The organism is Mycoplasma sp. SG1, from assembly GCF_023612375.1.
Taxonomy (GTDB): Bacteria; Bacillota_I; Bacilli_A; order Mycoplasmatales; family SG1; genus SG1.
Genome location: NZ_CP076852.1, coordinates 173,015 through 230,685 on the forward strand (window position 1 = coordinate 173,015; position 57,671 = coordinate 230,685).

Annotated in this window: 69 protein-coding genes, 1 tRNA gene and 1 pseudogene (2 of these 71 running past the window's edge); 70 read left to right on the forward strand and 1 reads right to left on the reverse strand. The window is 27.6% G+C overall.

The genetic code is table 4. The features are described 5' to 3' along the window. The 70 genes and pseudogenes from JRW51_RS00810 to nrdE form a co-directional block, all read left to right on the forward strand. Nucleotides 1–101, forward strand: partial view of a bifunctional folylpolyglutamate synthase/dihydrofolate synthase gene (locus JRW51_RS00810; RefSeq protein ID WP_250328793.1) — the 3' end only. 1,162 nt of this gene lie to the left of the window's left edge; the window shows 101 of its 1,263 coding nt (coding positions 1,163–1,263); its start codon lies beyond the left edge, outside the window; the stop codon is at nucleotides 99–101. 14 nt (nucleotides 102–115) lie between these two features. Next, a complete protein-coding gene (locus tag JRW51_RS00815; protein ID WP_250328794.1) occupies nucleotides 116–1,051 on the forward strand; it encodes an ECF transporter S component in 936 nt (311 codons plus the stop codon). Between the two features lie 16 nt (nucleotides 1,052–1,067). After that, nucleotides 1,068–2,468, forward strand: coding sequence for a cysteine--tRNA ligase (gene cysS / locus JRW51_RS00820; protein ID WP_250328795.1), 1,401 nt, complete (start codon nucleotides 1,068–1,070; stop codon nucleotides 2,466–2,468). 33 nt (nucleotides 2,469–2,501) lie between these two features. Next, complete coding sequence (locus JRW51_RS00825; RefSeq protein ID WP_250328796.1) at nucleotides 2,502–3,146, forward strand: hypothetical protein; 645 nt, start codon at nucleotides 2,502–2,504, stop codon at nucleotides 3,144–3,146. A gap of 140 nt (nucleotides 3,147–3,286) precedes the next feature. Then, entirely contained in the window at nucleotides 3,287–3,628 is a 342-nt protein-coding gene (gene secE / locus JRW51_RS00830) for a preprotein translocase subunit SecE (RefSeq protein ID WP_250328797.1), read from the forward strand. 68 nt (nucleotides 3,629–3,696) lie between these two features. Beyond that, nucleotides 3,697–4,293: a transcription termination/antitermination protein NusG gene (gene nusG, locus JRW51_RS00835; protein ID WP_250328798.1), complete on the forward strand. Its 597-nt coding sequence runs from the start codon at nucleotides 3,697–3,699 to the stop codon at nucleotides 4,291–4,293. Nucleotides 4,294–4,403: 110 nt separating this feature from the next. After that, nucleotides 4,404–4,904: a 50S ribosomal protein L11 gene (locus tag JRW51_RS00840; RefSeq protein ID WP_250328799.1), complete on the forward strand. Its 501-nt coding sequence runs from the start codon at nucleotides 4,404–4,406 to the stop codon at nucleotides 4,902–4,904. A gap of 34 nt (nucleotides 4,905–4,938) precedes the next feature. Further along, nucleotides 4,939–5,613, forward strand: a complete 675-nt coding sequence (gene rplA, locus JRW51_RS00845; protein ID WP_250328800.1) for a 50S ribosomal protein L1 — start codon at nucleotides 4,939–4,941, stop codon at nucleotides 5,611–5,613. Between the two features lie 127 nt (nucleotides 5,614–5,740). Next, a complete protein-coding gene (rplJ, locus tag JRW51_RS00850) occupies nucleotides 5,741–6,265 on the forward strand; it encodes a 50S ribosomal protein L10 (RefSeq protein WP_250328801.1) in 525 nt (174 codons plus the stop codon). 33 nt (nucleotides 6,266–6,298) lie between these two features. Continuing rightward, a complete protein-coding gene (gene rplL / locus JRW51_RS00855) occupies nucleotides 6,299–6,676 on the forward strand; it encodes a 50S ribosomal protein L7/L12 (RefSeq protein ID WP_250328802.1) in 378 nt (125 codons plus the stop codon). Between the two features lie 164 nt (nucleotides 6,677–6,840). After that, nucleotides 6,841–10,302 (forward strand): DNA-directed RNA polymerase subunit beta, encoded by a 3,462-nt coding sequence (locus tag JRW51_RS00860; RefSeq protein WP_250328803.1) that lies wholly within the window; start codon nucleotides 6,841–6,843, stop codon nucleotides 10,300–10,302. A 4-nt stretch (nucleotides 10,303–10,306) separates the two neighbouring features. Then, nucleotides 10,307–14,209 carry a DNA-directed RNA polymerase subunit beta' gene (gene rpoC / locus JRW51_RS00865; RefSeq protein ID WP_322948450.1) on the forward strand — a complete coding sequence of 1,301 codons (3,903 nt, stop codon included), beginning with the start codon at nucleotides 10,307–10,309 and terminating at the stop codon, nucleotides 14,207–14,209. Nucleotides 14,210–14,287: 78 nt separating this feature from the next. Next, nucleotides 14,288–14,722: a 30S ribosomal protein S12 gene (rpsL, locus tag JRW51_RS00870; RefSeq protein WP_250328804.1), complete on the forward strand. Its 435-nt coding sequence runs from the start codon at nucleotides 14,288–14,290 to the stop codon at nucleotides 14,720–14,722. A 38-nt stretch (nucleotides 14,723–14,760) separates the two neighbouring features. Further along, entirely contained in the window at nucleotides 14,761–15,231 is a 471-nt protein-coding gene (gene rpsG / locus JRW51_RS00875; protein ID WP_250328805.1) for a 30S ribosomal protein S7, read from the forward strand. Between the two features lie 39 nt (nucleotides 15,232–15,270). Next, nucleotides 15,271–17,367, forward strand: coding sequence for an elongation factor G (gene fusA / locus JRW51_RS00880; RefSeq protein ID WP_250328806.1), 2,097 nt, complete (start codon nucleotides 15,271–15,273; stop codon nucleotides 17,365–17,367). Nucleotides 17,368–17,462: 95 nt separating this feature from the next. Continuing rightward, on the forward strand, nucleotides 17,463–18,647 hold the full coding sequence (gene tuf / locus JRW51_RS00885; RefSeq protein WP_250328807.1) for an elongation factor Tu: 1,185 nt from the start codon (nucleotides 17,463–17,465) through the stop codon (nucleotides 18,645–18,647). Nucleotides 18,648–18,823: 176 nt separating this feature from the next. After that, nucleotides 18,824–20,517 (forward strand): annotated as a pseudogene (pepF, locus tag JRW51_RS00890) (oligoendopeptidase F). Nucleotides 20,518–20,693: 176 nt separating this feature from the next. Next, a complete protein-coding gene (gene rpsJ, locus JRW51_RS00895) occupies nucleotides 20,694–20,996 on the forward strand; it encodes a 30S ribosomal protein S10 (RefSeq protein ID WP_250328808.1) in 303 nt (100 codons plus the stop codon). A gap of 29 nt (nucleotides 20,997–21,025) precedes the next feature. Then, a complete protein-coding gene (gene rplC / locus JRW51_RS00900) occupies nucleotides 21,026–21,718 on the forward strand; it encodes a 50S ribosomal protein L3 (protein WP_250328809.1) in 693 nt (230 codons plus the stop codon). Nucleotides 21,719–21,745: 27 nt separating this feature from the next. Then, nucleotides 21,746–22,447 (forward strand): 50S ribosomal protein L4, encoded by a 702-nt coding sequence (rplD, locus tag JRW51_RS00905; protein ID WP_250328810.1) that lies wholly within the window; start codon nucleotides 21,746–21,748, stop codon nucleotides 22,445–22,447. 42 nt (nucleotides 22,448–22,489) lie between these two features. Continuing rightward, nucleotides 22,490–23,056 (forward strand): 50S ribosomal protein L23, encoded by a 567-nt coding sequence (gene rplW / locus JRW51_RS00910; RefSeq protein ID WP_250328811.1) that lies wholly within the window; start codon nucleotides 22,490–22,492, stop codon nucleotides 23,054–23,056. Continuing rightward, entirely contained in the window at nucleotides 23,037–23,888 is an 852-nt protein-coding gene (gene rplB, locus JRW51_RS00915) for a 50S ribosomal protein L2 (RefSeq protein ID WP_250328812.1), read from the forward strand. The genes rplW and rplB overlap by 20 nt, the downstream gene beginning before the upstream one ends. A 16-nt stretch (nucleotides 23,889–23,904) precedes the next feature. Further along, nucleotides 23,905–24,183: a 30S ribosomal protein S19 gene (gene rpsS, locus JRW51_RS00920; RefSeq protein WP_250328813.1), complete on the forward strand. Its 279-nt coding sequence runs from the start codon at nucleotides 23,905–23,907 to the stop codon at nucleotides 24,181–24,183. Nucleotides 24,184–24,195: 12 nt separating this feature from the next. Then, nucleotides 24,196–24,840 (forward strand): 50S ribosomal protein L22, encoded by a 645-nt coding sequence (rplV, locus tag JRW51_RS00925; protein WP_250328814.1) that lies wholly within the window; start codon nucleotides 24,196–24,198, stop codon nucleotides 24,838–24,840. After that, nucleotides 24,830–25,669: a 30S ribosomal protein S3 gene (gene rpsC / locus JRW51_RS00930; RefSeq protein ID WP_250328815.1), complete on the forward strand. Its 840-nt coding sequence runs from the start codon at nucleotides 24,830–24,832 to the stop codon at nucleotides 25,667–25,669. The genes rplV and rpsC overlap by 11 nt, the downstream gene beginning before the upstream one ends. A gap of 6 nt (nucleotides 25,670–25,675) precedes the next feature. Next, on the forward strand, nucleotides 25,676–26,113 hold the full coding sequence (rplP, locus tag JRW51_RS00935) for a 50S ribosomal protein L16 (protein ID WP_250328816.1): 438 nt from the start codon (nucleotides 25,676–25,678) through the stop codon (nucleotides 26,111–26,113). A gap of 17 nt (nucleotides 26,114–26,130) precedes the next feature. After that, nucleotides 26,131–26,502 carry a 50S ribosomal protein L29 gene (rpmC, locus tag JRW51_RS02790; protein ID WP_416234517.1) on the forward strand — a complete coding sequence of 124 codons (372 nt, stop codon included), beginning with the start codon at nucleotides 26,131–26,133 and terminating at the stop codon, nucleotides 26,500–26,502. A 55-nt stretch (nucleotides 26,503–26,557) separates the two neighbouring features. Continuing rightward, complete coding sequence (gene rpsQ / locus JRW51_RS00945) at nucleotides 26,558–26,836, forward strand: 30S ribosomal protein S17 (RefSeq protein WP_250328935.1); 279 nt, start codon at nucleotides 26,558–26,560, stop codon at nucleotides 26,834–26,836. Nucleotides 26,837–26,841: 5 nt separating this feature from the next. After that, the gene (rplN, locus tag JRW51_RS00950) at nucleotides 26,842–27,210 is read left to right on the forward strand and encodes a 50S ribosomal protein L14 (protein WP_250328817.1); all 369 of its coding nucleotides are present in this window, start codon (nucleotides 26,842–26,844) and stop codon (nucleotides 27,208–27,210) included. A 1-nt stretch (nucleotide 27,211) separates the two neighbouring features. Then, a complete protein-coding gene (gene rplX, locus JRW51_RS00955) occupies nucleotides 27,212–27,520 on the forward strand; it encodes a 50S ribosomal protein L24 (protein WP_250328818.1) in 309 nt (102 codons plus the stop codon). Nucleotide 27,521: 1 nt separating this feature from the next. Then, nucleotides 27,522–28,100, forward strand: coding sequence for a 50S ribosomal protein L5 (gene rplE / locus JRW51_RS00960; protein WP_250328819.1), 579 nt, complete (start codon nucleotides 27,522–27,524; stop codon nucleotides 28,098–28,100). 15 nt (nucleotides 28,101–28,115) lie between these two features. Next, nucleotides 28,116–28,301, forward strand: coding sequence for a type Z 30S ribosomal protein S14 (locus JRW51_RS00965; RefSeq protein WP_250328820.1), 186 nt, complete (start codon nucleotides 28,116–28,118; stop codon nucleotides 28,299–28,301). 14 nt (nucleotides 28,302–28,315) lie between these two features. After that, a complete protein-coding gene (rpsH, locus tag JRW51_RS00970; RefSeq protein WP_250328821.1) occupies nucleotides 28,316–28,738 on the forward strand; it encodes a 30S ribosomal protein S8 in 423 nt (140 codons plus the stop codon). A 23-nt stretch (nucleotides 28,739–28,761) separates the two neighbouring features. After that, a complete protein-coding gene (gene rplF, locus JRW51_RS00975; RefSeq protein ID WP_250328822.1) occupies nucleotides 28,762–29,307 on the forward strand; it encodes a 50S ribosomal protein L6 in 546 nt (181 codons plus the stop codon). A gap of 13 nt (nucleotides 29,308–29,320) precedes the next feature. Next, nucleotides 29,321–29,671, forward strand: a complete 351-nt coding sequence (rplR, locus tag JRW51_RS00980) for a 50S ribosomal protein L18 (protein WP_250328823.1) — start codon at nucleotides 29,321–29,323, stop codon at nucleotides 29,669–29,671. Nucleotides 29,672–29,692: 21 nt separating this feature from the next. Continuing rightward, the gene (gene rpsE, locus JRW51_RS00985) at nucleotides 29,693–30,397 is read left to right on the forward strand and encodes a 30S ribosomal protein S5 (protein ID WP_250328824.1); all 705 of its coding nucleotides are present in this window, start codon (nucleotides 29,693–29,695) and stop codon (nucleotides 30,395–30,397) included. A gap of 9 nt (nucleotides 30,398–30,406) precedes the next feature. Further along, nucleotides 30,407–30,814 carry a 50S ribosomal protein L15 gene (gene rplO, locus JRW51_RS00990; RefSeq protein ID WP_250328825.1) on the forward strand — a complete coding sequence of 136 codons (408 nt, stop codon included), beginning with the start codon at nucleotides 30,407–30,409 and terminating at the stop codon, nucleotides 30,812–30,814. Between the two features lie 63 nt (nucleotides 30,815–30,877). After that, nucleotides 30,878–32,377, forward strand: coding sequence for a preprotein translocase subunit SecY (secY, locus tag JRW51_RS00995; protein WP_250328826.1), 1,500 nt, complete (start codon nucleotides 30,878–30,880; stop codon nucleotides 32,375–32,377). 15 nt (nucleotides 32,378–32,392) lie between these two features. Beyond that, on the forward strand, nucleotides 32,393–33,046 hold the full coding sequence (locus JRW51_RS01000; RefSeq protein WP_250328827.1) for an adenylate kinase family protein: 654 nt from the start codon (nucleotides 32,393–32,395) through the stop codon (nucleotides 33,044–33,046). Nucleotides 33,047–33,050: 4 nt separating this feature from the next. Then, a complete protein-coding gene (map, locus tag JRW51_RS01005) occupies nucleotides 33,051–33,803 on the forward strand; it encodes a type I methionyl aminopeptidase (protein WP_250328828.1) in 753 nt (250 codons plus the stop codon). A 3-nt stretch (nucleotides 33,804–33,806) separates the two neighbouring features. Further along, on the forward strand, nucleotides 33,807–34,070 hold the full coding sequence (gene infA, locus JRW51_RS01010; RefSeq protein WP_250328829.1) for a translation initiation factor IF-1: 264 nt from the start codon (nucleotides 33,807–33,809) through the stop codon (nucleotides 34,068–34,070). A gap of 107 nt (nucleotides 34,071–34,177) precedes the next feature. Further along, the gene (rpmJ, locus tag JRW51_RS01015) at nucleotides 34,178–34,294 is read left to right on the forward strand and encodes a 50S ribosomal protein L36 (protein ID WP_250328830.1); all 117 of its coding nucleotides are present in this window, start codon (nucleotides 34,178–34,180) and stop codon (nucleotides 34,292–34,294) included. A 7-nt stretch (nucleotides 34,295–34,301) separates the two neighbouring features. Further along, nucleotides 34,302–34,682 (forward strand): 30S ribosomal protein S13, encoded by a 381-nt coding sequence (gene rpsM / locus JRW51_RS01020; protein ID WP_250328831.1) that lies wholly within the window; start codon nucleotides 34,302–34,304, stop codon nucleotides 34,680–34,682. A 58-nt stretch (nucleotides 34,683–34,740) separates the two neighbouring features. Further along, complete coding sequence (rpsK, locus tag JRW51_RS01025; RefSeq protein ID WP_250328832.1) at nucleotides 34,741–35,187, forward strand: 30S ribosomal protein S11; 447 nt, start codon at nucleotides 34,741–34,743, stop codon at nucleotides 35,185–35,187. A 52-nt stretch (nucleotides 35,188–35,239) separates the two neighbouring features. Then, the gene (locus JRW51_RS01030) at nucleotides 35,240–36,205 is read left to right on the forward strand and encodes a DNA-directed RNA polymerase subunit alpha (protein WP_250328833.1); all 966 of its coding nucleotides are present in this window, start codon (nucleotides 35,240–35,242) and stop codon (nucleotides 36,203–36,205) included. A gap of 9 nt (nucleotides 36,206–36,214) precedes the next feature. After that, the gene (rplQ, locus tag JRW51_RS01035) at nucleotides 36,215–36,595 is read left to right on the forward strand and encodes a 50S ribosomal protein L17 (RefSeq protein ID WP_250328834.1); all 381 of its coding nucleotides are present in this window, start codon (nucleotides 36,215–36,217) and stop codon (nucleotides 36,593–36,595) included. A 21-nt stretch (nucleotides 36,596–36,616) separates the two neighbouring features. Beyond that, nucleotides 36,617–37,429 (forward strand): energy-coupling factor transporter ATPase, encoded by an 813-nt coding sequence (locus JRW51_RS01040; RefSeq protein ID WP_250328835.1) that lies wholly within the window; start codon nucleotides 36,617–36,619, stop codon nucleotides 37,427–37,429. A 31-nt stretch (nucleotides 37,430–37,460) separates the two neighbouring features. After that, a complete protein-coding gene (locus JRW51_RS01045) occupies nucleotides 37,461–38,408 on the forward strand; it encodes an ATP-binding cassette domain-containing protein (protein ID WP_250328836.1) in 948 nt (315 codons plus the stop codon). 136 nt (nucleotides 38,409–38,544) lie between these two features. Continuing rightward, nucleotides 38,545–39,456 (forward strand): energy-coupling factor transporter transmembrane component T family protein, encoded by a 912-nt coding sequence (locus JRW51_RS01050; protein WP_250328837.1) that lies wholly within the window; start codon nucleotides 38,545–38,547, stop codon nucleotides 39,454–39,456. Next, on the forward strand, nucleotides 39,450–40,223 hold the full coding sequence (truA, locus tag JRW51_RS01055; protein ID WP_250328838.1) for a tRNA pseudouridine(38-40) synthase TruA: 774 nt from the start codon (nucleotides 39,450–39,452) through the stop codon (nucleotides 40,221–40,223). Before JRW51_RS01050 ends, truA begins: the two co-directional genes overlap by 7 nt. Nucleotides 40,224–40,288: 65 nt before the next feature. Then, a complete protein-coding gene (rplM, locus tag JRW51_RS01060; protein WP_250328839.1) occupies nucleotides 40,289–40,747 on the forward strand; it encodes a 50S ribosomal protein L13 in 459 nt (152 codons plus the stop codon). Nucleotides 40,748–40,758: 11 nt separating this feature from the next. Then, nucleotides 40,759–41,214 carry a 30S ribosomal protein S9 gene (rpsI, locus tag JRW51_RS01065; RefSeq protein WP_250328840.1) on the forward strand — a complete coding sequence of 152 codons (456 nt, stop codon included), beginning with the start codon at nucleotides 40,759–40,761 and terminating at the stop codon, nucleotides 41,212–41,214. Nucleotides 41,215–41,250: 36 nt separating this feature from the next. Further along, nucleotides 41,251–41,326 (forward strand) — tRNA-Ile (locus JRW51_RS01070). Between the two features lie 190 nt (nucleotides 41,327–41,516). Beyond that, complete coding sequence (locus JRW51_RS01075) at nucleotides 41,517–42,431, forward strand: hypothetical protein (RefSeq protein WP_250328841.1); 915 nt, start codon at nucleotides 41,517–41,519, stop codon at nucleotides 42,429–42,431. 14 nt (nucleotides 42,432–42,445) lie between these two features. Further along, nucleotides 42,446–43,978: an ABC transporter ATP-binding protein gene (locus JRW51_RS01080; RefSeq protein ID WP_250328842.1), complete on the forward strand. Its 1,533-nt coding sequence runs from the start codon at nucleotides 42,446–42,448 to the stop codon at nucleotides 43,976–43,978. A gap of 115 nt (nucleotides 43,979–44,093) precedes the next feature. Next, nucleotides 44,094–45,014 carry an ABC transporter permease subunit gene (locus JRW51_RS01085; protein ID WP_250328843.1) on the forward strand — a complete coding sequence of 307 codons (921 nt, stop codon included), beginning with the start codon at nucleotides 44,094–44,096 and terminating at the stop codon, nucleotides 45,012–45,014. Nucleotides 45,015–45,164: 150 nt separating this feature from the next. After that, nucleotides 45,165–45,614 (forward strand): hypothetical protein, encoded by a 450-nt coding sequence (locus JRW51_RS01090; protein WP_250328844.1) that lies wholly within the window; start codon nucleotides 45,165–45,167, stop codon nucleotides 45,612–45,614. 35 nt (nucleotides 45,615–45,649) lie between these two features. After that, nucleotides 45,650–47,062, forward strand: coding sequence for an asparagine--tRNA ligase (asnS, locus tag JRW51_RS01095; protein WP_250328845.1), 1,413 nt, complete (start codon nucleotides 45,650–45,652; stop codon nucleotides 47,060–47,062). A gap of 38 nt (nucleotides 47,063–47,100) precedes the next feature. After that, nucleotides 47,101–48,150, forward strand: coding sequence for a hypothetical protein (locus JRW51_RS01100; protein ID WP_250328846.1), 1,050 nt, complete (start codon nucleotides 47,101–47,103; stop codon nucleotides 48,148–48,150). 9 nt (nucleotides 48,151–48,159) lie between these two features. Continuing rightward, on the forward strand, nucleotides 48,160–48,846 hold the full coding sequence (locus JRW51_RS01105) for an RDD family protein (protein WP_250328847.1): 687 nt from the start codon (nucleotides 48,160–48,162) through the stop codon (nucleotides 48,844–48,846). A gap of 77 nt (nucleotides 48,847–48,923) precedes the next feature. Beyond that, nucleotides 48,924–49,793, forward strand: a complete 870-nt coding sequence (locus JRW51_RS01110; protein ID WP_250328848.1) for a hypothetical protein — start codon at nucleotides 48,924–48,926, stop codon at nucleotides 49,791–49,793. Nucleotides 49,794–49,847: 54 nt separating this feature from the next. After that, nucleotides 49,848–50,378 carry a hypothetical protein gene (locus tag JRW51_RS01115; RefSeq protein ID WP_250328849.1) on the forward strand — a complete coding sequence of 177 codons (531 nt, stop codon included), beginning with the start codon at nucleotides 49,848–49,850 and terminating at the stop codon, nucleotides 50,376–50,378. A gap of 83 nt (nucleotides 50,379–50,461) precedes the next feature. After that, nucleotides 50,462–51,061, forward strand: coding sequence for a hypothetical protein (locus tag JRW51_RS01120; protein ID WP_250328850.1), 600 nt, complete (start codon nucleotides 50,462–50,464; stop codon nucleotides 51,059–51,061). 151 nt (nucleotides 51,062–51,212) lie between these two features. Further along, nucleotides 51,213–51,716: a hypothetical protein gene (locus JRW51_RS01125; protein WP_250328851.1), complete on the forward strand. Its 504-nt coding sequence runs from the start codon at nucleotides 51,213–51,215 to the stop codon at nucleotides 51,714–51,716. Then, entirely contained in the window at nucleotides 51,716–52,204 is a 489-nt protein-coding gene (locus JRW51_RS01130; RefSeq protein WP_250328852.1) for a hypothetical protein, read from the forward strand. Before JRW51_RS01125 ends, JRW51_RS01130 begins: the two co-directional genes overlap by 1 nt. A 188-nt stretch (nucleotides 52,205–52,392) precedes the next feature. Next, complete coding sequence (locus JRW51_RS01135; protein ID WP_250328853.1) at nucleotides 52,393–53,067, forward strand: hypothetical protein; 675 nt, start codon at nucleotides 52,393–52,395, stop codon at nucleotides 53,065–53,067. Continuing rightward, the gene (locus tag JRW51_RS01140; RefSeq protein ID WP_250328854.1) at nucleotides 53,018–53,494 is read left to right on the forward strand and encodes a hypothetical protein; all 477 of its coding nucleotides are present in this window, start codon (nucleotides 53,018–53,020) and stop codon (nucleotides 53,492–53,494) included. Before JRW51_RS01135 ends, JRW51_RS01140 begins: the two co-directional genes overlap by 50 nt. 67 nt (nucleotides 53,495–53,561) lie before the next feature. Beyond that, nucleotides 53,562–54,161, forward strand: a complete 600-nt coding sequence (locus tag JRW51_RS01145; protein ID WP_250328855.1) for a hypothetical protein — start codon at nucleotides 53,562–53,564, stop codon at nucleotides 54,159–54,161. A gap of 64 nt (nucleotides 54,162–54,225) precedes the next feature. Next, entirely contained in the window at nucleotides 54,226–55,182 is a 957-nt protein-coding gene (locus JRW51_RS01150) for a Gfo/Idh/MocA family protein (RefSeq protein ID WP_250328856.1), read from the forward strand. Between the two features lie 162 nt (nucleotides 55,183–55,344). Continuing rightward, on the forward strand, nucleotides 55,345–57,471 hold the full coding sequence (gene nrdE, locus JRW51_RS01155; RefSeq protein ID WP_250328857.1) for a class 1b ribonucleoside-diphosphate reductase subunit alpha: 2,127 nt from the start codon (nucleotides 55,345–55,347) through the stop codon (nucleotides 57,469–57,471). A gap of 33 nt (nucleotides 57,472–57,504) precedes the next feature. Here the strand turns inward: nrdE and JRW51_RS01160 are convergent, their stop codons facing one another. Further along, nucleotides 57,505–57,671: the final stretch of a hypothetical protein gene (locus JRW51_RS01160; RefSeq protein ID WP_250328858.1), read on the reverse strand. 481 nt of this gene lie beyond the right edge of the window; the window shows 167 of its 648 coding nt (coding positions 482–648); the start codon falls outside the window, past its right edge — the gene reads right to left on this strand; it ends in the stop codon at nucleotides 57,505–57,507.

The window sequence follows — 57,671 nt, forward strand, 5'->3', positions numbered from 1 at the left end:
ACATAGCTAAAACATTACCAAAACTAACAGAAACCATAATTTGTTTTACAGGTTCCTTAATGTTTATATCATACTTAAAAAATAAACATACCCTTAATTAATTTTTCATTTTAACGTGGAATATTTCTATTGATTTATTATTCTTTTTGGAGCTTTAATAGTCGTTTTTCTTTTAGAGCATTATATTTTTAAAATAAATACTTTTAAACCATTAAATAAAATTATTATTAGCAGAATAGCTCATTGCGGTCTTTTCATTGCAGTCGCTATTATTTTACAGCTTTTATCAAATTCTGTTTTTGCATTTAGCCGTTATTTACAGTTCCCGTTATCAAACATACCATTAGCTTATACTGGTTTTTTGTTTGGTCCATTTTATGGTTTTTTATCTGGAATTATTTATGATTGTTTAAATACATTATTTGGAGTTATAAACGGAGCATATCATCCTGGATTTACTTTTGTTAGCGGTTGCTATGGTTTAATTCCTGGATTTTTAGTTCTTTTAATTGTTAAATTTTATAAATTCTTTCATAAATATGGATTTTTTATCATATGGGGATTAATTTTGGCTGTTTTAACATGAATTATTATTTATACGATATTAAATCAAAATACATTAGCTGACAAACTTTCGCTTTCAAAAACTGTTTTTTTTAGTATTTATTTTTCTGTTATTTTTATTTTTTACTCCGTTGTCTTGATATTATTTATTTATAATTTTAAGAAAAATAATATTAGAAATATTAATCTTTTTCATTTAATATTTCTAACTTTCTTCTTTGAGATGATATTTGTTTCGTTTTTTTTAACCCCAATCCTTTTAAAGCAGATATATGGCGTTCCTGTTAGTGTATGATTATTAGTTAGAATAACTATATCCCCGTTAACTTTTGGATTGGTAGCTTTATTTACCGTTTTGATAACTTACCGTCTAAAAAATGTAATTACCGCTGATAAAATGTTGTATTATGTTATGAATCCAAAAGTTAAAATTCTAAATACAAGCACAATGAATGATAATAATATAAAGCAAAAAAATACGCAATAACAGAATATTTTATTCAATGAAACTTCACAACAGCCTTGATAATCAATTACATGACATTACTTCATTAAAAAAAATATCAATTTATGTTTGTGGGCCAACTGTTTATTCAGATATTCATATCGGTAATTGTCGCCCGATCATTGTTTTCGATGTTTTAGTTCGTTTTTTAAAATTTGTATTAAAAAAAGAAGTTTTTTATATACACAATATTACAGATATAGATGATAAAATTATCAACGCCGCTAAAGAAAAAAAAGTTTCAGAGACAGAAATTTCTGAAAAATATACCAAACATTATTTTGTTATTTGAGATAAGCTTAATCTTTTAAAAAGCTCTGTTTATCCTAAAGTTACTGAAGAAATAAATTCTATTGTTTCGTTTATAAATTTTTGTTTACAAAATAATTTTGCCTATAAATTATCGAGCGGTATTTATTTCGATCTAGATAACGTTCAAAAAATTTATGGAATTTTATCCAATCAAGATCAAACCAAAATGTTTATAAACAAAGCCAAAAACAAATATTTTAATCAGAAAAAAAATATTAATGATTTTGCGTTATGAAAATTTTCAGACAACGAACCATCTTGAGATGCACCCTTTGGTTCTGGAAGACCTGGTTGGCATACTGAATGTATGTGCTTGATTGATAAATATAATAACAGCGATACCATAACAATACACGGTGGAGGGATAGATTTAATCTTTCCGCATCACGAAAACGAAAGAGCACAATTTTTCGTATACAAAAAAAAAGAATTAGCCAAAATATGAGTCCACACTGGAATGCTTAAAGTAAAAAGCAAAAAAGGCGAAATATCAAAAATGGCTAAATCTGATCGAAATTTTATTACAGCGGATCAATTTTTAAAAATTTATAACAGCAACACATTACGTTATTTATTTTATTTATTTAATTACCGTAAAGACGCAGTTTACATTAAAACAGAAGTAGATGGAATATTCAACCTTTTAAAAAGAATCAACAAATCAATTAATACTGCAATTTTTTATCATTTTTTGATATCAGAAACACAATTCACTTTTTCAGATAATGATTTAAACATTTGACTTCAAAATATCAAAAACAATTCATTAGAAAAAAGTTTTTTAGATTCGGTAAATGATAATTTAAATTTAAGCAATGCTATAGCAGTTTTTAATATTTTTTTAAAAAAATATTTTAATAACTTAATCCAAAAGAAAGATCAATTAAAAGATCATTTTATTGAATTAAAAAATCAATTAGGAACTATTTTTGCTTTTTCTTTTTTATTGGGATTTAAATGAAATTTATATGAATACTCAGCTGATGATTTAAAAATATATAAAAATTATCAAAACGCTGTTAAAGAAAAAAATTACATTCTTAGCGACAAACTAAGAGAAAAGTTAATCAAAAAAGACATTATTTAGTCAGAAACTAACAGACATTATTTATAAATTAATATGGAATCCAAAGAATCAAAAAATTTTAAAATTGATGAATATTTAGCAATCTTATATAAAAGCAAACCAACTACAGCGATTGTTGATTATTTTTTACAAAAATATGATATTCAAATGAATTATATTGCTAAAAAACTGCTTTTTAAGTTTACACATAGTCCATTTTATCTAGAAGATTTCTCTTTTTTTAAATATAAAGCAGTAATCGAAGCATTAAAATACTATCATAGAGTTTTAAAGTTTTCTTTTTTACAATCGCTTCATGTAATACTACGATCTATGATAAGAGATTATCTACGTGTTCAGATAAATAACCGGAATAAACTTTTAAATTATGCTTATTCACTAGATATTAACAACACTTATAACTTTTCTGGTGGTAATAATTCTATAACCAAGAATAAACAAAAATTTTATTTAAACGATAACAGCGAAAAACAACTTTTACTTTCAGAATCGATAAGAAAACTTAAAAAAAGTAATAAGTTTAGTCAGAAAGATCTTGAAATTTTTCTTTTATACTTAGAAGGTTCATCAATAAAAGATATTTCAGAAGCATACAATATATCTTCATTCAAATTTAATAAATTGATTGAAGAAATCAAAGAAGAACTTAAAAACTATTGAAAAACTAATAAAAATTAATATTTATAAAAGTTAAAAAAATTTTTCAAGATTGAAAATTCCTTTTTTTGTTATTTATTTATCTAAATTTATCTATATAATAAAACAAAAATAAAAGACTACTCAGTGTTAAGTCGATAAATTGACTTTTTAAATTCATCATGTTTAAGAAATCACCTAAAAATCAAAACCAAAAATTCAAGTTAAAAGAAGAATTAAAAAAACTAAAATCAAGGAAACAAGTTTTTAAAAAAATTCAAAAAGAGAAAGATATAAAAGACTTGTTAGAAAAATACGATAAAAAAAACCCTAACCCTTTATCTTTAAAACTAAAACATTATTTTTACGGACTAAGAAAAGAATACGTTAGAATCGGCTGATTAAAAAAAGCGGAGGTTATTCGTGATTTTTATCAGGTAGTTGGATTTTCTTTATTTTTTCTTTCTATTTTTTTAATTGTTGATATTTTAATGAGTATATTTAGATGAACGGGGTTAATGTAATTTAAAGATATTTTTTTTTAGAAAAGAGTCAATCAAATATCAATAACATTTTGCAAAATTTTAAAACCATGGACGATAAGAAAATAGACAACAATACAAATGAAGAAAGCACTGACCGCCCTGAACAAATCAAAAAGCTTTGATATGCTTTGAATATTAGTAATGTAAATCAAAGACAAATTATTAATTTATTACAAAATAGAATTAAAGAGTCAGGGTTAGGCGATCAAATAGGAGAAATTTTATTAGTAGAAAAAAAACAAAAACATTTAAAAACTAATAAAATTACATATAAAAACATCTACGCTGGGTACATTTTTATTAATATGACAATGAACAATGATACTTGGAAATTGGTTAAAAATACTCCTGGAGTTTTTGGATTTGTCGGGTCAGTTGGTAATAAGTCACAACCATTACCGATTTCAGATGAAGAAGCTGAAGAAGTTAAAAAAACATTAGAAGAAAACAAAGATTATTCTCCAACCTATTTTATTAATTTTAAAGTTGGCGATGTTATTAAAATAAATGATAAAAATTTACCAATTAATCAAGGAAAAGTATTGTCTATAGATGATAAAAAAGGGATTGCAATCGTTGAAATAGAAATGTTTGGTAGATTAATTTCTTGAAAAATAAAATTAAATAAAATAGAAAAATTTTAATTTAACAAAGTTTTTATATATAATTTTTCGTATGTGCTTCATCAATTCTAATATTGATTAGAACTTTGATTTTTGCAACTATAATGCAAAAAATAAACAAAACAACAAAAATGAGTGTAAAATCAAAAACAAAAAAAATTCATAAAGTAGCAAAAGTAAAATTTTTAGGCGGAACTGCTAAACCTTGTGCTGTGTTAGCAAGTTTACAAATAAATATGATGCAATTTTGTAGTCAGTACAACGAACAAACTAAAAACAATCCCGATGATTATATTCCAGCAATAATATATGCATACAAGGATAAAACATTTGATTTTGAAATTTTAACGATACCAACCGGGGATTTAATCAAAAAACACCTAAAAATAGAAAAAGGCTCAAGTGAACCATCTAAAAACATTGTTGGTGAATTAACATTAGAACAAGCTAAAGAAATTGCTCACTATAAATTACAATCTTTCCCGAATAAATTAGATATTGATGCAGCTTTAAAATCAGTTCACGGTACTGCAAAATCTATGGGTGTTAAAATTAAAGATTATGATCCCTCAAAAACGATAAAAAGTGATAAATTTTATCAACAGTTTAGTGATTCAAAAACCAACAATTAAAAATATATTTCAGATTATTTAAAGACTTGTATATATGGACAAAGCAACTAATAACAAAACTTCTAAAGTGGATAAAAAACCATTATCGATAGAAACTGCGGTTTCTGAATTAAAAAAATTTCCTAGTAAAAAATTTAATGAAACGATCGACGTTGTCTTTTCATTAAATATAGATACTAAAAAACCAGAACATCAATTAAAAGGAACCATTTCCCTTCCACACAGCTGTTTAAAAAAACAAAAAATCGTTGCAGTTGTTGCACCTGATGAAATTGACATAGCAAAAGATGCAGGAGCAGATATAGTTGGAGGTTCTGATATTATTGAAAAAATATTACAAACTAAGTGAACCGATTTTGATGTACTTTTAGCAAGCAACAAAATGGTTGGTTCTTTAGCAAAAGCAGGTCATATTCTTGGACCAAAAGGATTAATGCCAACAATTAAAAAACAAACAGTTAGCAATAACATTGAAAAAACAATTAAAGAATTTGTTAAAGGAAAAAAAAGTTATCAAGTTGATAAACAAGGTAATTTTCACTTTATTATTGGTAAAAAAAGTTTTTCTGATGAACAAATTATTGAGAACTTTAATCACGTTTTAAAAGTTGTAAATACAATTAAACCACAAGGCATTAAAAGTAATTACATTAAATCTATCGCTATTTCTGCTACAATGTCACCATCTATTTTGATTCAGATGGATTAATTTATTTAAATTTATCTAAATTAAACAGTTTAATATATAATTTTAAAGCAGTTATTTTATTTTCATAGACCATAATTGTAAAAATATATATTACTTAATACTAAAATTATCAAGAAAATAAATAAAAATGGAAATTTCACCCGAAAGACAAAAAAAAGAGAAAATCGTTGAAACGATCTCTGAAAGATTAAATTTATCCAATTCTTTGTGTATTTTTAACTACAAAGAATTTAAATCATCAGAATTTGCTAGTTTACGTACAAAATTTAAAGAAAATGGTGCTGAAGTAAAAGTTTTTAAAAATACTTTATTTTTAAAAACGCTTGAAAGCAGAAATGACAACAACATAAACAAATTTAGCGATGTTTTAAAAGGTCAAAACGCTTTTTTGTTTTCATATCAAGAACCATTGTTACCTATCAAAACCTTTTTAACATTTTGTGAAGAAAATCGTAAACCATTTTTACCTATTATTTCCTTAATTGAAAATGCGGTAATAACTGACAAAAACAATCTGAAAAAATTAGCTAATTTTGAAATTAAAGACAATATGTATTCTTATGTTGGTTTTATTTTAAAATTACCTCTTATAAAGTTATTGTTAACTTTAAAACAAATCACTCTTGCTAAAGATGAAAAGAGCGATAAATAAATAAAATAATATAAATTAATCTCAAAATATCTCATGGAAAAAAAAGCAATCTCAGACATTATTAATCAAATTAAATCAATGACTATCGTAGAAATCAATGAATTAATTTCTGCAATAGAAACAGAATTTAAAGTTTCAGCTAACATTAATTTGCAAGCAAGCGATCAAGGTAATAAAAAAGCTAGTGATGACGCTGAAGCAAGCGAAGTTACAGTGTGATTAAAAGAAGTTGGACCTAAGAAAGTTGAAATGATCAAAAAAGTTCGTGAACTTAAAAATCTAGGTTTAATGGAAGCTAAAAAACTTGTTGATCAAACCCCTGTTGTAATTGAAGAAAAAACTAAACCTGATAAAGCTAAAGAACTTAAAAAAATTCTTGAAGACATTGGGGGAGTGGTTGAACTTAAATAAAAAAATAAACATTCTAAACCATTTACAAACAATCAGAGACTTTTCAAAATAGAAAGCCTCTGATTTTTATTGTTTTTTGTAAAACTTAAATCCAATATTTAAAAGTTTTACAAATCAAAAAAATCTAAAAACTATATTTTAAATAAGGTTAAAACAATTTCAGAATGGCAACATTAAGTAATAAAAATTCAAATCCATTAATAAAAAGTAAATATAAAAATTTTCTACCTTTTGGCCATTACACTAAAAGGTTAGCGTTGAATCCTAAGCATGTTGAACTCGATATGCCGAATCTTTTAAATGTCCAACTTGAAAATTTTTTCTATTTTGTAAATCACAGAATAGATCAGATTTTTCGTGAAGTTTTTCCGATCGTTAATGATAGCAAAAGCATTAAAATAGAATATATATCCTGTGAATTTAAAAAAGCTAGTGAAGATTTAAAAGAAATTAAAGATCAAGGAAAAAATTATGAAGCAGCACTGTATGCAAAATTTGCTCTTTATAAGAATAATAAAAAAGATTCAGAGAAAAAAGTTTTTATTTGTTTTTTTCCATGAATGACAAAACAAGCTAGCTTTATTATAAATGGGGTTGAAAAGGTTGTTGTTTCGCAATTTTTAAAATCTCCAGGAATTTATTTCAATAAATTTCATGATCTTAATGGTTCTGATATATCTTATTTTAATTTAACGCCATTATTGGGAACTTGAATAGAAATTAAAATAAATGATAAAAAATTAATTTCTGTCAAAATAAATAAAACTAAAAAAATTCAATTAAGTTCTTTATTTACTTGTTTAGGGTTAGATTTAAATTTATTGAATGAAATTTTTGACAACAATAAATTCATTATTAATACATTCGCAAAAGAAGATATTCTTGATAAAAAAACAGCAATTATAAACTTATTACATAAAATAAACCCAAGCGAACCTTTATTAAATCAAAAAGATAAAATAATTGAATTATTCAAAAAACATTTTTTCAGTCCTCATTATTATGATTTATCAAAAGCTGGAAGATATAAATTAAATCAAAAAATTAATTTTGTTGATAGATTATTTAATTATAGAATAGCAAAAGATATTCGAACAAACGACAATAAAGTTTTAATTGCCAAAGATAAAGTAATTCACCAAGAAGAAATTGATTTAATTCAAGATGCGATCGACAAAAATATCTTAAAAAAACAACAACTTTATTTACCAGACTTTGATGATGTAGAATATTACACATTTTATATTTATCACCCAAATCAATTAGTTGATGAAGAAAAACAATTAGTTAAAATCATTACACCAGCTAAATTAGACAACGAAAAAGTTTGTTTAGATTTAATTGATTTCATAAGTATTATTAATTATTTATTAAATCTTGCTATTGATATTGGATCAGTTGATGATATCGATGATATTTCATCAAGAAGAATTAGGGTAGTTTCTGAGTTAATTGAAAATCAATTAAAATTTGCTTTTATAAAGATGAAAAAAAATATTCATGAAATGATGATTTCTTCATCAATTGAAAGTTTGAATCTTAAAAAATTAATTAATAGTAAAGCAATTATTAGTGTTATTAAAGAATTTTTTAACATTTCACAATTATGTCAATTCATTGATCAAACTAACCCATTGAGTGAATTTTCTAACAAAAGAAAAATTTCATCTTTAGGACCAAAAGGGTTAACAAAAGAAAGGGCAGGACTTGAAGTTCGAGATGTTCACAACTCACATTACAATCGAATTTGTCCAATTGAATCGCCTGAAGGACCTAATATTGGTTTGATTTTAAATTTAGGATGTTATTCAAGAATAAATAATCTTGGATTTATTGAAACGCCTTACTTTGTTGTTAAAAACAGAACCATCACTAATGAAGTTAAATATTTAGATGGAACACAAGAGAAAAAATATGTTATTTTTTCATACAATCCTAAATTTTTAAATAAATCTAAAATTGTTTCAGAAGAAGTTATTGCTAGTTATAATTCTGAATTTATTGTAACAAACGCAAGTAATGTTGAATTAGCATCAGTTTCTCCAAAACAATTAATTTCGGTAGCTACAGCGTGCATTCCATTTCTTGAAAACAATGATGCTAATAGGGCTTTAATGGGTGCTAACATGCAACGTCAAGCAGTGCCGCTTTTAAAAGCAGAAGCGCCATTAATTGCAACCGGAATTGAACATAAAATTGCTACCGATTCAAATGTAGCAATCGTTGCTGAAGAAGATGGTAAAGTTGTATATGTTGACGCAAATGAAATGGTTGTCGAATACGCCTCAGATAAAAAAAGAAAAGTAACAATTCCATTGTCTGTTTTTCAAAAAACAAACCACAACACATGTAAAACACACGTTCCGCTCTTAACCATTAATGATAAATTTAAAAAAGGTCAAGTTTTAGCTGACGGACAAGCCATGAAAGATGGTGAATTAGCTTTAGGCAGAAATGTTTTAGTTGGATTTTGTACATGATATGGTTATAACTTTGAGGATGCGATCATTATTTCTGAAAGAATCGCTAAAGATGATGTCTTTACATCGCTTCATATTGAAGAATTTGTAGTAGAAGCTAGAATTACAAATCAAGGTCACGAAGAAATAACAAGGGATATTTTAAATGTTAGCGAAAGTCATTTAAAATATTTAGACAGCGATGGGATAATTATTCCAGGAGCAAGAGTTCATTCAGGTGATATTTTAGTTGGGAAAGTAACTCCAAGAGAGGAAATTTCTTCAACCCCTGAAGATAAATTATTACAAGTTATTTTTGGTGAAAAAAGTAGACATTTTAAGGACAGTTCTTTAAGAGTTCCGGTTGGATCTGGGGGAATTGTTGTTGATGTTAAAAGATTTTTAAAACAAAAAAAAGATAATTTGCCTTCAGATGTTTCTGAAATGATAAAAGTTTATATTCTGCAAAAAAGAAAACTTCAAGCTGGAGATAAAATGTCTGGAAGACACGGAAACAAAGGAGTTGTATCTGTTATTGTTCCTGAAGAAGATATGCCGTTTCTAGAAGATGGAACCCCAATCGATATTCTGTTAAATCCATTAGGAGTTCCGGTTAGAATGAATATCGGACAAATTTTAGAAACAGAACTTGGTTTAGCGGCCAATAAATTAGGCATTAAGGTTGTAACACCAGTTTTTGAAGCGCCATCAGAAATGCAAATTACAGAATTTGTCAAAGATGCCAATCTTCCTGAAGATTGTAAGTTTAGCGTTATCGACGGAAAAACTGGTGAGCGATTTGACAATAAAATTTTAGTTGGATACATGTATATGTTAAAACTTTCACATATGGTTGAAGATAAAATTCATGCTCGTGCTATCGGACCATATTCTTTAATTACACAACAACCACTTGGTGGTAAAGCTCAAAATGGTGGTCAAAGATGTGGAGAAATGGAAGTTTGAGCCTTTGAAGGTTACGGAGCTGCTCATTTATTACAAGAATTATTAACAATTAAGTCAGATGATGTTATCGGAAGAATTAAAACATACGAATCGATAATTTGAGAAAATAAAACTTATAAACCAAATATACCTGAATCATTCTTAGTTTTAGCAAGCGAATTAAAAGGATTAGGAATAAATATCGAATTAAAAAGAAAATAGTGTCATGGAAAAATCAATTTTAAATTTTAACGAGAATAATAAAAATTATGATTTGTATCGAGAAAATCATGAAAATAAATTCTATACACATTACGAAAAAGAGAAAATAGTTAAAGAAGTTGTCATTTCAATAGCCTATGATTCTGATATTTATAACTGATCACATGGTGAGGTAACAAAATCTGAAACAATAAACTATAAATCTTTAAAACCTGAACCAGATGGTTTATTTTGTGAAAAGATCTTTGGTCCTGTTAAAGATTATGAATGTGCATGTGGAAAGTATAAAAAAAGCAGATACAAAGGAATTATTTGTGAAAGATGTGGTGTAGAAGTTACAACATCATCAGTTAGAAGAAAACGTTTTGGTCATATTTCACTTTTTGCTCCAATTGTTCATATTTGAGCAATAAAATCAGCTCCTTCAAAATTAGGGCATGTTTTAAATATAAAATTACGTGAACTTGAAGAAGTAATTTATTTTGTTTCATATATAGTAGTAGATCCAGGCGATACCCAACTAAAATTTAAATCAGTTTTAGATCAAGCAACTGCTGCTCTTGAATTGCCAAAAATTTTAAAAAAATTATTAACAACCCTTGATAAACAAACGCAAGTTAAAGATATTCAAAAATGTCAAACTTATTTAGATTTATTTGAATCATCACCATCAAGCATTACTTTTAGTTTTGAAGTTATTGCTAAATTCTTACAAAAACATACCGGTTTAGAATTTGGAATCGGTGCTGACGGAATTTCTAAAATCTTAAGAAAAATCGATTTAAAAAAAGAAATCCAAGCTGCAAAAGCGCTTTTGAATAAGTTAAATATTACTGAAGTAAGAAAAATTTTAAAAAGATTAGAAACTTTACAAGCTTTTTATAAATCTGGTGTTCCACTTGAAAATATGATTTTCAATGTTATTCCAGTTATTCCACCAGAATTAAGACCAATTATTCAATTAGATGGGGGTCGTTTTACAACAAGCGATATAAACGATCTATACCGTCGTGTTATCTTAAGAAATCAACGTCTAAAAAAAGTTATCGATTATGCCGCACCTTCAATTATTATTAACAACGAAAGAAGAATGCTTCAAGAGTCAGTTGATGCTTTATTTGATAATGCTAAAAAACTGAAACCATTTTTAACTAAAGAAAAACGTATTCTTAAATCTTTAAGTGAAAACTTAAGAGGAAAACAAGGAAGATTTAGACAAAACCTTTTAGGAAAAAGGGTTGACTATTCAGGAAGAAGTGTTATTGTTGTTGGACCAGATTTAAAAATGAATGAATGTGGTCTTCCAAGCGATATCGCATTGACACTTTACAAACCTTTTATTATTCATGAATTATTAAAACGAAAAATAGCTCAAACAACAAAAGGAGCAGATAAATTAATTCAAAGTCGTGATTCGCGAATTTGAGAAACGGTTGATTGTGTTATTCAACATCGCCCCGTTATTTTGAATCGTGCTCCAACCCTGCACCGTTTAGGTGTTCAAGCATTTAATCCAAAAATTATTAATTCAAAAGCGATAACATTACATCCATTAACAACAACAGCTTTTAATGCTGACTTTGATGGAGACCAAATGGCGGTTCATTTACCATTATCACAAAAATCTGCTTATGAAGCTGAAACACTTTTAATCGGTTCAAAGCATATTCTTGGATTAAAAGACGGCAAACCAATTGCAGTCCCAAGTCAGGATATGATTTTGGGGATTTATTACTTAACCTACGTTGACCAATTTGTTGAAGATGATATTTTTGTCTTTTCAAGTCAAAAAGAATTAAAATTTGCCCTTGATCAAAAATTAATTAAATTACATCAATTATGTTTAATTACTGTTTCAGATTTTGATGATACAAAAATAGCAATTAAAAATAAAGAAACAAGCAATTTATACCTTTTAACTACGCCAGGTAAAATAATATTCAATGAAACTTTAGATTCAATTAACTATATTAATTCTGTTGACGATATCAATAAATTTAATCTAAAAAATCTTGTTCATTTCACTGATGATCAAAAAAGTCCTTATTTAACTTTTAAAGATAAACAAACATTAGTAAATTATTTAAGACAAGAACATACCCCTTATTCTCCGATTGTTAAAAAAATGATTATTTCTCTAGTTGCTACTTTATATGAAAAACTAGGTGATGAAACTTATAAAGTTCTTGATAACATCAAAAACCTTGGTTTTAAATATTCAACAAAATTAGGAGCAACTGTTTCTATTTCTGACTTTGAATTAAACAATCAAAATAAAAATAATCAAAAAGTTAACAAAATTAAACAAGAGTTAATTAAAAAAGCCGACGAAACTGCTAAAAAATATAAAGACTTATTAAAACGTGGGTTCATTACTGAAAAAAACCATTATGAATTAATCGCTGATTTATGAATGGGAGTTAAAAATAAACTTCAAACTGAAATGGAAAAACTTTTCAGAGATCAGGCAACGAAAAAAAATGCCATTTATATGATGGTTGATTCAGGAGCTCGGGGAACATTAGCTAACTTTACCCAACTTGCAGGAATGAGGGGATTAATGACCAATCCAAAAGGAGATATTATTCCAGTTCCGATTAAATCATCACTTCTTGATGGTTTAACAGTAAGTGAGTTTTTTATTTCAACCCATGGGGCAAGAAAAGGATTAGCTGATACAGCTGTTAAAACCGCTGACTCTGGTTATTTAACAAGAAGATTGATCGATGCGACACATGATGTTACTATCCTTGAGGATGATTGTCATACTACACGTGGTTATCGGGTTCAAGAAATTCGTGACACTAAAACAAACGCTTTAATTGTTCCATTAGAAGAAAGAATCATTGGTCGTTATTCATTGCATAGAATAACTGATAAAAATGATAAAGTTATTATTGACGCTAATGAGTTTATAACTAAACAAATCGCTCAAAAAATTATTAATGCTGGTATTAAAGAAGTTGAAATTAGAACCGTTTTTGGATGCAACACTTCTTATGGTTTATGTCGTAAATGTTATGGTTCTTTCTTAGCAAACAATAAACCAGTTGAAATTGGAACAGCGGTTGGAATTATTTCAGCTCAGTCAATCGGAGAACCTGGAACGCAGTTAACGATGAGAACCTTCCATACTGGTGGGGTTGCTGATCAGGCTGATATTACACAAGGATTACCAAGAATTAAAGAATTATTTGATGCTACAAAATCAAAAGGTCAAGAAGCGATTATTTCTGAAGTTGATGGTGTAGTTGAAGAGATCACTACTAAATCAAGTCGTTCATACAAACAAACAATCGTTATTCGTTCAACCTTCTTAAATAAAGATAAAGAAACAGAATCATATCAAGTAGCAGCTAATATTCCATCTGAATCAATTTTAAGAGTAAAAGTCGGAGATAAAGTAAAAATTGGTCAAAAATTAACTGACGGAGCGATTGATTTAAAAAAACTATTACATTTCTCTGATATTTTTGCAGTCCAAGATTATCTTTTAAAAGAAGTTCAAAGAGTTTATCATTTACAAGGAATTGAAATTGCTGATAAATATATTGAAATTATTGTTTTCCAAATGCTTGAAAAATTTGTTATTTTAGATCCAGGGGATAGTAGTTTCTTAATCGGATCATTTGTCAGCATTTATGACTTTAAAGAAGAAAATAAAAAAGTTTTACTTGCTAAAAAAAGACCAGCTTTTGGTAAGATAACATTATTTGGAATTAAAAAAGCTCCATTAAAAAACCGTTCTTTCTTAAGTTCAGCATCGTTCCAAGATACAACAAGAGTTTTAACAAACGCTGCTATTGCTCGAAGCGCTGATAAACTTTATGGAATTAAAGAAAATGTTATGGTTGGTAATTTAATTCCAGCTGGAACAGCGGTTCAAGAGTTAAATGAAGATTCATAAAATTTAAATATAATTAAAAGACAAGAAAATATATACAATTTATCAATAGTTTCTTATAATATTAAAGAAAAAAATAATATGCCAACAATAAATCAGTTAATTAATAACCCAAGAGTTAAAAAAAAGAAAAAAGCAAAATCTCCTGCTTTAAAATACACTTACAACACTTTAAAGAAAAAACAAACCAAAATTAATTGTCCACAAAAACGGGGCGTTTGTTTAAGGGTCGCTACTATGACACCGAAGAAGCCTAATTCAGCATTAAGAAAATATGCTAGGGTAAGACTTTCAAATGGTGCTGAGGTAGTTGCTTATATTCCTGGTGAAAAACACACCCTTCAAGAACACTCAGTTGTTTTAATGGAAGGGGGACGGGTAAAAGATTTACCAGGGGTCCGTTATCACATTGTTCGTGGTGTTCTTGATGCATCACCAGTTGCTGCAAGAAGACAAAGTCGTTCATTATATGGAGCTAAAAAACCCAAAACCAAAAAAGCTTCTGAAAGTGAATAATTAATTTCTAGTTAATTTTTTAAAATAATAACAATACAATGAGAAAAAAAGTAGTTAAAATTAGACCAATAACTCCAGATTTAGTCTATTCATCAAAGTTAATAACTAAAATGATAAACTATATCATCAAAGATGGTAAAAGACATCTTGCTTCTAAAATTTTTTACAATGCAATGGACATTGTAAAAGAAAAAACAAACCAAGACCCCATTTTAGTTTTTAATCAAGCTGTTAAAAATGCGATGCCGCAACTTCAACTTAAATCAAGAAGAATGGGTGGAGCTACCTATCAAGTGCCAATCGAAGTGTTACCAAGAAGACAAATCATTTACGCTTTAAAATGGATTCAACAAGAAGCAGAAAAACGTAAAACCCATCATACGATGGAAGAAAATTTAGCAAGTGAAATTATTGATGCTTATCATAATTCAGGTGGTGCAGTTAAAAGAAAACGTGATGTTCATCGCCGCGCTGAAGAAAATAAAGCATTTGCTCACTTTAATTGATAATCGCTTTAAATATAAATATATATAAGTTAAAAAATTTACATGAAGGATAACAACAATAAACTTATTCACCTTCGTAATATAGGAATTGCTGCCCATATCGATGCTGGAAAAACGACAACAACTGAAAGAATTTTATTTCATACTAAAAAAATTCACAAAATTGGTGAAGTTCATGAAGGGGAAGCACAAATGGACTGGATGGTCCAAGAACAAGAACGAGGCATTACAATAACATCAGCTGCTACAACCATTTTTTGAAAAGATTGTACGATTAATATTATTGACACTCCTGGACACGTTGACTTCACGGTTGAAGTTGAAAGAAGTTTAAGAGTTCTTGATGGAGCTGTTACAGTTCTTGATGCTCAATCAGGGGTTGAACCACAAACTGAAACAGTTTGACGGCAAGCAACTAAATATCATGTTCCACGAATTGTTTTTGCGAATAAAATGGATAAAATTGGCGCTGATTTTGATAAATCATGCGCTTCATTAAAAACGAAACTAGCAGCGAATGCCCATCCAGTTCAATTACCAATTGGTGCTGAAAGCGATTTTGTTGGCGTTATTGATTTAGTTGAAGAAAAAGCTTATTATTTTGACGGTTCCCCACAAGAAAATATCGAAGTTAAACCAATTCCTGATGATTTAAAAGAAAAAGCACAACAACTTAGAATTAAATTAATTGAAGAAGTTGCTCATTATGATGATGAGTTCATGGTAACATATCTTGAAAACTTACCGATTACACCTCAACTTTTAAAAAAAGCGGTGCGGACAGCGACTTTGTCTGGTAAATTTTTCCCAGTTTTCTGCGGTTCAGCTTTTAAAAATAAAGGGATTAAACCGCTCTTAGATGGAGTTATCGATTACCTACCATCACCACTTGATGTTGGTGCTGTTAAAGGTTTTGATGTTGATGATCATTCAAAAGCGTTAACAAGAAATCCAGTTATTGAAGAAAAATTATCAGCGTTAGCCTTTAAAATTATGGCTGATCCATACGTTGGAAGATTAATCTTTACAAGAATTTATTCTGGAAAAATTGAAAAAGGAACCTACGTTTATAATTCAACTAAAAACGTTCAAGAAAGAATTAGTCGTGTTATTAGAATGCACGCTAATAAAAGGGAAGAATTAGATTGCGCTGAAGCTGGCGATATTGTTGCTTTGATTGGTTTAAAATCAACAATTACAGGCGATACTTTATGTGATAAAAAAGAACAGATCATTTTAGAGTCAATGAATTTCCCAGAACCTGTTATTTCTTTATCAGTTGAACCAAAAACCAAACAAGATCAAGAAAAAATAAGTCTTTCTTTACAACGTTTAAGTGATGAAGATCCAACTTTTCAATCATGGATCAACCAAGAAACAGGCCAAACAATTATTGCAGGGATGGGGGAACTTCATCTTGAAATTATTGTTGACCGTTTAAAAAGAGAATTTCATGTTAACGCTAATGTTGGTAAACCGCATGTTTCTTATCGTGAAACAATTAAACAAACCGGTCAATGCGAAGGTAAATACATTCGACAATCAGGTGGACGGGGACAATACGGACACGTATGATTTAAGTTTGAACCTAATCCAGGAAAAGGGTTTGAATTCGTTGACAAAATTGTTAGTGGAAAAATTCCTAAAGAATACATTAAACCAGCGCGTGATGGATTGGTAGCTGCCTTAAAAAATGGGTTATTAGCTAACTATCCTGTCATTGATATTAAAGCAACTTTATATGATGGATCATTCCATGAAGTTGATTCAAGTGAAATTGCGTTTAAAATCGCTTCAAACATAGCCTTTAAAGAAGCTAAAAAACATTGTGATCCAGTTATTCTTGAACCAATTATGAAGGTTGAAGTAACTGTTCCGCAAAACTATTTTGGTGATGTAATTGGGAATTTAACCGCAAGACGGGGTGTTATTGAAAAAACAGCCCAAGAAGGAAACGCTGAAGTAATCAGCGCTAAAGTACCTTTAAGCGAAATGTTTGGATATGCAACCGATCTTCGTTCCTTTACTCAAGGAAGGGGAATTTATGCGATGGAATTCTCACATTATCAAGAAACGCCACGTGCAGTTGCTGAACAAATAATTGAAGAAACAGCAAAACAAAAAAACAAACAAAAGTAATAACTTTTGTTATAATTTCATTGGTAAACTTTATTAATAAAATATAATAAACATTAACAAAATAACATTTATAAAAAAAGGAATAAATAAATAAATTGGCAAAAGAAATATTTAAAAGAACCAAACCACACGTTAATATCGGAACTATCGGTCACGTTGACCACGGAAAAACAACTTTAACAGCCGCTATTACTTATTATCTTTCAAAAAAAGGTGGTGCTAAACAAGTTAATTACGAAGAAATTGATAAAGCACCTGAAGAAAAAGCGCGTGGCATAACGATTAACACTGCTCATATTGAATATGAAACAGAAAAAAGACACTACGCTCACGTTGACTGTCCTGGACATGCTGACTATGTTAAAAACATGATCACTGGAGCAGCGCAAATGGATGGAAGTATTTTAGTTGTTTCAGCTACTGACGGACCAATGCCTCAAACACGTGAACATATTTTATTAGCAAGACAAGTAGGGGTCAAAACAATTGTTGTTTTCATTAACAAAGTTGATTTAGTTGATGATGAAGAAATTCTATCATTAATTGAAATGGAAATTCGTGAATTATTATCTAAATATGGTTTTGACGGAGATAATGCTCCAATTATCTATGGTAGCGCAACTGAAGCAATCAAAGGTAATAAAAAATACGAAGAAAAAATTCAAGAATTACTTGATGCTATCGATGCATCAATCGAAGTTCCAAAAAGAGCTGTTGATAAGCCTTTGTTAATCGCAATTGAAAACGTTTCATCAATTGAAGGAAGAGGAACAGTTGCAACCGGAAAAATTGAACAAGGAATTGTTAAATTAAAAGATGAAGTAGAAATCGTTGGAATTAGACCTACTTTAAAATCAGTTGTAATCGGAATTGAAATATTCCACAAAACATTAAACGAAGGTGAAGCTGGAGATAATGTTGGAGTATTATTAAGAGGAATTAACCGTTCACAAATTGAAAGAGGACAGGTTATTGTAAAACCAAGTTCAATTACTCCCCATCACAAATTTAGAGCAACTTTTTATTGTTATAAAAAAGAGGAAGGGGGAAGACATACACCATTCTTCTCAAACTACCAACCACAGTTTTATTTTAGAACCGCTGATATTACTGGTAAAGTTGAATTACCTGAAGGCGTTAAGATGGTAATGCCTGGCGATAACACTGAATTAATCGTTACTTTAATTCATCCAATCGCTATGAAAGCAAAAGATACATTCTCAATTCGTGAAGGCGGAAGAACAATTGGCGCTGGAACAATTAGTAAAATCATCGAATAATTTGAATTTTTTAAATTAATTTTATTCTTTCTTAGTTTTCATTGCACAAGCGACTATTCCTTGTGCATTTTTTATTTTAAAACTAAAAAATTTAAAAGCAAGATATTATGGACAATTTAAATTGAAATTTAGAAAAAATTTTAGATAAAAAATCTCTTTCAACCTTAAAAGAAGAGATGATAAAAGCAACAGACACTATAGTTAAACTAAAAGGTAAGATTAGTGATTCAGTTGAAAATCTTTCAACATTTTTAAAATCTTATCAAAATTTTAAAATTAACTTAGATTTAGTTTATGCCTATTTAGGTAATAAGGAAAATGAAGATTTAAGCAATATTACAAGTCAAAATCAATTATTAGAATTTTCAAGTTTTGAAAATAAACTTTCTTCAAAAATCATTTTTTGAAGAAATGAGTTATTGGACAAGAAAAGCGAAGTTTTAAATTTAATTAAAGATGATTCTTTAAAACTATATACAACTTATTTTGATCAGTTTTATTATTTTGACAAACATCGCTTATCAAACGAGGCTGAATCTGCATTACAATATTTATCAGAATATTTTAATTCTAATCACTCAACATTTTCAAAATTGACAAATGTTGATTTTAAATTTAAACCAATTAAAAAAGATGGGCAGTCAATTGATTTACATCCAGGCAACTATAGTAAATTTATTTCTGATGTCGATCCTAAGGTCCGAAAACAAGCCTATCAAAAATTTTGATCAGTATATTTTGATCATAAAACAGGATTAACAAATAACGCTTATTATCATTGGATGTTAACTGGAAAATTAGCGAAATTATATAAATATCCATCATCTTTAAAACAACATCTAGCAAGCGACTTTTTAGATCAGCCTTTTTATGATTTTCTTTTAGATCAAATTAAAAAAAATAGCAATCTTATTTATAAATGGAAACAAATTTTAGCAAAAGTGACAACAATCGACAATCCTTTTCCATGAGATTGAAGTGGTGATTTATTTCCAACAATTGAAGATAAATTTGAAATAGATGAAACAAAACAGTTAATAAAAGATGCTTTAGCAGTTTTAGGAGATGAATATCAAACAAAAATAGATTATATTTTTAACAATCAATTAATCAGTTGACTGCCGAAAAAAAATAAAAGAAGCGGTGCTTATTCATGAGGAGTTTGAGGAGCTGATCCATATATTTTAATGAATTGGAATGATAAATATTTGGATGCAAGCACTTTAATTCATGAAATAGGACATTCAATTCACACTCTTTTTTCATCACAAAATCAACCATACGTTTATCATTCATATCCAATCTTTTTAGCTGAAATTGCATCAATTACAAATGAACTTTTATTCGGGACTTATCAATTAAATCAAACAAATGATAATAATAAGAAAAAATTTATTCTTGAAAAATTAATCAAAGAATTTATCGCCACCGTTTATCGGCAAGGTCAATTCGCTGAATTTGAAAAAATTGTTCATGCAAAAATTGAAAATAATAAACCAATCAGTTATATTGATTTAAAAAAAATTGCAACCAGTTGCAAAAAAAATATTTACCAAAACTTGAAACTGAAAAAAAAGTCAATAAATATTCTTGACTGTGAACGATTTATGTTCCGCATTTCTTTTCAGATTTCTATGTTTTTAAATATGCTACAGGAATGATTGCAGCCGCTAGTTTTGTTAATAAAATCTTAACTGAAGGTGATAAAGGTAGAAATGATTATTTAAAATTTTTAAAATCAGGATCAAGCGATAAACCTTTCCAAATATTAAAAAATTGTGGCGTTGATTTAAACTCTGAAGCAACCTATACAAGGGCATTTAAATTTCTTGAATCATGGATAAACGATTTAAATAAAATAATAATATAGATAATAAAATAAAAAAACCCAATTTTAGAAAAAATATAATATAATTTAAAACGTGCTTAATTTCTTTTGTATATTATTTTATAGATAAACAACAAAATTATAAAAAAACGCCATCTTCTTAGATTGGCAATACAGTTAAAACTTTTATTTCAGGGTGAATGCAAAAATACATCTTTATGGAAAAATTAAAAATAAAATTTAAATCATACGATCATCGTAGTCTTGATCAATCAGTTAGTAAAATTGTTAAAAGTTTAGAAAGCAATGGTGTTCAGGTTTTCGGCCCGATTCCATTACCAACAAAAACGAAAAAAATAACAATCTTACGCTCGACCCATGTCCATAAAAATTCACGTGAACAGTTTGAAACAAGAACATATAGTAGATTGGTTGAAATTATCAATTTTAATCCAAATATTATTGATAAACTTCGTTCAACGAAACTTTCATCTGATATAAAAGTCGATATTAAAATTTAAAAAATTTCAAAAATATATAAAAACCCATCATGAAAGGTCTCTTAGCCAGAAAAGTTAAATCAGTACGATTCTTTACAAAAGATTATCGTTGAATTCAAGGAACTTTAATTGAAATTCCTGATAATTTCATCCTTGAAAAGAAAACAATTGAGAAAAATAACTATCAAAGTCTTAAACTTGGTATTGTTGATAAAAAAGTCAATTTATCAAACAAGCCTGAGTTGGGGATTTATAAAAAAATAGGTTTAAACACCCCCAAAAAATTTGTTAAAGAAATTAGAAATTTTGAGACAGATAAAAATTGTGGTGATAAATTAGATTTATCTATTTTTGCAGTTGGAGATTTAGTTGACGTTCAAACTCTAAGTAAAGGTAAGGGTTTTAGTGGTGTAATTAAAAGATGGAATCATTCACGTGGTCCAATGGGACATGGTTCAGGATATCACCGTGGTATCGGTTCTATGGGTTCTATTAATCCATCACGGGTTTTTAAAAATAAAAAAATGGCTGGACATCTTGGAAATCAGCTAACAACCGTTCAAAATCTTGTAATAGTTCATATTGATTTAGAAAACAAATATTTAATTGTTAAAGGATCAACTCCTGGCAATAATAATCAATTTGTAGTTATTAAATCAGCTGTAAAAGATAAAAAACATTATTTTAAACCATCATTGTTTGAAAACCCAGTTAAAAATTCTCAAGAAAGAGCTAATGTATAGATTTTAATTTGCAAAGAAACAATTACTATGGAAATTTCAGTATATAAAGAGAACGGACAAGTTGAAACAACATTAAAATTCGATTTTGTTAAAGATTTAGGTGCGAAAAATTACGATAAACTTGTTCATCAAGTTATCGTTTCAGAACAAAATTCAAAACGGCAAGCAACTGCTCACACCAAAACAAGAGGAATTGTTTCAGGTGGTGGGAAAAAACCATGACGTCAAAAAGGAACTGGGAGAGCTAGACACGGAAGTAATCGTTCTCCAATATGACGTGGAGGGGGAACGGTTTTTGGTCCGTTAAAGACACGTAACTATAAAACAAAAGTCAATAAAAAAGTTTACTATCTTGCAAAACTTTATTTAATGGAAAATTTCTTAACTAATAGTCATTTAACTAATAGTTGTTTTGTTTTCGAAGAAATGAGTTTCAGCGATTTCAAAACTAAAAATATGCTTGAGTTCCTTTCAAAATTTGGTTTAGAAAAAAACCATAAAAGAACATTAATTATCGTTAATAAAGAAGATAAAAACAGCAAATTAGCTGCAAGAAATTTACCATTTCTTGAATATAAAACATGAGATACAGTAAGTGTTTATGATCTTGCTGTTGCAAAATACTTATTTTGCGAGCTTCATGTTTTAGAAGCCTTTAATCAACAATTAAGTTTGGTATTTCCTAGTTTAAAACAACAAGCATCTCAATCACCAAAACAAGAAGTTTAAAAACTATCATCATCTTTTTCAATTTAAAAAAATCATTCTAATATGACAAGCGCTAAAATTACACCATCAACCGACGTTGCGACAACTCAACCTAAAAAAATTAAAACTGAGACAGTTGCAAAAAAAGAAAATCATGAAATCGATTATCAAAAATTCGATTTTTCAATTTTCTCAACAATTAAACGTTCTTGATTAACTGAAAAAGTTTACAAACAAATTAACGAAAAAAACATTTATGTTTTTGAAGTAAACAAAAACGCTAACAGTTCACAAATAAAACATGATTTTCAAATTTTATTTGATGTTGATGTTGAAAAAGTTAATGTTATAACAATAAAACCGCGCAAAAAACGTCTTGGTAAATATCAAGGTTTTAAACCAGGAATGAAAAAAGCTTACATTAAGTTAGCTAAAGGACAAAAAATTTCTGTCTTTGAAGAAGATTTAAAAGAAATACAAGAAAAAGAACAAGCGCTTGAAGCGAAGAAAGCGAAAGATAAAGTAATCGACGTTAAAGCAGAAGAATCAAAAGCAGTTGAGGAAACTGAAACTGCTTCTAAAAAAGATTCAAAATCAAAAATAGACAATCATGGCGATCAGAATAAATAAACCAATTAGTAACGGGCAAAGAAATCGAACTACTGTAAATTTCAGAAAAACGCTTTCTCAAAAAAATAAACCGTATAAACCATTAACAAAACATTTTGTTAAAAAAGCAGGTCGAAATAATCAGGGGAAAATTACCGTTCGTCATCAAGGCGGGGGCAAAAAACAGCTTTATCGATTCATTGATTTTAAAAAAAGAAAATACAATGTCCCTGGAACTGTTAAATCAGTTGAGTATGATCCGAATCGTTCTGCTAACATTGGTTTAGTATCATACGCTGATGGGCAAAAACTTTATACAATCGGTTATCAAGGAATGAAGGTTGGAGATAAAATAGTTAACGGCAGTGATAAACTAGATTCTGGTAATACTGTTGTTTTAAAAAATATTCCAATCGGGACTTTTGTTCATAATATCGAATTACAACCAGGACAAGGTGCGAAATTGGTTCGTTCAGCAGGAACAGGAGCACAAATAATTAGTAATAAAGATTCTAAATACACAATTATTCAATTGCCAAGTGGCGAAAGAAGAAAAATTTTAAATAATTGTCATGCGACAATCGGGGTTGTCGGAAACTCAAGTCACAACCTTGTTAGAATTGGAAAAGCAGGTAGAAATCGTTGATTAAATAAAAGACCAACCGTTCGTGGTTCAGCCATGAATCCAGTTGATCACCCCCATGGTGGTGGTGAGGGTAAATCACCAATTGGAAGAAAAGCTCCATATACACCTTGAGGTAAAAAAGCTCTTGGAGTAAAAACAAGAAGCAAAAAGAAACTTTCAAATAAATTTATTATTAGATCAAGAAAACCAAGCAGAAAAAAGAAATAGTTTAAAATAAAAGATTATGGCAAGAAGTTTAAAAAAAGGTTATTACGTTGAAGCGACTCTTTTAGAAAAGGTTATAACAGCTAAAAAAACAAACAGTAAAAAAATCATTAAAACATGATCAAGACGGAGCACTATCACTCCGCAATTTATTGGCTTAACCTTTGCTGTTCATAATGGGAAATTACATGTTCCTGTTTTCATAAGCGAAGAAATGGTTGGCCATAAATTGGGCGAGTTTGCTGAAACTAGAAAATTTCATGGTCATTCTGGTAAAAAACACCTATTCAAAAAATAATAGCAATTATCAATGGAAACAAAATTAAAAACAACATTTAACGGATCACCAAGAAAAGTTAGACTAGTGGTTGATTTAATTCGAAATAAACCAACCCACGATGCAATTAATATTTTATCTTTTACTGAAAAACGTGCCGCTAAAAATTTAAAAAAATTACTTTATACTGGCATAAATAACGCAATTAATAATTTTGCTATGGATATCCATAAACTTTATGTCAAATCAATTTCAGTTGATGAAGGCAAGAAAACAAAAAGACTTTTACCTGGATGTAAAGGTCGTGTTTATTTTCAATTTCGTCGTTCTTCAATTGTTAATTTAACTCTTGCTGAAAAAGAAGATCAACTTAAAAAAGTTTCTAAAAAAACTGCCCCATCTAAATTAGATAAAGAAAGTGATTCAGTTAACCTTAAAGAAGAAAAAGTCCTTCCATTAAAAAAAACAGCATCTAATAAAAAAGAAAAAACTTCTGATTCAAAAGAAAAAGTTTTAACAAAAGTTCAAAAAGATCCACAACCTAAACAAAAAGCAAAAATAGTAGAAGCAAAAGTTGAACCAAAACCAAAAACTGCTAACAAAACAAAAAAAGATTCACTAAATTCAATTAATAACCAAAATAAAAACAAAACAAATCCTTTAAAACATGGCAAATAGAGTTAATTCAAATAGCTTAAGATATGAAATAAATCGTAAATATCAATCGCGTTGATTTTTAGAAAAAAAAGACCGTGTAAATGCGATTTATGCTGATTATCAAATCAGAGAAACTTTGACAAAACTTTTGCCACCGCATAAAATTGGTTTAATTGAAATCGAAAGATTAGATAATTTAGTGATCATAACAATTCATACATCTGCTCCTGGTCTTGTGATTGGAAAAGATAATAAAAGACTTAATCTTTTAAAAGAAAAAGTTAAAAAATTTATTCCAAAATTAAACAGATTAGTGATAAATGTTAGTGAAGTTCAAAATGTTAATTCAAATCCTGAATTGGTTGCACACAGCGTTGCTGAACAGTTAGAAAATAGGGTTCCATTTCGAATAGCTCAAAAACAAGCAATTAAAAGGGCTAAATTTGCTGGCGTTAAAGGAATTAAAATTATTGTTTCAGGCAGACTAGCAGGTGCTGATATCGCTAGAAGTGAAACACATTCATTTGGTTCAGTTCCATTGCAAACATTTCGTGCTAAAATTGGTTATGCTGCTACAACAGCAAAAACAACTTATGGTATTATTGGGGTAAAGGTTTGAATTTATGATGATTTCATTGACAGTTCAAAACAACCTTCAAAATCTAGATTTAACAAAAACGCAAAATGAGGCGATCGCAAAAAACAACCTTATCAAGACAAACGTGGATATGGAAATGAAGGAAATAAGAATAAATTTAGATCAAATTATTCACAATCTTCAAACCAGCCTTTTAAACCAAATCAATCTAAAAACTCATCAACATCAAAAACTAATCATCAAAAAAAATAATTTATCATGTTAATGCCTAAAAAAACAAAATGAGCCAAACCTCATAATGTTAAATATGAAAAACCAGCAAGCAGTTGTAATACGGTTGTTTTTGGAGAATGAGGTTTACAAGCAGTAGATGGCGGTTGAATCACTAATAATCAAATCGAAGCATCAAGGGTTGCAATGAGTCGTCTTATTCGAAAAGGGGGAAAATTATGAATTAGAATTTTTCCTCATATGTCGAAAACAAAGAAACCATTGGAAGTAAGAATGGGGAGCGGAAAAGGTTCACCAGCTCTTTGAGTTGCTCCTGTTAGACCAGGAACTGTTATGTTTGAAATTACAGCAAACAGCGATGAACAAGCAAAATATGCTTTAAGCATTGTGAATCATAAACTACCTATCAAATGTAAAATAATTAAAAAAGCAGATTCTAACTTGAAATCTAATCAACTAACTTAAAAAAGTAAAATATCTCTATGGATCGGAATGAATTAATTAAAAAAACACCGCAAGAATTAGCTAAATTATTGTTTGAATTAAAACAAGAATTATTTGTTTTAAAATTTCAAGCTTCAATGGGTAAATTAGAATCACCTGCTAAATTTAAAAACCTTAAAAAAGAAGTTGCAAGAATCTTAACAATTCAAATTGAACAAAGTCGTAATCTTAAAAGAATCCCTAAAACTAAAAAAACATTAGAAAAAATCCGTTTAAGAAAAGAACAACAAGAAGCGCGTGATGTCCCTGACGATAAAAAAGAAAAAAAACGTTCAATTTTAAAATTAAACCAACTAAATCAAAACAACAAAAAGAAGATACTAACAAAACGAATAAATAACCATGCTTAATAAAAATGAAATAAGTCAATTTTTAGAATCCTTTAAGCAGTATAAAAAAGATCATTTAGCAACTGCTAAAAAAGTTCATAAAAAAACTCTTTACGGTGAAGTTGTTTCTGATAAAAATGATAAAACAATTACTGTTTTGGTTAAAACCGCTAAAATTGCTCCATATTATAAAAAAAGATATTTTGCAACTAAAAAATATTTAGTTCACGATGAGAAAAATTTAGCAAAATTAGGCGATTTTGTTAAAATTATAGAATGTAGACCATTATCTGCTCGCAAAAGGTTTCGTCTATTGGAAATAAAAACATCACATCAATTAAAAGAAAATAAATAATTAACATGTTACAGTCATTATCAAAAGTAAAAGTAGCCGATAATTCTGGAGCGAAAGTAGTTGGAATTATTAAAAATTTAGGTTCAAGTCGAAAAAGATACGGAAGAGTTGGCGATATTGTTGTTTGTTCTGTTAAAAGCGCATTACCAAACGATCAAGTTAAAAATCATCAAATTACAAAAGCTGTTATTGTTCGGACAAAAGCACCTATCCATCGTAAAAACGGCGAAACAATTTATTTTTCAGAAAATGCTGTTGTTTTGATTCGTGATGATTTAACAACAAAAGGGACAAGATTATTTGGTCCAATTCCGCGTGAAATTAGAGAAAAGGGATTCTCAAAAATTATTTCATTAGCAGTCGAGGTGGTTTAAAATGCAAAAAATAAAAGTTGGAGATAAAGTTATTGTAATAGCAGGCACTCATAAAGGCGAAACAGGAGCTGTTAAAGCAATTGATTTTAAAAAAAATCGGATTCAAGTTGAAAAATTAGCAATTCGAAAAAAACATCAGAAAAGAAGTCAAAATGATGAAGGTGGAATTGTGAGCATCGAGGGGACAATCGCTTTAAGTAATGTTATGATTTATAACGAAAAAAATAAAGCCCCTGATAAAGTCAAGATCGTTTACAATAAAACTAATAAGGTTCGTTATTACAAAAAAACAAATTCACAGATTAAATAATATGAAAATCGCTGAACAATTTAACCAAAAAAAAGTTAGAGAACAATTTCTTAACAATTTTAAAGACCAGTTCCATTATCAATCAATTATGGCTGTTCCAAAAATTGAAAAAATAGTCATAAATGTTTGTGATAAAAAAATGTTAAGAGATAAAAAGCTAGCGAATGTTATTCAAAAAGATCTAACTTCTATTACTTTACAAAAACCAATCCTTATTAAAGCGAAGACTTCAGTTTCTAATTTTAAATTAAGAAAAGGGATGCCAATCGGTTTTAAAGTAACTTTAAGATCGAAATTAATGGCACAATTTTATTACAAGTTAGTTAATATCGTTCTTCCAAATACAAGGGATTTCTATGGTCTTCCAGCTAAAAGTTTTGATAAAAAAGGCAGTTATGCCTTTGGAGTTAAAGAACAATTAGTTTTCCCTGAATTAAGTTATGATACATCAACTTATTTCTTTGGGATGGATATTGTTATTGTAACTTCTGCTAAAACACCACTTGAAGCTTACCATTATTTAAAAGCGACAGGACTACCATTAAAACCATTACCAAAAAAAGAAATTCAAGAAAAATAAAATAGATAAAATCTTATGGCTAGAAAAGCATTAATTAATAAAGCAAACAAATCTCCGAAATTTTCAACAAGACAATATAATCGTTGTAAACTTTGTGGTCGGCGTCATGGTTATTATCGTCAGTTTGGTATTTGTCGAATTTGTTTAAGAAAATTAGCATACGAAGGGAAAATTCCAGGATTAAAAAAATCAAGTTGATAAAAAAATAAAATATTATGGTCAATCATCAAATCGCAGATTTATTAGTTAGAATCAGAAACGCTTATCTTGTAAATAAGCATTCTGTTTTTATTCCTTATTCAAAAATGAAGGAAAAAATTGTTAAAATTTTATACCTTGAAAAATACATTGATGACTATCGAGTAGTTAAAAAAATTACAAACACTAACAATAAATCAAAAACTGCTAAGTTTAAAAGCATTCAAATTAAACTTGGTTATTACAAAGACAAAAGTATCATTGTTGGAATTAAGCTAATTAGTAAACCCGGGTTAAGAGTTTATGCTCCTTATCGAAATATTCCAACTGTTCACAGTGGTTTAGGAACAGTTGTTTTATCAACTTCTTTAGGAATTTTAACTGACAAACAAGCAAAAATTAAAGGAGTTGGAGGAGAAGTTTTATTTAATATTTGGTAATTAAATAACAAAAAGCAAAAAATATGTCAAGAATTGGAAATAGAAGTTTAAAAATACCAGAAACAATTACAGTTGAACACGATTTAAAAAAACGTTTTATTAAAGTTACTGGTAAAAATGGTTCAGATAGTTTAACTTATCCTGAAGGAGTGATTGTTGAAATTGAAAATAACGAAATAAAAACCAAATTTAACGCCATTAATCGTCAAAATAGAAAAAGTTATGGAACAATAAATGCTTTAATTTTGAATATGTTAAAAGGGGTTAATGATCTTTATTTTAAAGAATTACAAATAGTTGGAGTTGGATATAATGCTCAATTAAAAGGTAATATTTTAACTTTAAGATTAGGATTTTCCCATCCTATTCATCTTGAAGTGCCTAAATTAATTCAAGTAGAACTGCCATCAAACACTCAAATTAAAGTTTCTGGTATCAATAAACAAGAAGTCGGTCAATTTGCTGCAAAGATTTGAAGTTTATACAAACCTGAACCTTATCGTGGTAAAGGGGTGTTATATAAAAATGTTCCAATTTTAAGAAAACAAGGAAAAACATCATCAAAATAATCTTAAATAGTATATGAAACCAAAAAATTTATCAAATCGAAAAATTCGTCATTTACGAATTAGAAAAAAAGTCTACGGAACAGAAGCAAGACCACGTCTATGTGTTTTTAAAAGTAATAAATACCTTTATTGTCAAATTATCAATGATGAAAAAAACTTTATTATTTGCGGTAAATCAACAAAATCAATTCCCCTTGAAAATAAAAAAACATTAGAAGCAAGTAAACAGTTAGGAATCGAAGTTGCTAAACTTTGTCAAAAATTTAATATCACTAATTTAGTTTTTGACCGTGCTGGTTATTTATATCATGGTAAAATTAAACAATTAGCAGATACTATTCGGCAAGAGGGGATAAAAATATAATTTAAGTTTAACATGAATGATATGAACGAAAAAAATAAAAATTTAAATCCAACAACTAACGATCAAGAAGTTAATGAACCTGATAATTTAGAAGACACTATTTCAACTCAACCTTCAGAAAGCGTAGTTAAAGAAGAACAGGCACAACCTGATTTTCATCAAGTTAAAGTAGTTTCTGATGAAGCAAAACAAGATTTCAAACGGCAAGGGAAACCGACTTTTGAATACGATTATAAAGTTATTAAATTAAGAAGAGTTGTTAAAGTTGTTAAATCAGGAAGAAGATTTGGATTCACAGCTTTAGTTGTGGTTGGAAATAATAAAGGATCAGTTGGTTATGGAACCGCTAAGGCTGGAGAAGTTCCGCTTGCTATTCAAAAAGCTAGAAAACAAGCTTTAAAAAACATTATCGTTATCCCAATTAATAAAAACCAATCAATTGATTTAACCGTTGCTAACCATTATGGAGCAAGTAAAGTTCTAATTAAACCAGCTAAACAAGGAAAAGGGATTATTGCAGGTGGTGCTGTAAGACCGGTTTTTGAATTAGCAGGGGTAAAAAATGTTTATTCTAAGATTTATGGTTCAAAAAATCCTTATAATGTTTTAGGTGCATTATTTAAAAATTTTGTTGAACTTAAAGATACATTAGAAATTCATAATTATCGAATTAAGAATTTAAAAGTTAAACACCAACCTAATTTCAATCAATCGCTTAATATTTAAAAAATTGTTATGTTAGATTCATATTTTAGTCAATTAAAAGTAAATCGTAAACCAAAAAAACGAAAAGGGAGAGGGATAGCCGCTAACCAAGGAAAAACCTGTGGTCGAGGCCAAAAAGGTCAAAAAGCACGGAGTAAAGTTCGAATTGGTTTTGAAGGTGGTCAAACTCCACTTTATCGTCGTTTACCAAAAAGAGGTTTTAATAACTTTAATAAAAAAGAAGTTACAATCATTCAAAGTTCTTTAATTAATCAAAATTTTTCAACTGGCCAATCAATCACCCTTGAAAATTTAAAGACAACAAATTTAATTCCAAGTCATGTTAAACGAGTTAAAATTCTTAACAACGCTGACTTGAACAAAGATTTAAGTTTTTCAGAAGATATTAAAATTTCAAAATCATTAATCAAAAAATAACCACTTTTTATTTTTTATTTTAAGATTCTATAAGATACTCATCAAAAAGAAAAAACTTTTTAAATGAAACGAACATCTTTTATTCAAACGTTTATAGCTTGTTTTAAAATAGCAGATATTCGTTGAAAGATTCTATTTACGATTATGGTTTTAGTCGTTTTCAGAATCGGTTCTAATATTATGCTACCAGGATCGCAAGATAATGTTAGTGATAACGGGACCAATACCTTCTTTGGGATGATGAGTATGTTAGGTGGTGGTAACTTACGGAGATTAAGTGTTTTTTCATTAGGGGTATCTCCTTATGTTATGGCAACGATTATCACCCAATTGTTATCAGCTGATATTATTCCATCATGAACAAAGATGGCTAAATCTGGTGAATTAGGTCGAAAAAAACTTGACTTAGTTGCCCGTTTCTTAACCATTTTTATTGCTATTATCCAGGGTTTTGCGATTCTGTTTACGATGAAATCACAAAAATACGTCGATACTTCAACTGCTGGGTTGATGTTGGATGTTGTTATTATCGTTGCAGGATCATTTATTGCATTGTGATTAGGAGATCAAATTTCAGCTCACGGTATTGGTAATGGAACTAGTATGATTATCTTTTCAGGAATCATTGCTAATATTCCATGAAACTTTGTAACTATTTTTGATATTTATTTTGGAGCAGGAGCTGCTTCATCTGCAGCTGCCTCTGGCTTTTCGCCTCAATCAATTTTTTTAGGTATTTTAAATATCATTGTTATTGTTATTTTAATTCCAATCATTATTATTTTAACTATTTATTTAACACAAAGTTTAAGAAAAATTCCAGTTCAACAATTAGGTTCAGGTATTTCTTCAAGCCCCGTCAGGTTAAACTATTTAATGTTTAAAATTAATTCAGCTGGGGTTATTCCAGTCATTTTCGCATCCTCACTTCTTTCTATCCCTTTAACTATTTCAGGTCTAATCGCTAAAGGGACACCCGCTGATTATTGAATTAATATGTTTTTTTCTGTTTCATATGTTCCAGGGTTAATCTTTTATTTTATTTTAACTATTATCTTTACTTTTTTCTATTCTCATATCATGATTAAACCTGATGAATTATCAAAAAATTTACAAAGAAACGGTAGTTATATTCCTGGTATAAAACCTGGTTTAAATACAGAAAACTACATCGTCAAGGTTTTAAATCGCTTAAATTTAATTGGCGGGATTGCGTTAGCGTTAATAGCATCAACTCCTTATTTAATTTTTATCATTATTAAAATACCGTCAAACATGGTCTTAGGTGGAACTGGGATTATTATTATGGTTGGGGTTGCTATTGATGTTGTTACACAATTAATCGGAAGAGTTAAACAAAAACAATATGTCCTTCTTTCTCAAAAAGCGAAATCTGAATTAAAACAACAAATCAATCTTGATCAAGAACCTGAAGCATATAATCCATATCTTAACAAAACAAGCAGTCATTTAGATGATGAAAAAAGTAAAGAAACTGTCTTTGATGACGATAAGGATGATAAGAATAAAAAAGGAAGCGATTCATCAACTATTTTATGATAGTTCAATCTTAAAAATATGGGCGAAATCATCTTAATCTTTGGACCCCCAGGCGCTGGAAAAGGGACCATTTCAAATTTTTTAGAAACAAAATACCATTATTGCCATTTTTCATGTGGTGATAGTTTAAGAAATATTGATAAAAACCACCCATCTTATTTAACTATTAGTCAAAAATTAAAAAATGGCGAATTGTTAAACGATAACATTATTAATACTTTTTTTGATCAACAATTAAAAAGTATTTTGTCAGATAACAAAAAAATTGTTATTGAAGGATATCCAAGAACAATTGGACAAGCTCAATTTTTTGATCATTGATTAAAAGATAACAATTTGAAGTTAAGTTATGTTTTTAATTTAGTTATTAGTCAAGAGTTAATTTATCAAAGAATTGTTAATCGTTTAATATGTCCTAAATGCGGTGCAGTTTATAATCTTAAGTTTTTAAAACCTAAAATTGAAAATGTTTGTGATAAATGTTCATATTCGCCCCTTTTAAAAAGAAATGATGATAATTTTGAAACAATCAAAACAAGAATTAGTCAATATCATCAAAAAACTTCACCAATTATTGAATATTTTATCAACAAGAAATATAATTTAGTTAAGATCGTTGAGGATCATTTTGATAATTTGTCAGATTATTTTAGCAAAATAGAAAACTTATAATTGCATGAAGTTTATAAAAAACAAAGAAGAGATAAAATTAATGGAAAAAGCTGGAGAAATTCTAGCCCAAGTTCATCAATTGTTAACAAGCAAAATAAAAGCCGGAGTTAGTTTACTTGAACTTGATACCATTGCAAAACGCTTTATCGCTAAATCAGGCGCTAAATCAGCCTTTTTAGGGTATAATGGTTATCAGCATGTCCTTTGTACCTCAGTTAATGATACCGTGATTCATGGTATCCCAACAGTCTACAAGTTAAAAGATGGTGATTTACTATCAATTGACGCAGGAGTATGTTATAAAGGCTATTTTTCAGATGCTGCTTTTTCAGTTGTTGTTGGACAAAAGAAAACAGATCTTCAAACTAAATTGCTTGATGTTACTAAAAATGCTTTAGAACTTGCGATTCAAGAAGCAAAGCCTGGCGTAAATCTTAAATATATAGGCAAACTAATTGAAGATTATGTTCTTAAAAATAATTTTTATGTCGTTAAAAGTTATTGTGGACACGGAATTGGGACCAGTTTACATGAAGAGCCGATGGTTTTAAATTTTTATGAACCAGAAGCTGGAGATTTTATCCTTCAAGAAGGGATGACAATCGCGATTGAACCGATGGTAACAGTTAATGATGTTGATTTATATGTTGCAGAAGATGGTTGATCGGTTAAAACCGAAGATCAATCTTTATCTTGTCATTTTGAACACACAATTTTAATCCAAAAAGAAAAAAACAAAATTTTATCAAAACTTTAATTTATGTCCAAAGATGTAGTAGTAGTTGACGGTTTTATTGAAAAAGTTATCCCTAACTCAAAATTTATTATTTTATTAACTAATAAAATGCGGATTGAAGGGCATTTATCAGGTAAAATGCGGATTCACTATATTAAAATAATGACCGGTGATTATGTAAAAGTAGAAATTTCACCATATGATCCATCCAAAGGTCGGATTATTTATCGTTCAATTCCAACCCCAATTTTAAAAGAAAAATTTAAAAAACTTCAAGAATCAGATTAAAAGCATTATTCATTTCTTTTTATTTGAAAAAATTAACGCTAAGATTTAATAATTTTAAGTAAAATTTATATAATACAATAGTAAAAAATTAATCAAAAAAAAATATTATGAAAGTTCGTGCATCAGTAAAGAAAATCTGTCAACATTGTCAGGTCATCAAACGTAAGGGTAAAATAAGAATAATTTGTAAAAAAAATCCAAAGCATAAACAAAGACAAAAATAAAAAATAAATGGCAAGAATATTAGGTGTCGAAATACCTGAAAATAAACGTGCAGTTATATCTTTAGCGAAAATATATGGGATTGGTTATACATTAGCTAAAAAAATAATCAATACTTTAAATATAGATGAATCAGTAAGGGTTAAAGATTTAACAGCAGAACAATTAGCTGAAATCAAAAAAGAAGTCAGCAAATATAAAGTCGAAGGCCAATTGCGTGCTGAAGAAAAAATGAATATTAGAACTTTAATGTCAATCGGTTGCTACCGTGGGATTAGACATCGTAAAGGTCTCCCTGTTCGTGGTCAGATTACACAGAAAAACGCAAGAACAAGAAAAGGCCCAAGAAAAACAGTTGCTAATAAGAAAAAAGCAACAAAATTAAAATAATATTTATTTTTTTATTATTCATTCAATATTTTCAATTAAAAATTAAATCATAACTTATATGGGAAAAACAAAAGTCGTAGCAATAAAGAGTAAAAAAGGTAAAAATAAACAGGTTAATAAGGTCTTAAAAAAGAATCGCGGTTTAAAGAAAAAAGCAACCATCGAAGTTGGTAATGTTTATATCGTTTCATCTTTTAATAATACAATTATTACATTAACCGATTTACAAGGTAAAGTATTTTCTTGGTCATCTGGTGGAGAAATTGGTTTTAAAGGAACAAAAAAATCAACACCATATGCTGCGCAACAAGCCGCTACTACTTGTTTAAAAAAAGCAATTAATTCTGGCTTAAAAGAAGTAAATGTTTTTATTAAAGGGATTGGGCCTGGGAAAGAATCTGCAGTTCGTGGCATTCAATCATTGGATTTAAAAATTAAAGAAATCAGAAATATTACCCCAATGCCTCACAACGGATGTCGTCCTTCAAAACCAAGATCATTTTAAGATTAATCAAATAATTATCTTATTTAGAATATATTAATTTAAATATAACAATATGAATATAAAATTTAAAAAACCTACTACTAATTTCAAAATCCTTGATGAAGATCAAAATCATGGTCAACTTATTTATGGACCATTAGAAAGAGGATTCGCTAACACTCTTGGCAATAGTTTAAGAAGGGTGATGCTTTCATCTTTAACTGGTGCTTCTGTTTATGCTATCAAAGTTGAAAATGTTGTTCATGAATTTTCTTCAATATCTGGTGTATTAGAAAAATTAACCGACATAATTATTAATTTAAAAAAACTAATTTTTAAAGTTGATTTAAATTTATTTCCAGAAAACAACACCACAACCTTAGTTTTAAAAGTAACTAAAGCAAAAAAAATAACAGCTAAAAGCATCAAATGTCCCCCTGAAATTGAAGTAGTAAATAAAAATTTATATCTTCTTACAGCAACAAAGGATATATCATTAACAATTAATTTATTTGTAAAAGTAGGTCGTGGTTATGTTAGTTTTCTTGACAATCAAAAAGAAATCAAAGAATCAAGAGTAATTGCCATTGATTCTTTATTTTCACCAATTGAGACAGTTACTTTTCATAGCGAAGAAATTAAATCAGCATTATCAAAACCATACGAAAATCTTATTTTAGACGTTAAAACAAATGGTGCTATCAAAGTTGATACTGCTATTTTTCAATCAATTGAAATCTTAAGAAACCATTTAGACAACTTAAAAGAAAAATTAACTTCTTCAGTTCAAGTTCTTGAAGATGAAAATATTTTTGAAATAGATGTTACTGACGAAGAAACTGATACAAGTATTTTAGTTGAAGATCTTGACTTTACGTATAAAACTTATAACACTTTGAAAAAGAATGGGATAATATATTTATCAGAAATTCTAGCTTTAACGGAAGCTGAACTGTTAAAACTACCATCATTTGGTGAAGTTTGTTTAAATGAAGTTAAAGCTGTTTTAGAAAAAAGAAATTTATCACTTAAAATTTAAATAGCTAAAATGTCATATATTTATAATAATAATAATTTTGATAAGTTAGATAATAAATTAAAAAACTTAACCAGTCAACTTATCAAGCATAATAAAATAATTGTTACCTTAGCGGTTGCAAAAAGAGTGCAACAAGAAGTTGAACATTTAATCACAACTGCTAAGAAAAATTCACTTCATAGTTTAAGAACTGTTAAAAAAGATATTTTTAATCAAAAATTAGATCCAAAAATTGATAAAATTAAAGATAAGAAGGATACAGTTTTAGCAAAGCTAACAACTCAACTTTCAAAAAAATATCAAAACAAAAGTGGTGGTTATACTAAAATCTTAAAACTTTATAAAAGAGCTGGCGATAACGCCACAATGGTTTTACTACAATTAGTTTAATTTCTTTTTTCTTTTTTAAATATGTTAAAAGTAAAAAATTTATATTTTACTTACAACAACTTACAAAATACTTTAGATAATGTTAATATTGATTTTGAAGAAGGCAAGTATTATTGTATAGTTGGTCACAATGGTTCTGGCAAAAGTACGCTTTCAAAACTTTTGGTTGGAATTATCAAACCATCATCTGGAGAAATTATTTTAGATGATGAAAATATTTTTAATGACCTTAAAAAGTCAAGATTAAAAATTGGCATTATTTTTCAAAACCCAGACAATCAATTCATTGGATCATCTGTTTTAGATGATATTGTTTTTGGTCTTGAAAATCATCAAGTTCCTCGACAAGAAATGGAAAAGAAACTTGAATATGTCGTTAAAATAATGAATTTAGAAAAATTTTTAGGCTTTTCTCCTGAGCATTTATCAGGCGGTCAGAAACAAAGGGTTGCGATTGCTGGTATTTTAGCACTTGATTGTAAGTATATTATTTTAGATGAAGCAACAAGTATGCTTGATCCAACTTCTGCTAATGATTTTTTAAAATTGATTCGAACCATTTGTAAAAATGAAAAGAAAACAATCATCAGCATTACTCATAACATGGAAGAAGCGTATAACGCTGACCATGTTGTTATGCTTGGAAATGGAGTGGTTTTAGCAAGCGATCATCCCCATAAGATTTTTGTTCAAGATAACCTTTTAAAGTTAACGAAACTGCTTCCTCCTTTAACTTTACAATTTAAAACCAAATTAATTAATCTTGGGACAAAAATAGATGACGATATTTTTGATCTTGATAAAATAATTGATCAATTGTTAGTTAATTCATAAATATATTTTATAAAGACAAAAAAACATTTTTTTGAGCATTTTTAAAAATAAAAAACGACAACCAAATAAAGACTTAATCAACCCCGAAGATTCAGATGATTTATTAAAATACACCGATGTTAGTTTCATTTACAGTCCGAAAACATTTTTTGAAACAATCGGCGTTCAAAACATTAACTGTAAATTAAAGAAAAACCGCATTATTTCGATTATTGGTGCTTCTGGTTCAGGAAAAAGTACTTTCGTTCATTTAATGAATGGCATTTTTAAACCAAGTAAAGGTGAGATTGTGGTTTATAACATCACTAAATTTAATCATAAAACGCGAAAAATTCCCAATGTTAAATTATTAAGACAAAATGTTGGTTCAGTTTTTCAATTCCCAGAAACACAACTTTTTCAAGATAATGTTTTGAAAGACATTATCTTTGGTCCGTTAAACTTTGGTTATAACAGACAAGAAGCTGAAACTTTAGCTAGCAATGTTATTGATAAAGTTGGTTTAAATAAAAGCTTTTTTGCTAAAAATCCTTTTTCTTTATCAGGGGGAGAAAAAAGAAGGGTTGCTTTAGCTGGTATTTTAATTACAAAACCAAAAGTTTTATTACTTGATGAACCAACCGCTGGTTTAGATCCAGAAGGAGAAGAAAATTTTAAAGAAATTTTTAAAAATTTAAAGGTTCATGAAGATGTGACAATCCTTATCATCACTCACAACATGGATCATGTTCTTGAGTTATCAGATGAAGTTATTGTTTTTAAAAATGGGCAAATCTTAAAACACGCCACTCCTTTTGAAATTTTTTCAGATAAAAAATTAATTTCAGAAAATAATTTAAATTTACCTTTTGTTTATGAAATAGTTCATAAGATCAGAAAAAAAAATCCAGATTTTTTACCAAAAGATAAAGATCTTAAAGTTAGAACAATTGATGATTTGGTTCAAATCATTAAAAAGGATCAACAAAATGTTGAATAATTTAATTTGAAATCTTGATATTATGTTAATAAACAAGAGAGGAATTGCTTAAAAAAATACGACATTTTTTTAAATTTATATTACCATTAAAACTTAGGATGATTTATTCATTAATATAATAAATTAAATTAAAAACATGACACAATTTAGCGTTGGAGTTTATATCCCCTTAAAATCCTTTATTCATCGTTTAGATCCAAGAGTTAAAATAATTTCTTTGATTCTATTAATGGCTGCTGTTTTTTTATACGGGGGAGTAGAAACATACATATACTTAACTGTCCTTGCTATTGTCGCCTATTGAACCGCTAAGATTCCGTATTCAATGATTTTAAACGTTCTAAAACCATTGTATTTTATGGCGGTTATTCTTTTAATTGTTAATATTATTGTTGTAAGTCAGCCAAAAAACAACCCTGGTTATTTTTCCTCTTGAGACATAATGTGAGGTTATATTTTTCATGTTGGTAAAATAAAAGTTTATTATCAAGCGATTTGAAGAACTCTTTATATTCTTTGAAGAATTCTTCTAATGATTACATTTACGATCATTTTATCTTCAACTACTTCACCAGTTGAACTAACTAATGGCATAGAATCTTTATTAAGACCGTTTAAGGTCATTAAACTGCCAACCCAGGCGATAGCGATGATGATTTCTATTTCATTAAGATTTATCCCAACTTTATTTAATGAAGCAAAAAACATAAGTTGAGCGCAAGCAAGTAGGGGGGTTGATTTTAAAAATGGTCGATTTAAAGAAAAGTATCACGCTTTAACAAGTTTAATTATTCCAGTCTTTGTTTCAGCCTTTCGAAAAGCTGAAGATTTAGCTAATTCAATGGATGCTCGTGGTTATGATCCATACCTAAAAAGAACAAGATTTAAACAATACACATTAAATTTTTATGATGTTTTAATTGTTCTTTTGATTGCGTTAATATTACTTTTAATTATTTTTACAAGCTATTCTTTTTCAAAACACCATTTTTTACCTGCTTTAAAATGATGAGATAATCTTGGTTTAGGAGAACCATTTATTTGATAAAAAGCGAATCAAAGACTTTTTATTTAGCAAGAATAGCTTATGATGGATCATCTTTCTATGGATTTGTTAAACAAATTCACGGTAAAACAGTTCAAGAAGTTATTGAAACAAAACTAAGCAAAGTTTTTCAGAAACCAATCAAAATATATTACTGCTCAAGAACAGATAAGGGCGTTCATGCTTTAGATCAAGCAATCGCTTTAAAGTTAGATAGCAATATTAATTTTATTTCAAGTTTGACAAGTTTAAACAAAATTTTAAATGATGAAGGAATAACTATCAATAGTATTCATAAAGTTAAATCGCTACAACTTTCAAAATTTGTTATTAAAAAAACCTATCGATATAAATTTTATTTTGGTGCTTGAAATCTTTTTTTAAAAAATTATCAAACTTGAATTGAAACTCCACTTCAAAAAATAAAACTTGCCAAAATTTTAGAAAATTTTTACGGAACACATAATTTTTATAATTTTTCAAAAAAGAAAGATGTAGATATAAACGAATCCGTTAGAACAATCTTTGAAATAAAAATAATTAACCAGACAACAAATAGTTTAGAAATAGAGTTTACAGGAAATGGTTTTCTCCGTTATATGATTAGAAAAATTGTAGCATCAGCAATAGATTGTTATAATAATAAAATTAGTTTAACAGAATTAGTTGAATTAATAAATCTTAAAAAACTTGATCCTTATCCTAAACTTGCATCACCAGTAGGTTTATATTTAGTCAATATAGATTTTGAAAAAGATTTATTTATTTAACTTTTTCCTAGTTAATTGTTATAATTTCATAGTGAAATAATATAATCTTATTTTTATAGACAACAATGAAGCAAACAACAACATTAAAGATTTCTGATATTAAACGTTCTTGATATTTAATTGATTTAGAAAAACAAGTTCTAGGACGTGCTGCTAGTTTATCTTCTATTTTACTTCAAGGTAAACATAAACCTAATTACGCCCCTAATTTAGATTGTGGCGATAATATAATTTTAATTAATGCAAGTAAAGTAAAAACAACAGGAAGCGATTTAGTTAAGAAATACTACAATCATTCTGGATATCCTGGTGGTCTAAGAGTTAGAACAAGAAAAGAAATGAAAGAAAAATATCCCCTTGAATTGGTATACAGAACAATAAAAGGTATGTTACCTAAAACAAGATTAGGAAGACAACAATTCAAAAAACTTTTCATTTATCTTGATGCAAATCATAAACAACAAGCGCAAAATCCAATTGAAATTTCATCATCTAATTTTAAAAATTTTACTATTAATAAATAAATTATTCAGTTATGGAATCTACATCATCAACACCTAAAAAATCAGAAACCCATCCATCAAAAATCCTTTGTTGCGGAAAACGTAAAACTTCCGTTGCAAATGTTCAATTAATTTCTATTTCAGCAAAAAACAAACATAAATCAATCGATCAATTGATTTTTGTTAACTCTTTACCAATAAAAGATTATTTTGTTGAAGAAATAAATTATTTAAAAGTTTTAGAACCCTTAAAATTAACCGATCAAATTAATAAATTTGAAATAAAAGCAAAAATAGTTGGTGGTGGGAAAACCAGTCAAGCAGAATCGTTAAGACATGGAATTTCAAAAGCATTAACTATGTATGATGAAAGTTTTAAGGCTATTTTAAAACTACATAATTTTTTAACTCGTGATGCAAGAATAAAGGAGAGAAAAAAACCTGGTTTAAAAAAAGCCAGAAAAGCTCCTCAATTTGCCAAACGTTAGTTAAAAATATAACAAAAGATCGTCTTTTGTTTATCTGGGATTATAGCTTAGCGATTAAAGCGCGCCTCTGATAAGGGCGAGACCAGTGGTTTGAATCCACTTAGTCCCACCATTTTTTTAAATTAATTTGAAAAATATATTTAAAAAAAATAAATTACCCAGAAATACTTATTATTTGGGTAATTTTTTTTTATTTTAAAATATATTAAACTATTTTTTATTAAACACTTTTTCTATAATTTATATATAGTAAGGAAAAAATTTTAAAAATAAATTAAATTAAAAAATAGAAAACATCCTTTATGAATATATTTAAAAAGTTTGCACTGTTTTCAACAGCAATTTTTGTACCGATTGTAGGGTTTAGTTTTTTACCAGGTTTTTATATTGATCAAGCATCAAAATTTGACAAACCAACTTATCAAAATGGTATTGTTTTTTCATTTGACTATACAAAACAAAAAAATAAACTTACTATTACATATAGCAATGAAGTGTTTTTGCAAACAATTTTAGACACAGCAGTATATCAAAAGAGCAGCGCTTACAATGGTGTATTTCCAAGCGACCCAAGGGGGTTTCCTCAAGTTCAAAAAGCAATAAATACATGAGCTGATAAATTAATTTCTAAGGATGAAATAAAAAATGCTTTTTTTGAAATAGATGCAACTAACACCGATTTTAACACTAAAGAAACGATTGCAACTTTTTCAGTAACAGGTGATTATGCACGAGATAGCATCAAATCATCAACGCCTAAAACAACCACAATAACAAGAGAAATATCAGCAAATAAAAATAAATTTATTATTGACATAGAATTAAATCTATCTGAACCTAGATTACCAGTAGTTCCACACGATCCTCCCAGTCAACCAAAACCAGGACCACAATATGAGGGCTCCTTCAATTTTATTGGTAAACATGAACAAACCGATTATTTAGATTTTGCTCAAAAATTAATTGTTAATCCAAATACACCTAAAGGTAATTCAGGTGGGTTTGGATATAATGTTGCGTTTAGTGATCAGTTTGAAAGCGAGTTTAATCCAGTTATAGTTAATAATGGTAACGCTTCTGAACCAGCATCAATAGAAATCCAGAATAATGTTCAAGCCGCTAATAAAGTTTGAGAGATTATGGTTGGATTAAGTTTTTTTGTTCTTATTTTTATTGGGTTTTCCCCAGCATTAGTTTTTATTCTTAAAAGGTTTTAAAAAACAAAACATCTATGAAAGACGATAAAAAGCAATTATTGAAGTCAATAAAATCAAAAATAACAACTTCTAAAAATAACGATAAAACCGATTTGGATAGAAAAAAAAATATTTTTTCTGAGGATAATCTTAATAACCCACAAAAAGATATTCTTGGACTTTCTTTAGAAACAGAGAACTTATCTTCTAAAAAAATTCATAGACAAAAAAACAACACTGATATTGACTCTGTTAGTATAGAAGACTTAAATAAATCTCATCCATCAAAATTAAATGATGATAAACAACAAATTAAGCGTAAAAAAACTGCTCTTACCAAAGATTTTGATGAAACAGCACATTATAAGGAAGGGATGATGCTTGAAGATGTTGATTACAAAACTTTAGAAAAAACAATTGATCAACAAATTGACACTGCAACAAAAAACGAAGATGATCAATTATTAGATGAGAAAAAATTAACGGACAAAATATTTGGATTTTTTAAAAAACATTTTAAAAATGAGTCCAAAAAAGTTGTTACTTTTGATGAAAACATCGATGAAGAAGTTCAAGAAGAAATTGAAAGCGAAAATATAGATAACGAACAACAAGCAGTTTCTTCTGCACAAGATGAAGAAGAAAAACTAGATAAAAATATCGCTGCAATAAAAATAGACCATTTTACAAAAGGATTTAGTGGTTTCGTTGCTGTTAACAACGCAAACTTTGAAGTTGATCAAGGTGTTATCCATGGTTTTTTAGGACCAAATGGTTCAGGTAAAACAACAATTATAAAATCAATTATTGGATCATTAATCCCTTCAAGGGGAAAAATTTTAGTATACGGTCATAAAGCAGGGACAGTTAAAGCCAAGCAATTAATAGGTTATATTCCTGAAGCTGCTAATTTTCCGCGCTATATGAAGGCCCTTGAGTACATAGTTAATATGGCTCGTTTAAGTGGGGTTAATAAAAATGAGGCGATTAAAATTAGCGAAGGGATTTTAAAAGAGTTAAATATATGACAATTTAGGTTTAAAAGACCAAGTACATTTTCAAGCGGGATGAAGAAAAAGATTCTTTTAGCTCAAGCGTTAATTCATGATCCACGAATTTTAATTCTTGATGAACCTGCTGAAAATCTAGATCCTTATACAAGAAAAATTCTTTATGATGATTTAGTTAAATTAAGAAACAAAGGAAAAACAATATTTATTTCATCACACGTTTTAGCTGAGTTAAATGATATTGTAGATGAAGCGACATTTATAAAATATGGACACGTTTTATTCAGTGGTAAAATAAAACCATTGCTTTCTGAAAGATGAGGAGAGTATTTAATTGATAGTACAGATAATAAGCGATTATCAGCATTATTAATTAAAAGGGGTATTCCATGCAAACAATCCTTAACTGGGGTTATGGCTAAGATTGGAACTGATTCACAGGTAACATTATTATTGAACGATTTACTTGATAAAAACATTTTATTAAAAAATTTTCAAACTCATAAAGTTAATTTACAACAAATTTACAATGAGTGAATAGGAGAAGTCAATGAATAACACAGTAAATATTAAGAAAAACACATCTCCTAACATAAACCGGAGATTACAAAAACCTCGGTTTCACTTTCCCGTTTTTCGCTATACTTTCAAAAAAATGATTGTTAGCTGAAATATGCTATTCTTTGTTATTATTTCTTTTATAATTTCAGGAATATTAATCGGGCTAGGGGTACAACAAAATACTTTAACCATTGAAACGCAACTTAATAATTTAAAAAATATATTAAATGTTTCTTTTTTCACTATTTTTATCTGCACCATTTATTTAATTTTTATGGCAGTAAAAGCGACCCAAGTTTTTAGAGATGAAATTGAGGATGGAACAATTTTATTGGTTTTAAGCAAACCAATTAACAGAAAATCACTTCTTGCTCAAAAATGATGTTCTTACCAATTAATTGGAATTATTTTCCTTTTTTCAAATTTATTTTGAATTATCGGTATTTCTAGTTTTTTCGCTACTTTAACAGCGATTGGGCATTTGTTACAAAATATTATTTATATTTTAATATTTAGTTTGATGTGTCAGTTTATTTTTTCTTCTATATTTTTACTTTTATCATTATCATTTTCAAGCAAAACATTAATTATTATTGCCGTTCTTGTTGTAATTTTTCTAATATTTTTGAATATTTTAGTTCCTTTATTAACAGTTTCTGATTTAAAGCATTTCTTTAATAATTCATATGGGGTTAAGTCCGTCTCTAGAGAGGGGTATAACAACTATATGCATCAAGCAAATTTATTTTATTATTTATCTTTTATAAATTTCGGATATCATCTTGAAAATATGTTCAATTTTGTTATTAATGGATTTAATTCTGGTTTTGATAATACAAATACAACTGGATTTTTATCACAATTCGGTCATATAGCTTATCCTAAATTTACAATTTTAAAAAGCGGAGTAATCGCTTTCAAAGGATGAGAAGAATTCATATCTCCAATCCTTTTATATGGAATTTATGGCGGACTAGTTGTTGTCTTTTTAGGTTGATCTTGACTGGTTCTTAGAAAAAAAGATTTTGTATAATCTATATTTCTTTCAGACAAATAATTTCATTTTTATTCCAGATATAATTTTTTTTGAGTATATCTGGAATTTATTTATATAATTAATTTTAACTTAAACTAAAACAAAGTCTAATGCTTATAACCTTTAAGGATCACATAATTTCAACTAATGAACTTTTTTTCATGACTTAAAAACAAAAAAATAGTTTATATTATAATTGCTATTTTATTTCTGTTATTCTTCTTTCCTGTACCTTGAATTATTGCAATTGTTTTTTTAATTCTTAATTACAAATCACACATCAATATACCAGTTTGATTAGATATTATCTTTTGACTATTACCTGTTATTGTTTTAATTATTTTTTGAGTTTCTACTTATTCAGTAAGAAAAAAAATGTTAAAAGAAATTGAATTTATTAAAGAAAATCAAACATTTGATGATTTATTTTTAGATGAACTAGAAAATCAAGACGATAATTCAAAAGGTGAATTAGAAATTATTGATATAAATGCAACCGAAGTTCAAGAAGAAGTTAATGTAGAAGCGCAAGAAAAGGAAAAATTATCTGCTAAGAAAAAGACGTTAAACGACAAGAAAGAATCAGTTAAAAAATAAAACTTTAACCTTATAATTTATTTTTTAAACTTAATATGACAAATACAGTTGAAAGTTCATCTTTTATATTTTCAAAATTTAAACAAATCCAAGACCAGTTATTGAAAGATAATAATGTTGTTGGCGATTGATCATTCAAAAATTATGTTTTTGTAAAGTCAGTTCGTGAACTTAAAAAATTATTTTTTATCGATGTAAATGATGGATCAATCATCGATTCCGTTCAAACAGTATTTTTTAAAGATAAATTGTCAAATGAAGAAATAAAACTTCTAAAATCATTAACAAGTTACTCTGTTATTTATATTGACGCAAAAATAAAATATAATCTCAAAAATAATAATTTTGAATTAATAGGTTCAAGCTTTAAAATTAAAAAGATTATTAAAAACAATCCTATTCAAAAACAAGTATTAACTTTAGATTTTTTAAGAACTTATCCAGAATATCGAATTTTTACAAAAACATTTTATGCAATTTTTAAAATAAGAAGTAAATTATTTCATTTAATTAATCAGTTCTTGTCAAGCGAAGATTATTTATATGTTAACTCTCCGATTATTACTAATAACGATGCAGAAGGAAGCGGAGAAGTGTTTCAAATCAATACAAGCGTTGATCCTAATTTTTTTCAAGATAAAGGGTTTTTAACTGTTTCAGGGCAACTTCATATTGAACCTTTTGCGATGGCCTTTGATCAAGTTTATATTTTTTCTCCATGTTTTCGTTCAGAAAAGTCCAACACCTCAAAACATTTAAGTGAATTCTGAATGTTAGAGCTTGAAGCAAAAAATAAAAATTCTAAAGATATGATCCTTTTAATGCAAAAAATGATCAATTTTATTGCATCCTACCTCTTAAAAGATTGTCAAACTGAGTTAAAACATTTAGCAGAAAAATATGATTCAGCACTTATTGATAGAATTGAAAAATGACAAACCATGAAAATTAATTTTTTAACTTATACAGAAGCAGTTGAAAAAATTAATGAATATTCAAACAAAAATAAAGTTCCTAATTTAGCTATTAAATGAGGAGAAGATTTAGGTTCTGTTCATGAAAAATTTTTAACTTCTACTTTCTTTAATGATGAATTTGTTGCTATTCTACAATTTCCAAAAGAAATTAAACCTTTTTATATGAAAAGCCCTGATACTAATGAACCTGTCTATAACTGTTATGATATCATCGCTCCTTTTGTTGGTGAAATCGTTGGAGGAAGCGAAAGAGAGGATGATTTTGAACTTCTAAGAAATAATTTTGAAAAAACTTCTAAAACAACCGATACTTCAAAAATAGAATGATATTTAAATTTAAGAAATCATGCCTATTACAAATTAGTAGGATTAGGTTTAGGCTTTGAGCGTTTAGTTATGTTATTTACAGCACAAAGTAATATTAAAGATGTTATTCCTTATCCAAGGTTTTACAATTCTTTTTTAAAATAGGATATGATAGTGAAATCAAATTAGTAAAAAACGTTGGCATGAAACTTACCATAATTTTAGTTTTAAAAAATTACAAAGCATCAAAATTCATTGATTTAAAAACAAAATTATATTTTTTAACAAAACTTAATCCGTCGTTTAAGTATCAGTTAATAGTTATAGTTTATGATTGTGATCAAGTCATTGAAAATTTAGTTACTTATCATTTAACTGAAAATTTATCAAAAAAATGTCAGTCATTTTTTGTTATCACTGTTTTTTCAGAAAAAGATATTAACATCTATCATTCACTGCTTGATAAATACGTTGAAGGTGAATATATTGAAATTCTTAACCAAAGAGTAATTTTAAATAAAAATTATTTTGATACATTAGGGAAGTTTTTTTTAGCTAATGAAAACAAAAAATATGATATTATTGAATTTTCTTCATTAATCAAAACGAAAAACTTTTTTTTCTCTTTTGACACTCATCATAATGTTCAATTTGAAAAAAAATCAGCAACTTTTCAACAGCAACTTTTAATTGTCTCATCACCCTTTGTTTCAAACAAAGTATTTCGCGTCAAATTTTTAAATAAGTATGGGCTTCTTTGTCATTTCTATAATAATTCAAAAAAATTTTTATTCATCTATTGTGTTTTAAAATTAGCAGAAGTCTTTATAGTCATTCCTAAAACTTTAATAACACATGAATTTCTTGAAGCACCTGATGATTTTTCCACTGCAAGTAGACTTGTTAAAAAAATTAATAGTCTAGAGCAATTGATAGCATATTTTATTTATACAGGCGAGTTATATGTCTATTATTATGAAATAGAATACATGGTTATAAGAGATATTATTGCTTTATTTTTAATTCAATTTTCGTTATATTATCAATCACCATCAAAACAATTTAATCAATTAAGAAAAGAAATTGATAGTTTAAATATTTTTATCAACACAAATTTTCCTAACTATAATAAAAATTATTATGTTGAAAAATATTTAAATCAAAATATATTTTCTGGTAAATTCTTAGAATTTGAAAATTTTTTGCAAATCTTTAAAAACATTTATGAAAGCAAAAGCGGTCAAAATTCTTAGTTTTTAAATATGGAAAAAAAGCAAAAATTAATATACAATCAAGCCCCAATTAAAATTAGGTTTTTAGCAAATTTATTTGATTATTTTTTAGTATTTTTAATAGGAGCTCTTTTTTGGGCGATTATTTATTTTATTACGTTCAATCCTTTTTTAGCTTCTTATATTTCAGGGGCATTTTTTTTCGTTCTTGTTAATCTTTATTTTTGTGGTTTAGATTATTTTTTTCACCAGACAATTGGAAAAAAACTTTTAAACATTACGATTATTAAAAATAATGAAGGAGAGAATAATCCAAAAAAAATTTCTTTTTTACAAATTTTAAAACTAGATTTTTTATTTTCTATTTATTTTTCAATTAATTTAGTTTGTTCATCATTGATCTATTTATATTTATTTCAACACGACAAACCCCAAACATCTGACACTAAAATATTATTGCTTTGCTATCAAATATTTATGACCTTATTTTCTTTTTCTTTGATTTTATGAGGTTTTATCGCCTTAACAATCGCTTTTAATAAAAATAAATCCGGTATTCATGAAATTTTCTCTAATTTAAAAATTGTTGTAGTTTCTAAAGTAGATTTAAAAAAAGAAGAAAATAAAAGCGAAGAAAATTATCCAATAGAAAAATTTCCTGATTTTAATTTTTATGATAAAACAATCACCAAAGACCTTAAGGAAAATAAAAAATAATATTTTTTTAAAAATTAATAAAGAAAAAATAAAAACTTATAATTATATTTAAAACATTAATCTTAAAATAGCATATTATGAAATTATTCAAAAAAATAACATTATTATTTTGCGCCAGTTTTGCTACGTTAAGTCTTTTTGCTGGTTGTGGAAATGAAAACAAGAACAATGACAAAGAAATTTTAGCATTAGCTGAAACAGCTTTATTTAACCACGGCTTAAAAGAGTATGCTACAAATGCATCTAGTAACGTTTTTTCTACAGATATAATAAACCAAATTAATACAGCTACTGGTGGCCCAAAACAGCAATTTTTAACCGATGTTTGAAAATTTCATCAGGACTTTACAACCACTAAAGATCATGAATCAGTTTTAAAAAACGCCATAGATAGTATTAATAGTGGATTAGACGATCCCTCTAATTTTCCTAATTTCTTATCTCAACCTGTTATAAATAAATGGAATGGGTCTACATCTTTTAATCAATTATTTTTTATGCCAGGTATTCCTATCCCAGAAAATAATTTTAGTTACTATTTTGCTAGTGAATTTAAAACCGTGATTTTAGAACCAGTCTGATTAAATTATGTAAATCATCCAGCTTCTAAAAATTCCACATCAATAATTCAAAAAAATTTTGAAAAATTAATAAGAGACATTACATCAATAACAATCAAAAGTTGATATCGCACAGTTTGATTCTCAAAATTTAAGACAGATTTTTCTACCCTTTTTATAAGCATTTACTTTTCAGACGACTTGAAAGAACAAGTTGACACAACTTCTAGTAAAGTTGTTTTCAAAAACGATAACCATTATTTTATTTCTGTTAAATTTCAAACATCTAGTAGCCGATCACATCCGTTTTGATCACGTCCGTTTAGTGGTATAACTTTTGACTTTAATTCATCGACGTATGTAATAGATAATATCGCTTTTCAATAATATATTATTAGAATATTTTTCAAAACTCCTATATATTCCCTATGTATATTTAGGATGAACAATTTTTATTTATCAATTGATTTAGCACTAAATAAAACGGGAGTTGTTTTATTATTTAAAGATAAAGTTCATGCATTTAAAATAATTAAAAACAAAACAACCGAATCTTTAGAATCAAAATTAAAAAATTTAGAGATAAATTTAATTAATTTTATTAATAATACTTTGAATTCAGATAGTCAAGTAATAATATTAATCGAAAAACCATACTTAAAAATATTTAATAACTTAAATATAGACACGACTTATAAAATGATTTTTACATTAGGATGAATAGTTAATGCATTAGTAAAGCAAAACATTAAAAAGAAAATCTTTTTAATTAACAATCAACAATGAAAAAAATTTTTCAGTCCTCAAAATATGTCAAAAGAAACTACAACAAAAACAATAAATAGTATTTTTTCTCTAGATATAAAACTTAAAGACCATGATCTAGCAGATTGTGTAGCTATGTATTATGCATTTAGACATTATAAAGATCAAAAAATTATTAACAAGTTGTGTTTTAGTGATAATTTTTAAAAAATTATACTTTATAAAAAATTTATTTATTTTGAGTATAATAATACAAAATAAATCTTAGTTTATACTTTTTTTTATTACGAATGAAAAAATTTAAAAAAATATTTTTATCTTTTGGTTTAGCGACTTTATCTCTTAGTGTTTTCGCTGGTTGCGGATCTAATGATTCTGCAGTGGACTATAATAAACTATTGTCTGATTTTACCACTTGAATGAATAAAACTTTTACTCAACAAAATAAAGACAACGATAAGTTTAAACATCCAACAGCTGTTAAAGACATTCTTAATAGTGACCCTAATACTACAAAGTCAGGATTAGATTTAGGTGTTTTAACTATAGTGGAACCAAACAAACCCGCTCCGCCAAAAAATTTTATGTATCAAAAGGACAATGATGATTATAAGATCAGCGGAACTTATCCCTTGCCTAACGTATCTGTTAATTTCTCATCAAAAACCACCAAAGATAAAGATGGTAATCCTATCCCAGATTGAGTAGACTTTAGTTTTTTTGTAACTGTAACATTTTATAAACCAATTGATTATTTAAAGCAAAACTCAATTTATCTACACTTTCAGTGAAAGGGTAAAGATTTTGAGAATGGTAAAGATCCATTTAGTAAAATTAGTTTTTTAAAAGATGATAATAGATTTATAAATCAGAGTATCCCTGATCTTTAATTTAATTTCGATTAAAAATTAATTTTTAAAAGAAAATTATTTAACCGTTTGTTTTTTTTATAAAACTAGTCTAATATAATATTTAAAAGTATTATTTTTTAAAGCATAGTCTGTTTTACATTTTACATTCATTTTTTCTATTCAAATTTTTATGAAATTAAATAAATCAAAGATTTTTAAATTACCATTCTTATCACTGCTAACTTTGCCGTTGTTTTTATTTGCTGGTTGTAATAATTTTTCTTCTGCTAATTTAGATCCAAAATCAACAATAACTAAATTAACAGATGCTGTTAATATATATATTAACGATAATTTCCATGATACTATTACGCAGTTAATTGCTCAGTTAGAAGATCAAAATAGCAAAAATTCAAAATTTTATTCTCCTTTAATTTTAGAAACTTTAATAAAGCATAAAGATGATAAAAACGAATCAAACCTTTTCAGTGTTTATATTACCTATATAAGCGGGTATGCTATTGATTCAGACGGAGACTATGTGTATGCTGGCACTTTAAATATTATAGATGGTACTGTAAAATCAAATCCATATACATTAAATTCTTCACTTTTTTGCGGTTTGTTTCTGATAAAGATTTTAAATTACAAGAAAGTGATTTTTTTACAAATCAACCTCATCAATTATCTATAATGGATTATCAACCCCGTTTTAATAAAAATCAACCGTGGGCAGATTTTGATTTTAACACAAAGACAAAAACAGAACCGTTAGTACAAAATTTATTTAATTCCAAAAGTAAAGACAGTATGTCTACTTTGTTATCAAAAAAATTACTAAAACATTGTACAAATAACAATGAGTGCGTTCAATTGAATACTATTTCTAACAGAGTCGATCTTTGGAATAGTCTTAAAAATTGAGAATCTGGACTTTTTTTAGGGTCAACGGATTTATCTTATTCAAAAGAAAATAATACATATAGTCTTCCTATGTTAGGCGGATGACTTCAATATTCATGAATTATTCCGAATAGCGATGGATCTTCTAATAAAGAATATATCGTAATAACATTCCCTGATTTAGTTTTTCAAACAGATAGTTCTACTAAATGAACTTGAGGATATAAAAAGGATACATATAATTACGGGGCAATCTATTCAGGAGTTTATTCAAGTTAAAGCATTATGATTTAAAGATTAATATTCTAATTTTTTAAAAATTAAATAAATTTTTTAAAAATTAGAATTTTTTATTTTTTAATATAATATTTTAAATTGCAAAATATATATTTATAAAAACGTTTGATTTTTACTTTTAGTTAAAAGCAATACTTATTTATTTAAAACCCAATCTTTAAACATCATTAATGAAATTTTTTAAAAATAAAAAATTAAACAAATATTCTTTATTTTTTTCTTTATCTTTGCTTCCTTTAACTTTGTTTGCAAGTTGCGGGAGTGGCGACAATATCAATCCTAATAAACTTTTTGGGAAACTTATATATCAAGCTCATAAAAAGATTTGCGGAGATAATTATTTGTATACTTGCGATTCATCAAACATAACTTCATTATTAAGTAGTTATTTAACAGATAATTCTTTTGATAAGCAATTTCAAATACTTGATGATGGTAAATCTGGGGATACAACCAAACAACACACTGATACATTAAAATTACTTCCTTTTATAATTAACGGCTCAATTCCTTATCAATCAGGAGATATTACCCCTGATAGTATCACTTGAGATGGATGATTTCCGATGGCCCATGGACAAAAATCTTCTAATCCTCTTTCTGATTATTTTGTTTTTAACATAGAGGATAAAAGCTTTACTTTTTATACAACATGATCAGGCAGTAATAATCCTACATCTAAATCTTTTGAGATCCCAAATGCTAAGTATGACGTAACATTCCATGCAACTTGAGATGATAGTAATAATATTTCAGATTTTAAAATCGATAGTATTACAAACGAATCTTATATTAATGACGGTTTTGATAAAAAATGGAGGTCTATCATTCAAAGGCGATGATAAAACTTGAGGGAGTAAAACTTTTACTCTACCTAAATATATTAAGTCAGATTCAGGTTCAAAGTTAGGTGAAAATGATTTTGTTGATAATTTTAAAAATGAAATTAAAACGGAATATAAACTTCCAGACAATTGAAGTGTTAACAAAATTCTTTTTTATAATTTTGAATATAACAAAACAGCGCCAACATCCTCTTCATATAGTGACACCCCTAATATAGATCCACCAACTTCATATAATAATTCTTTAAATTATGTTTCTTTTATATTACAAGATAATAGCAATAGTTATTGATATGTTAAATTTAAAGTAACAAACGACTTACAAAAACCATCGGGAAAGATCCCAACTTATTCATTTTTAACTTATCCTGATATTCAAACGGCATGAAGTATTAAAAAATTAAACATAAATCCTCCATCTGCTTAATGCAAAAAATAGTTGGTCGGTTTATAATAACAATACATTATTTAAAGAAGATTCCTATTTATTACTAATGAATTTCAAAAAAATATTTATTAAGTTATTTTTTTCTTTTATTTCTTTTCCGTTAGTTTTCGCTGGTTGTAATAAATATGAAAATCCCAACGACTTAAAACATCTAGGTAACTGAATTAATAAAAATTTAACGCCAGGGAATGTTATGTATGCGTTTACACAATTCGCAAATACTAAGTATCCAAATGGACCTCCACCGTCTAAGAGTCCTTATTGAAACAATCCGCTACCTGGAACATTTGGAAGTGGTTCATTTAATTCAGACTTTTTAGTTGTTCAAAAATTTCCCACAAATTCAACTAATAGCGATGATGATAGTTTTATACCGTATTTCGGATGACTGTCACTTGATATGAATAAAAATTGTATAAATTTTACAGCTTGATTTAAGGATACATCTTCTCATATAAAGAACTATATATTTGCATATTTTCAGGTTAATTTTTCAAGTATAACTTCTTCTTCATCTAATAGTTTGTCGCTAACAACCGTTTACTATCCCTATTCAAATCCTAATCCTCCCGTTTATAATTCTACTAATTACGAATGAATTAATGGTTTTCCCGACATCCCAAAGCCTGCTCAATGGTGGAATTAAGATAAATCATAGATAAATAGATAATAAAATAGATTAATTAAATACAACATAAAAACGTTAAAATATGAGAGTATTAACTATAGGAACTGGATGAATAGTAGATAAGTTTATAGATGCTTGAAAAACATTATTACCACAAGGTGGTTTGGTTGTTTATTCAAGAGATATGGATAAAGCACATAACTTTGCTAAAAAACATAATGCTGAAGGCTATGGTAATGATTTTGCTCAATTAATAAAAGATCATAAGATCCATTTAGTTTATATAGCATCTCCAAACGGTGCTCATTTTGAACAAGCTAAATTTTTTGCAAATCATAAAATAAATTTATTTATTGAAAAACCTTTAGTTTGCAAAAAAGATCAATATCAAGAATTAAAATCAATTGTTAAACAAAACAATATCATTTTGTTTGAGGCCTATCGTACTAAATATAATCCTGGTTTTCAGATAATAGAAGATTATCTTAAAAATAAATTAGGAAAAGTTTTTCAATTTAATATCTCTTTTAATACAAAAAGCAGGGATTGACCAATTAAGGATTTAAATAAACTACCAAATGTTTTTAATAAAAATCTTGATGGAGGAACTATTTATTCAATTGGTATCTATTGTTTTGAATTTTTATATCAATTATTTGGTGAACCTGAAAAAATTGAAAAATTTACCTATAATTTAAAAGGGGTAGATATTTATGGAAGTTATATTATTCAATTTTCTAATGATTTAATCGGTTCTGTTAATATGAGCAAAACTCAAGACAATGTTTTACAAAACGAAATAATCGGTGAAAAAGGAATATTATTAATTGATAGCATTTCAGAAGTTAGAAAAGTATGATTTATTGATCACAAAAAACGTTCTAAAACTTTAATTTTTGATTATCAATCAGACGCTAAATATAAAAACGATTTATGCTATGAACTTGTTAGATACTTAGATATAAAATGATCTAACATAAAATGAGAAGATGAAATTAAATCTTTTGAATCTTTTATAAAATTTCATACTAAAATTTAAATTTACCAATGTATTTTTTCTTTTTTTTATAGCCATATATGATATAAAAATATAAGAAAAATTAAAAATCCAATTAAGGTTTTAGCTAAAACCAATTAAATAATTAGGGTTATTTTATAAACCCCAACAAACTATTAAGTAGATAAGTTTTTATTTATGAACATGAACCAACACACTCAAAATTTTATTGAATTAAACAACAAAATAATAAAAGCTAAAGATAACGATGATCTTATGCATTTATTAGAAAATGATAAACTAGCCTTAAAGCTATATATTCAATCAATTGACGCAAGATATAAAAAGTTTCCTTCATTCAAAGAAAAAATAAAATGGATGATCGAAAACAATTACTATGAAGACTTTTTTTCATACTATGAAATTGAAGCAGTTTTAAATTTATATACTACTGCGTGTTCTTATAATTTTCAATTTTCATCATTTCTTGCAGCTTATCGTTTTTATGATGGCGGATATGCTTTAAAAACAAACGATGGTAAGCAGATTCTTGAATACTTTCACGAAAGAGCATTGATTACTAGTTTATATTTAGCTCAAGGTAAAATTGAAGAAGCTAAAAATCTTCTCAAACAAATAATTTTACAAAACTATCAACCAGCAACTCCAACTTTTATGAATGCTGGAAGAAAAAGAAGAGGTGAGTTATACTCTTGTTATTTACTTTCAATCGATGATTCTTTAAATTCAATAAATTATAATCTTGGAGTTTCTGCTCAATTATCTAAAATTGGTGGTGGGGTTGCTCTTGATTTGAGTAGATTACGTGGTCATGGTGCTCCTATTAAAGGTTTTGAAAATCAGTCAAGTGGAGTATTACCTGTTGCTAAATTATTAGAAGATACATTTGGGTACGCCAATCAATTAGGACAACGTCCAGGAGCTGGAGCTGCTTATTTAAATGTTTTTCACTGAGATATTGAGTTATTCCTAGATACTAAAAAAATAAACGTTGATGAAAAAATACGTTTAAAAACATTATCAATTGGAGTAATTGTTCCATTGAAATTTTTTGAACTTGCTAAAGAAAATCAAATAATGTATGTTTTTGATCCATATTCAATTTTCAAAGTAACTGGAAAATTTATTGATACTTTAGATTTTGATAAAGATTATGATGATTTAGTTAAAAATCCAGAAATAAGAAAGAAAAAATTAAATCTATCTGCTCGTGAAGTTTTAGCTAAAATAGCCATGATTCAAAAAGAAAGTGGTTATCCTTATCTATTTTATATAACTAACGCAAATAAAGCCAACCCTTTAAAACAATTGGGTAGAATTAAAATAACAAATTTATGCACTGAAATAATGCAAGTTCAAGAAACTTCATTAATTAATGACTGAGATAAACAACATGAATTTAATTTAGATGTTGTTTGTGTTTTAGGGTCACTTAATATTGTTAATGTTATGCAAAATAAAGATATTGAAGGATCAGTTCGTGCTGGAATAAAAGCATTAAGCATGGTAATTCAAATTTCACGGATTCATAATGCTCCTGGAGTTCAAAAAGCGATTAATGAAATGAAAGCGGTTGGACTTGGAGCCATGAATTTACATGGTTTTTTTGCTAAAAACAAAATCTATTATGATTCTGAAGAAGCGAAAGATTTCTGTAATATTTTCTTTATGTTAATGAATTATTATTCTTTATCTGAATCTTGTAATTTAGCTAAAATTCATAATGAAACTTTTGCTGGTTTTGAACAAAGTGAATATATGCATGACAAGTATTATGATAATTATTTAAGTAAAATTAAATTAACTCCACAAACAGATGTTGTAAAAAAATTATTCAAAGGATTCTTTATTCCAACCAAAGAAGATTGATTAAAACTAAGAGATCAGATTAAACATACTGGTTTATATAACGCTTATCGTCTTTCAATCGCTCCAACTCAATCTATTTCTTATATTAACAATTCAACTTCATCTGTTATGCCTATCGTTGATAAAGTAGAAATTCGAAAATATGACAGCATGGAACTTTGTTATCCAATGCCTTTCCTTTCTAAAGAAACAAGTAAATATTATGTTTCTGCCTATGATATGGATCAGAAAAAGGTTTTAGATTTAATTAAGGTTATTCAAACTCATGTTGATCAAGGAATAAGTACAGTTTTACATGTAAAACAAGATACTTCAATTAACAACTTAATTAAGTTATATGTTTATGGTCAAAAAATCGGCTTAAAATCTCTTTATTACACAAGAACAAAGATTAACAACGTTCTTAGCGAAATAGAAGAGTGCGAACATTGCGCAATTTAGATTTTATTTATTTTATTTTTTAATTAGTTTTTATTATTTTGGCGTAAAACCACTATCGAAAAATATTTCTCCAGTTGGTGAGCCACCGTTATAGTATTGTACTCAAAAATTATCAATACCATAAGGGTTTATTTTCAAAGCTTTCAACCATGTCGTTAAATTTCCAAGTAATGCGTTACCAAGTGTTTCTTTTTCATCCG